Below are 57,671 nucleotides of genomic sequence, written 5' to 3'. Positions count from 1 at the left end.
CCCAAAGCAAGGTGCTGATGACGATGGCCACTAGAATAAGCGCGCCGCCCATCGTAGGTGTGCCAGCCTTACTCAGATGGCTTTCAGGACCATCGTTGCGAATGCTCTGCCCGATCTGACGGAGGGCCAGATTCCGGATCATCTTCGGACCAACCAGCAGGGAAATACCGAGCGCAGTCAGCACACCGAGGATCGCTCGCAAAGTGAGGTACTGGAACACGCTGAAAGACGGAAACCATGTAGACAGGAATTCGGATAGGAACAGCAGCATCAGGCTTTGCCTCCCCTGCCATTCCTGGCATCTGCACTCGCAAATCCCATACGTTTCAGCACGGCGGCCTTCAGCGTTTCCATGCCGGCACTGCGCGAGCCCTTGAACAGCACACACACTTTGGCGCCACCTTTCAGTCTGGCCTGAAGTTCGTTCACGATAGCCAGTTGTGCAGCACTCTTGTCGGAAAACGACTGACAGACGGCGCCGTGATTCGCGACCACCGATTCGAAACCAAGGCGAACATCATCAGCGTAGCGTCCCACTGCGAATACAGCCGCGAAGCCTCGCTCTGCCGCCTGCACCCCAAGATTCCTGTGAGCGCTCGAGGTCAATTCGCCAAGCTCTGCCATATCCCCAAGCACCGCCACACCCAGTCCATCGATGTCCGCCAGCACGTCGAGCGCCGCCACCATGGAAGCGGGATTGGCATTGTAACTGTCATCGATGCAGGTCAGACCATGGCCGTAGTGTTCGAACTGCAGCCGACCGCCAGTAGGCCTTGCAGCAGCAAGCCCTTCGGCAATGGCTACAGGCTTGAGGCCGAGCATGAAGCCTGCGGCAGCGGCCGCCAGCGCATTGCAGATGTTGTGTCGACCAGCAAACTCGAGTGTTGCTGAAACTTCCGTCGCTTTACTCGACTGTCCCGGGCGGCGCAGCACGAGCGTGAAGCTGGAACCGCTTTCGTTCGATCGAATGTTCTTCGCCGTCACATCGGCACTGTCGTGGAAGCCGAAAGTGATGATGTCAGGCTTCTGTGACAGATTCTCGCAATAGGTGGCCCAGAACGGGTAATTCTGATCATCCCGGTTGAGCACGGCGGAGCCTGAACCAAGCAGACCTTCGAAGATTTCAGCCTTGGCCTGAACGATCCGCTCCAGACTGCCGAAGCCTTCAAGGTGGGCTGCGCTGGCGTTGTTGAGAATGGCGACCTGAGGCAGGGTCATTCTGGTGGTCCTGGCAATCTCACCTACCGCACTGGCGCCGAGCTCGAACACGCCGGCAACATGCTGGTCATTCAACTGGAGCAGACTCAGTGGGACGCCGATTTCGTTGTTGAGATTACCCTGGGTCTTGGCGACAGGGCCGCGGGTTTCGAGAATGCTTGCCAACATCTCCTTGACGCTGGTCTTGCCAGCAGAGCCGGTGACTGCAGCCACGAGCCCACGAAACCGGGCACGATTCGCCCGGCCGATCTGCCCAAGCGCTCGCAGAGTGTCTTCGACCACCAGCACGCGCTGCTTGTCGACGATTTGCCCGGCCGCCCTGAGCTCGGCGAGTGACTGACTGGAGATCGCAGCGACCGCACCCTGCTGAAGGGCCTGGCCAATATAGTCATGTCCATCAAACCGCTCACCCGACAAAGCGACGAACAGCGTACCTTTGAGCTGTTTGCGGGTATCGGTTTCAACGGCCGTTACCGCCTGCGGACTGCCGGCAAATTCTGCCGACGTGATGGCCGCAATCTTGTGCGTATCCCATAAGCCTATCACTACATCTTCTCCTGACGCTGCAGCGGCATATGGGCTGCTGAGGACTTACTGACAGACGAGGAGGCATGGCGCTCCAGCACCTTCCTGACCTCATCCAGATCTGAAAATGGCAGCCGACGACCGGCATATTCCTGATAATCCTCATGCCCCTTGCCTGCCACGAGCACGAGTGCGCCCTTATCCGCTGACTCGATGGCGGCGGCAATGGCCTGCTCACGCTGTTCGATGATGTCGACAGCTGCGTTGCCTGTTTCGGTACCCTCCCGGATATCGCGAATGATGCTTAAAGGATCTTCGCTTCGGGGATTGTCGCTCGTGAGAATGATCTTGCTGCTGTGCAGCGAAGCGATTTCACCCATGAGTGCGCGCTTACCCTTGTCTCGATCTCCACCGCAGCCAAAGACCGTAGTAATGCTGGTAAAGCCATGCTGCTTGAGAGCGGTCAGTGTCTTTTGCAGAGCATCTGGCGTGTGGGCATAGTCCACCACGACGCGTGGCTCACCCACGCTTGAGGTCGCTGAATCCATCCGCACCATCTGGAGTCGACCAGGCACTGCCCGCAGTTGGCCGCAGTGGCTGACAATCCGGCTGGCACAGTCAGCAGACTCTACAGACAGCAGTCGCTCCGAGGACCGCCCTTCGTCGCGCTTGTGTTGCAGCTGATTGACCATGACTGCGTACACGCAGGCGGCGGCTGTCAGCACATTTGCGAGATTGAACTCGCCGAGCAATCTGAGCCGTTGCGTAGCCTGCTCACCGTCAACGTTGATCGTACAGCTCATGCCGTCTGCCATGAGTTCGATATCGTGAGCACAGGCCGTGGCTGCATGCAGTAGACTCACTGTCATGAGCTCAGGCGCAAAGCGATCAGCTTCCCCAGCCCCATCCCTTGCTCTGTCATCCCTAGCCAGCTGGGTGAGCTCATGACGCCAGAGCGAACCATAGTAATCATCGTCGTTGAAAATGGCTGCTGACAGACCTGGCGTTGAAAACAGGCTTCGCTTCGCATTGGCATAGGCGGCAAGCGAGCCGTGGTAATCGAGATGGTCCCGCGTGATATTGGTCAGCGCCGCGATATCAACGGGCACGGCTACCAGCCTTCCCTGCACGAGGGCGTGTGAGCTTGCCTCAAGAAAAATCACTTGGGCACCGGCGCTGCGAAGCTCGGCGAGCTGGCGCTGGATGGACACGGCATCGGGCGTGGTATTTCTGGTCGGACGAAGATGGCCTTCGATGCCGTAGCCCAGCGTGCCGATGACACCGGCCGGCATGCCGCAGAGACCAGACAATTGCGCCGCATAGTGACTCACTGAAGTCTTGCCGTTGGTGCCAGTGATGGCCACGATCGCCAGCGCTTCAGCCGGTCTGTCGTAAAAATCTGCTGCCAGTTCTGCCAATTCGTTATCAGCCATCGGCAACTGAATGCGGATAAAACTTCGCCCCGAACTACTGTGCTCCACACTGACCTTTGTGGCTTCGGAGGACGCCATGCCCTGCAACACAGCTATCGCGCCCTGAGCAACAGCCTGCTCGATAAAATCGGCACCATTGCGCGCCTGCCCGTTCAGCGCAATAAATAATGAATTATCAACACAGTCCCGGCTATCGATACTCAGTTGCTCGATCGTTCGATCAGCTTCTGCATCGATAGCAATGCGGTGACCGAGCCATTGCGACAGAGTCTTGCCTTTGACCGGATGCATGCGCTTAGTGTCGCTCACTGGAGACTCCACTGGCAGCGGCTGTTGCATCAGCGAGCAGGGAGTCCGGACGATCCGGCTGCACGCCAAGAATTCTCAGAGAATCGGACACAATGCGCGAAAATACCGGGGCGGCCACTTCGCCACCGTAATACTCTCCCTTGCGCGGGCTGTGAATCACGACGACGACGACAATGCGTGGGTTGTCCGCCGGCGCCATTCCCGCAAACAGCGCACTGTACTCTTCTGCCTCATAACCCTGAGCGCCAAGACGGTGAACCGTACCTGACTTGCCCGCCACGCTGAAACCGCTGACCGCCGCACGCTTGCCAGTACCCTCGGTGATGACCCGGCGCAACATATTCACGACACTGACAGCTGTTGTCGCACTCATGACCTGAATCGGCGCCTGCTCAAGATTATCTTCCGCACGATGAAACAGTGACACAGGACGGCGGACACCCTTGTTCGCCAGAACCTGGTAGCCCTGAGCAAGCTGCATGACAGTAGATGACATGCCATAGCCATATGCCAAAGAGGAGAGCTGAGATGGCCTCCAATCCGATGGCGATGGCAGCACGCCATAGCGCTCACCAGGATACTCGACACCGGTGGGCTGGCCGAAACCTGCCTGACTGAACATGCCCCAGAGCTGCTCACCGCCGAGCTCCCGAGCTATTTTCGCTGCGCCAACGTTACTGGACTTGGCGATAACGCCACCCATATCCAGCTCACCATAATTGGCGCCGTCGCGAATGGTATAATTGCCCAGGCGAAGGTAACCAGGGCTGGTATCTATTCTGGAGCTCGCTCTGTACTTGCCGGATTCGATGGCAGCGGCGATGGTAAATGGCTTCATGGTCGAGCCAGGTTCAAAAACATCAGTGACCGCGCGATTGCGCATCCGCTCCGGCTCGAGGTCACTACGGTCGTTAGGATTGAACGAGGGCTGATTTACCATGGCCAGCAACTCACCACTCTCAACGTCGAGCATGACCACACTGCCAGACATGGCACCGTAGCCTGACACTGCCGCCTTGAGCTCGCGGTAAGCCATATATTGCAGCCGCAGATCGAGGCTGAGCTGGATGTTACGGCCATCACGGGCTGCGCTTTCCAGTTCGAGATGGTCAATCACATGACCGTCACGGTCCTTGAGCACCTTACGCTTTCCAGGGGAGCCGCTTAACCACTCGTTATAAGCAAGCTCGATGCCTTCCTGTCCGCTATCATCAACATTCGTCAGGCCCGCAACGTGAGCCGCTACCTCGCCAGCTGGATAAAAGCGCTTTGACTCCGAGTCCGCCGCCAGGCCGACAAGCTTCAGGGCCTTGACGGCAGCTGCAAGATCCGGCGACACATGACGCTTGAGATACATGAAGCCACGCTCCGAACGCTGACGAATGCTGTCTCGCAATTGGGCTTCATCAAGCTCGAGCAGCGCAGCCGCCTGTTTCCATTCAGCCTGCTCAGGATCGGCCCGACCAGGGTTCACCCACAGCGTATGAACCGGCGCGCTGATCGCCACCGGCACACCATTTCGATCATAAATCGAACCTCGCACGGCAGGCAGGACTTCTGATTTGATCGTTCGCAGCGCAGCTTGATGCTTCAACATTGAACTCTCGATGCTGTGCAGCATGACCAATTTGACGCCAATAACGACGAAGCCAGCAGTAAGGCCGGCCAGGACGACGCTGAGCCGCCACCCTGCAAGGGCCAGCGGCTTCTCACTTCCGCGATCACTCATTCGAGCTTCCGGCAATGATGGTCTGACGACCGCCATTGAGCGCGTCCGAGACCCGCTGGCTCAATTGGGCAGGTGATGCAGGACGAACAAGGGCAATCTGATCTGGCTTTGGCTCACTCAAGGAAAATTCGCTGCGCGCCAGTCGCTCGATACGTGAGAGCGAATCCCATGCTCCTTGCTCGACGAGAAGCTGGGCCCATTGCCGCTGTAGCTCTCCCTCTGCCTGCTTCAGGGCATGCAGATCGGAAAACGACTGACGACTCGCCTGGACCGAGTAGATGGTCAGCAGCGCTGAAACGCAAACAGCCACCATGAGAACGGTGGTCACCGCCTTTCTGTTCAATGGATTCATGATCATAGTGCTCGCCCCGAATTGTTGTTTTTGTCAAGACGTTCGACAGCTCTCAACACCGCACTTCTGGCACGGGTGTTGGCGCTGACTTCGGATTGCTCCGCAGTCACTTTCTTGGCAATGATACGACCCTCAGGCATGAGCTCTGGAGGGATGATTGGCACCCACTTCGGGACCTGCGCGACACTGGCCTGATCCCGCATGAAGCGCTTGACGATGCGGTCCTCGAGGGAGTGGAAACTGATGACCACCAGCCGACCACCTGGCAGCAGCGCATCGAATGCCTGCCTGAGTCCGCTTTCCAGGGCATCGAGCTCACCGTTCACAGCAATGCGAATGGCCTGGAAGGCGCGAGTGGCCGGATTCTTGTGCTTCTCCCATTTAGGATTGGCTGCTGCAATAACGGCAGCAAGATCGGCGGTTCTTGTAAAAGGCTGCTCTGCTCGGCGCTCAACGATGGCCCGAGCAATCCTGCGGGCAAATTTCTCTTCGCCGTATTCAAACAGGATTCGAGTGAGTTCGGCTTCGCCGACATGGGCGATATACTCGGCGGCTGACTCTCCAGCTTCAGTGTTCATGCGCATGTCCAGCGGACCGTCATTCTGAAAGCTGAAGCCCCGGCCAGCATCATCGAGTTGCGGTGATGACACGCCAAGATCCATGAGAATCCCATTGACCTTCCTGACGCCAGCGGCCTGCAGCAGCTTGCCGAGATCGGCAAAGTTGCCGTGGAGAAAATGAAAGCGCGCGTCCTCGCCAAAACGAGCAGCAGCCTCACGGGCCGCAGGATCCTGATCGATGGCGTACAGTCGACCGTCGCTATTGAGCGCGTCGAGAATGAGCGCGGAGTGACCGCCACGTCCGAAGGTCGCATCGACATAGCAGCCGTCCCTCTGGGGCGCGAGTGCTGCCAGAGCCTGCTCCGGCATCACGCTGATATGTTGATCCATGTACCCTCGATGAACCTGGTGGTTCTTGTCTAAAACAGCTGAATACAAGATTAAAGCGCTATGTTCATGAGTTCCTGAGGCATCTCTCCTTCCTGCGCCTCGACTTCAAGGTAGCCATCCCTGACCTTGGTCCATTCTGCTTCATCCCAGAGCTCAAACTTCTTGCCCTGGCCGAGAAGTACCAGCTTCTTTTCCAGAAAGGCATACTCCCGAAGCGAAGCTGGCAATAAAATTCTTCCGTTGGAATCGATCTCAAGTTCCTGTGCGTGACCGAGGATCAATCTTTTGATTCTTATGGTGCCCGGCTGGAAACTAGGCAGCGCTTCTATTTTTTCTGCGATTTTTTCCCATTCGTTTCTTGGGTAGACCAGCAGGCAACGGACCTGGGTATCAATGGTGACAACGAGTTGATTGGCGCACAGCTGCTCGAGACGCTCCCGATATTTGCTGGGCATCACGAATCGACCTTTGGCATCCATATTGATGCTGTTGTCGCCAGTGAACATGGTCACTTAGGTTCGAATCCTGCCAGGTACTGCCATTGAGACACTCTTGTCGTTGCTTTTGGTCTTGTACGTACATTTAGGCCACCCTGCCCCACAAACTTCCACAATTCACCACAATTTCCCACTGCAGACACTATAGGAAGCACTTGTTGCCTTTTCAAGTGGCCACATGGGCCAATGACTATAAATTTGTTTCACTAAAACAGGGACTTAGGGAGGGTCAGGCAGGAAAGTAGAAATACTTATGGTTAAAAAACCATATATATCATGGAGATGGGCATCTATCGTGATAATCCAGATGAGAACAAAGATTATTTTGCAATAACGATGAGAGCAGCGGGCTTTCTATTGCATATCAAAGCGTTAAGACTGTATATGCATACAGTATAACGATAGAAGTTAGCGGCCAATACCCACATTTGAGCATTGGCCACTATAAAGAAGAGGAGTCTGCCGATAAGCCGGGTTCTGTCGTGGACAGTCATTTATCTGGGCCGATTGTCACCAATCGGCTCGTGCGACCTACCCGGATCCAGCGTGGGCGCGCCTAACGGATCCCTATTTGGTCTTGCTCCAGGTGGGGTTTTCCATCGCCATGAACTGTTACCAGTCATGCGGTGCGCTCTTACCGCACCATTTCAACCTTACCGGCAGCCGAAGCTACGTAGGCGGTATACTTTCTGTTGCACTTTCCATCGACTCACGCCGCCCAGGTGTTACCTGGCACCTTGCCCGATGGAGCCCGGACTTTCCTCCCCCTGCCCCGGTAAACCGGCGCAGACAGCGACTGTCTGGCAAACTCCGCGCGCAGTCTAACTCAATCGAGGGCCAGAATCTGCTTATATATGTCGCGCTTTTTCCGGCTGCTGGCTGCAGCGACTGCCGAGGCTAGATCCGAGGGCGAAATTTGACTCTTGAGGTTACGCAGTAAAGCCTCGAGATCGACCGTCACGGCCGTGAGGTCATCAGATGGCGCTTCGGCCTCGGCACCTTTTATCATGACGACGAACTCGCCACGGCTCTGGTTGTGATCTGCGGCGACGGCTTCGTTCACCGCGCCAGCCGTTCCGGAAATAAAGGTTTCGAAGGTTTTAGTGAGCTCGCGGCCAATACAGATTTCCCGGTCTGCGCCAAAGACAGCAACACAGTCGGCGAGCATATCCTGAATTCGATGCGGCGCCTCGTAGAAAACGAGGGTACGCTGCTCTCCGGCCAGCCTCTGCAGCGCGCTACGACGGTTCGAGGGCTTGGCCGGCAGGAAGCCTTCGAAAGTGAACCGGTCGGTCGGTAGACCACTGGCAGATAACGCCGCGATGAGCGCACATGCGCCAGGCACAGGAATGACGGCATAACCCGATGCCCTCAACTCGGTGACCAACATCGCGCCCGGGTCAGATATCAGCGGGGTTCCCGCATCGGACACCAGCGCCACAGTCTTGCCTTCATCAAGCAGGGCCTTCAGATAGTCCACTCTGCCACGCTCATTGTGCTGATGCAGTGAGCACAATGTTTTCTGCAATCCAAAATGAGACAAAAGGTTCTGGGTATGGCGGGTATCTTCCGCAGCGACGACGTCCACCGCAGCAAGAACGGCCAGCGCTCGTGTGGTCATGTCGTCGAGATTTCCGATCGGGGTGGCCACGACGTACAGTCGCCCTGGCGGCGCATCATGGGCTGAACTGGTTTGCAGAAACATGTGAATCTCTCCGAACGGTAACGACAGCCGAGAGGACAGAACGTTGCTGCCACCGGCTCCGGCTTGGTAGACTGCTTTGCTGCGACGTCATCGTCAACTGCCCCCGTCAACTGTTCCAGCCGAGACCCTGTCGACCATGCCTGCTATTTCCAGCCGATCTCAGCGTTTAATCCGTCGATCTGCGCCTTTACAGCCCGTGCATCGGCCCGAGTGCTCCGCCGGAAGACGCGCCGTCAGCCGCTTTCTGCTGCTCGCATTTGGCCTGTGCCTGCTCGCATTTGGCCTGTGCCTGCTCGCTGCCTGCACCACTACGCAGGCGCCTTCTGGTGATCGAAGCAGCGCGCCAGGCACCGGGGACGCTAGCGATGGCAATGCCGAAATAAGCTCGGCGCAGGCACTCATCGCGGACTCTTCTGATTATACAGGCGAAGATCGGACCGGCTGGCTGATTGATCAGCTTGATGAACTCATCAACACCAGCGATTACCTCGCGGCTGACACTGTTATTGCATGGCTGCAGGAGCGTCGCCTCCCAGCAGGGCAATCGGCTCGCCTGGCGCTGCATGAAAGCCGCCTGCATCTGCTGCAGGATCGTCCGGACGCTGCCTTGCTGGCGCTGGAACAGGCAGACCAACAACGAGGTCTCGCTGCCTTCGACCAGATTGACCCGGCCTTACGACAACAGGCAGTCATTCAGTATATTCACGCAGCCACCCGCAGCGATCAACTGCTAAAGGGCTTCTATGCAAGGACGGTCTACGAAGGGCTGTTCAGCGAAGAAGCCTATGCCGCGAACCGCCGAGCCATCTGGACCACAGTCTCATCACTCGATACCGGCATGCTCGAACAGATAGTGGAGGCTGAAAATATTGCCTCTTTGCCTGGCATCGGAGAAGCGGGCTTTCTGGCCGAGACGCCTGCCAGCCAATTTGGGGAGCTGAAAGGCTGGGCCGACCTGACCCTGCGACTCAGAAGCCGTGGCACGCTGGAAGAGTATCGTGAGTACTGGCGAAACTGGCGGCAGGACTGGCCCGGTCATTCTGCCGCCAAGCAGCCGCCTGAAGCCGTGCAGCAGCTCTCGCGCCCAGACACCCGCTACCCGCGGAAGGTAGCGGTACTCCTGCCTGGTAGCGGCCCCTTCAAACCAGCAGCAGACACATTGAAGGCTGGCTTCCTGGCCGCCTACTTTCAGCGCTTCGGGCGCGATGAACGTCTCACCTCCACGCTGGGACGAATTCACCCCTCTCAGCAGAACAGTATCTGGAGCACAGCCGACGTAGCCCCTGAGCTGGTTTTCTTCGACACCGCAGGTATCGAAAACTTCACAGATCTCTTCATGGAACTACAGGTAAACGGTTTCGAACAAGTGGTAGGGCCGCTGGACAAGGACGCGGTAGCGCGAATGGCCAGCCTTCCCCAGCTGTCGCCGCCAGTTTTGGCCATGAACTACCTCGACAACGAGACGGCGCAGCCGCCACCAGGGCTTTTCCAGTTTGGCCTGTCGATGAACGATGAAATTGAACAGGCGCTTTCACATCTAGGTGATCCTGCCTACGCCGACCAGTTGGACAGAGCAAATATGCGGAGAACCTTGCAAGAGGAAGCCGCAGCCAACACCGCCATGATTACAGCACAGGCGCTCGATGAAGACAGCACAGCCGAGGCGCTTGGAGCGGAAGTTGAGCCCGGCGATTTGCAAGACGAGGTAGACGCTGAGGATTCAACTGTCACTGAAGCGGATGACATCGGCCGTTCTGATGAGCGCGTCGACGATTCGGTCGACAAAGCTTCGATGGATGAAGCCTCGCCCATGCCCTCTATACCACGACGACACAAGATCGCCATCATCCAGGAAGACGCGCCCTGGGCCCGCAAGCTGGCGGAACATGCGCGCGAGCAGGCCAAGCGCTACGATATCGAAATTGCTCACGAGATCATTATCGACAGACCTGCCGACCTCTCCCCGCAGATCGCCGACATGTTGCTCATCAGGGAAAGTAATAACCGCCGAGCCAGATTGCAGAGCGTCGTCGGCAAGCTGGAGTTCGAGCCAAGGCGGAGGAAGGATCTCGACGGTATTATGGTTATCGCCACGCCTTACTGGCTCCGTCAGATCAAACCGCTGATGGCGTTCCATTACGCCCGGACGTTACCAGTAGTCGCGGTATCCATGGCCTTTGACGGCAAACAGGATGAGCGCAAGAACACTGACATGAACGGCCTGCTGTTCACAGCATTGCCCTGGGTAGTCGATCCTGAGGTTCAAGCCAGCGAACTGAAGCAGCAGTCGGCCGAGATGGTGAGCAATCCTGCCTACAGTAATTTGTTCGCCATGGGTGCAGACACTTTTGCGCTCATCGACAAACTGGAGTTGTTGACCATCTTTTCGTCAGCTTATGTCGAAGGCTATACCGGAGAACTGTCTCTGATGAAAGACGGGCGAGTGCGACGAACCTTCCCCTGGGGACAGTTTGTCAGGGGGCAGGCTCAGCTTCTCCCGAAAAGCACAACCGGACATTTGGAGTAAGCAAAGCGGGCGCTGCCGCATTATAATGCGACCAACGGATGCTTGACCGTATTCATCACGGTTGCTTCATCTTTCTTAAACGCAGGCTAGCTGTCTCTAAGGACAAGGAGGTCCTGAAATGGTTCACAACGCAGAAATAGGTACGAATTACGAGCGGATGGCTGCAGACCATCTTCGTCGAAGCGGTCTTCAGATCATCGAACATAATTTTCGCTCTCGCTCTGGCGAAATCGATCTGATCTGTATCGACCAGACCACGATCGTCTTCGTGGAAGTGAAGATGCGCAGCTCTGATAGTTTCGGCGGGCCAGCTGCCGCCGTCACAGGCTCAAAGCAGGCAAAAATCAAGCGCTGCGCCAGTTTCTACCTCACCATGAAAAACCTGCATAGCTGTAATTGCCGGTTTGACGTGGTAGCCATTCTTGACACTGGCGACAATCCTCGCATCGACTGGATTCAGAATGCTTTCTGACGAAGAACCGCTCGACCATTCGGCGCGCTCCTTACTGGCGGGCAGCATTCAGGCCCTGCTCGACGCTGCTGATACCTTACCACTTCAGATTACACAGGCAGGCGACCTGCTTGTCGCAAGCCTATTGGCAGAGGGCCGTATCATTACCTGTGGCCTGCACCATGCCGCGCGTTCGGCAGACTACCTTGCTGAGCTGCTGCTATATGGCTTCGACAAGCCCCAGCCAAGTCTTCCTGCCCTGGCCCTGAAGTCCGAAACCCGCTTCCTCGCCTTTAATGAGGTCGGCAGCGCGGGAGATCCAGAGCATTCCTCCGTCAGCCCCGAGGCAGCCTTTGGCGCCCGACTTGCAGAGGCTCAGGCCGACGTGTTTGCGCGACAAATTCGGGCCTTTGGCCACGCGAATGATGTGTTGGTTTTGTTTAGTCAGGACGTCAGCAGCGAACAAATTCGACGCGCAGTGCATACTGCCACTGATCAGGGTATGCAGATCATCATAATCAGTGATGAGGTTTGGGAGGAAGCCAGCGAAGGCTTGTGCCTGTTGTCACTGAACACCGGAAAAGCTCACCTCTTTCAGGAGATGCTGGCGCTCATTGTTCACGGGCTGTATGACAGAGTGGAGCGGAGCCTTTTTGGTTCCGGCCTGGAGACAGACTAGCCCGCCTGCTCCAGTTTCAAGAACTGACTTACTTTACAATTTTCAACGATGGCCGCTCTGCAGGCTTTGACTTCTCCGCTCCAACCTTCGAAGATTTTTTCGCCTTTTTCGGACCTTTATCCGGCGTATCATCGGGAGAGCCGCCAGGTTCGGATCCAAACACCATGCCCTGCCCATTTTCCTTCGCGTAGACCGCAACTATAGCAACTATCGGCACTGAAACCAGGCGAGGCACACCACCGAACCGGGCAGTGAACTCAAGAGTTTCATCATCGATAAGGAGGCTTCTCACCGCGCCTGGACTGATATTGAGCACGATCTGACCATTACTCACGAAGTCCCTCGGCACATCCACACCTGGTAAAGACGCATCGACGACTATAAACGGAGTCAGATCGTTGTCCAGAATCCATTCATTGAGCGCACGGAGTAAATAGGGTCTGCTAGGGGTCATGTATCACTCTTACACTATCAAAAACCGGCAGAGATGCCGCTGGCCTCTCTGCTCATTCAGGTCTGGCTTAGAGCCTCATTTCCCGCTCGACGTCAGACAGGCTCGCCTTGAACGAGTCGCGCTCGAACAAGCGGGCCATATACTTCTGTATTGGCTTGGTCTGCTTTTCAGGCAGCTCGATACCCAGTACGGGCAGGCGCCAGAGCACCGGGGCAATACAGCAATCAACGAGGGTAAACTCGTCGCTCATGAAGTATGGCTTCTCAGCGAAAATCGGAGACGCTGCAATCAGGCTTTCTCGCAGGGCCTTGCGGGCTTTCTCGAGTTCAGCAGGCTTGCCACCAGCTAAAATCTTGTCGACAAAGACACACCAATCGCTCTGAATCCTGAACATGAACAAACGGCTCTGCGCTCTCGCCACCGGATACACGGGCAATAGCGGTGGATGAGGAAAGCGCTCATCCAGGTATTCCATCATGATGGCCGGATCGTACAGCGAAAGCTCACGGTCGACCATCGTCGGCAGCAGGTTGTAAGGATTGAGCTCAGCGATTTCGTCGAGCATGTTATCTGGATCGACATCCACTACATCAACCGTGACGCCTTTCTCAGCCAGCACTATTCGCACTCGGTGTGAATAGTGATCCTGTGGATCAGAGAAGAATGTCATTGATGACCGTTTGGTCACGACGCCCATGAGCCTACCTCTAGAATTGAAACAAAGCGGATAATGATTGGTACCAGCAAAAACGCCCTAACTAGTAGGGCGATGCTTTCGGTGGACCGAAAATAATTGGAGACAAAGTATACACGATAACCTAGTGAATATCTTTCCAGTATTCCCGGTTGAGCAGATACACAGGTATGAACAGTATCACCAGGAACAGCAGAACCCACGGCGCGATCGCGTTAGCCTGCAGCTTTGATGGCTCACCGACATAGACTAGAAAGTTGGTAAGATCCCGCATGGCGCTATTGAACTCAGCCGGCGTCAGCTCACCCTCAGTGACATAGCTCTCGCATCCGCCACCGCCCACGATCTCTCCAGACATCGGGTCGACTTCACTCTGAACACCAGTTTCAGGCTTGCTCGCACACAAGCCCTGCATCTGGGACAGCACGTGTGGCATGCCCACATCCTTGAAAACCGCGTTATTCACACCCCATGGTCTGGACTCGTCCTTGTAGAACGTGCGCAGATAAGTATACAGCCAGTCGGCACCCCTCAACCGGGCAATCAACGACAGATCAGGTGGTGCCGCACCAAACCAGGTCTGAGCCAGGCCGGGCTCCATGGAGTTCTCCATCAGAGAGCCGATTTTCGCATCGCTGAATATCAGGTTCTCAAGATACAGATCGTGCGGAATGCCAATATCGTCTGCAACACGCTCGTACCGGCTGTACTTGAGCGAATGGCAGGCCATGCAATAGTTGGTGTAGAGCTGAACACCACGCTGCAATGATGGCTGGTCGGTGATATCGATATCGACCTTATCGAGCGCAACCTTCGAAGCCGCCGCGTGAACGGTGAATGGCAGCATGACTGCAAACGCAAGAGCCAGACGACTCATCATGACAGATCTCATTTGAATACCACCCTCTCTGGTACGGCCTTGGTTTTTTCAAGCTTGGTGTAAAACGGCATCAGAAGGAAGAAGGCGAAGTAGAGCCCGGTACACAGCGGTGCCAGCCAGTACGGCTGCTCGTTCGCAGGCAATGCCCCGCACACGCCGAGTATAATAAAGCTCACGACGAATATCCCCAGCCAGACCCTGCTCATCCAGCCCTTGTAACGCCAGGACTTCACCGGACTGCGATCGAGCCACGGCAGCACGAACAGGATTGCTATTGCGCCGCCCATAACGATGACACCCCAAAGTTTCGCATCGACGCCAAAGAATGGGTAGGTAATCGCCCTAAGCATGGCGTAGAACGGGGTGAAGTACCACACCGGTGCAATATGATCAGGCGTCTTCAGCGCATTCGCTGGTTCGAAGTTAGGCTTCTCGAGGAAGTACCCACCACCCTCTGGGAAGTAGAACACTACCGCCAGAAAGATGAAGAGGAAGATCACGATCGGCACAAGGTCATGCACGGTGTAATACGGATGGAATGGAATGCCATCTCGCGGAATACCATTGGCATCCTTGTGCTTCTTGATATCGACGCCGTCCGGATTGTTCGAGCCAACTTCGTGAAGCGCCAGGATATGCAGGACGACCAATCCGAGAATCACGATCGGCAGTGCGACCACGTGCAGGGCAAAGAAGCGGTTCAGGGTAATACCTGATATCAGATAATCACCACGAATCCACTGCGTAAGATCGTCACCAATGACTGGAATGGCGCCGAACAGCGACACGATGACCTGTGCACCCCAGTAAGACATCTGTCCCCATGGCAACAGGTATCCAAGGAAGGCTTCTGCCATGAGCACCAGATAGATGATCATGCCGAAGATCCAGATCAGCTCACGGGGCTTCTGGTATGACCCGTACAGCAGCGCGCGGAACATGTGCAGATAGACGACCACGAAGAATGCGGTAGCCCCTGTAGAGTGGAGATAGCGGATGAGCCAGCCGTACTCGACATCCCGCATGATGTATTCGACGGACTTGAACGCACCTTCAGCCGTAGGCACGTAGCTCATGGTCAACCAGATACCTGTCAGTAGCTGGTTGACGAGCACGACCATGGAGAGCACGCCGAACATATACCACACGTTGAAATTCTTCGGCGCGTAGTACTTGCTCATGTGCTTTTCGAAAGCGTTTACAATCGGGAGCCTTTCGTCTATCCAACCGATCAACTTCTGCATTACGCGTTCTCCTCATCTACGCCGACTATCACGGTGTTGTCATCGACATACATATAGGGTGGTATGACCAGGTTCGTTGGCGCTGGAACACCCTTCGTTACGCGACCAGCCAGATCGAACTTGCTGCCATGACACGGGCAGTAATAACCGCCCCAGTTTTGATTCGGAACCACTTCGGGCAGGTATTGAGGCGAGCAACCCAGATGGGTACAGATTCCGACAACGACCAGAAGCTCTTCCTTTCTTGAGCGATGAATGTTCTTGGCATACATCGGCTGCTGCTCTCGCTCAGACAGGGGATCTGCGAGATCATCCTTGTGGGCATCCAGCTCCTTGAGCATTTCGGGGGTCCGTTTCAACAGCCATACAGGCTTGCCTCGCCATTCAACAGTAATCTGCTGACCTGGTTCGATCTTGCTGATGTCCACCGTGACGGGTGCGCCTGCCGCACGAGCCTTGGCACTGGGGTTCCATGAAGCAACAAAAGGGACTGCTGCTCCAACCATGCCGACACCGCCTACTACTGCAGTGGCTCCTACCAAAAAGCGGCGACGGCCGTTACTGCCTGCGTCGACTTGCGCCATACCTAGATTCTCCACACGTATTACGAATTTTGACTGCAGCTTGGGTCTGCGAATCTGGCGCCAGAGCGGAAGATACTGCGAGAACCGTGCCCTCAAGCAGCGATCCAGGGCCTGTCCGAACTAAACTGCGGGCGTAAAATGGCCTGTATAGTAAAAGAAAAGTCATCTTACTGACAAGCGGAAAGGCATTTATGATTTCGCTGGCGCAGCCAGTAAATCAATCACTTCGGACCACACCAAGGATAACTGAACTTAAACAAAAATGCCGCCGAAGACACCTTCGACGGCATTTATCGCTCCGCGACCTCTGCCGCAGGAACGTGCTGCTTCCAGCTGCGCAGCCAAGATAAAGACAGCGCAGGCAGAAGGCGTAACAGCAGCCCGATTATCGCTTGCTGAACTGCGGCTTCTTACGTGCCTTGCGGAGACCAACTTTCTTCCGCTCGACTTCACGCGCATCACGCGTGACATAACCAGCCTTGCGCAGCATTGGACGATTAGTCTCATCATATTCGATAAGCGCACGGGTGATACCGTGACGAATCGCGCCAGCCTGGCCTGATGGTCCACCACCAGCAACTGTGACATAGATGTCGAACTTGTCGGTCATCTCTGTGAGTTCCAGAGGCTGACGAACAACCATTCGCGCTGTCTCACGACCGAAGTACGCTTCAAGCGTCTTCGAGTTTACAGTAATCTTGCCAGTGCCTGCGCGGAGGAACACACGTGCAGTCGAGGTTTTTCTACGGCCGGTTCCGTAGTTCTGATTGATAGCCATGGTGATACCTTATCCGATATTCAATTCGATGGGCGACTGCGCGCTATGTGGGTGCGCTTCACCAGCATAGACTTTCAGCTTGCGAAGCATGTCACGTCCGAGAGGGTTGCGCGGCATCATGCCCTTTACGGCCAACTCGATCACTCGCTCAGGCTTGTGCTGGATCAGCTTTTCAAAGGACATTTCTTTCAAGCCACCGGGATAGCCGGTATGGCGATAGTACATCTTATCGGTAGTTTTCCGACCGGTTACACGGATTTTTTCAGCATTGACTACAACGATGTAGTCGCCAGTATCAACGTGTGGCGTGAATTCTGGCTTATGCTTGCCCCGTAAGCGGTGCGCAATTTCGGTACTGAGTCGGCCTAGCGTTTTCTCGCTGGCATCGACGACATACCAGTCGCGCTTGACTGTTTCTGGTTTGGCACTGATCGTTTTCATGACGTGTCACTCGCACTCTGACTGATTATCTGACTGATTGCTCAGTCGCTTATCCAACAATGAGGCCTGCATCCGCTCTGGATAAAACGCGACTTGATATGTGGATGTCGCGTTGTGCTGCGGACCTGCAGACTTGATCCTCTTTCCGGTCGTTTCGAGTTCACGGGGCCAAAACCGAACCGACCTGGGCAAGGGCGCAGGATTATACGAATTTGACGCCCCGTTTGCCAGTTTTTTGCTGCCAAAATGAATAAGTTCCGAAATGTGCGGCGAATAGCACGTCCAGCAAGCACCGCCACAGCCTGGCTTCAGGCCGGAAACGGGCCAAAAAGCCGCACTGAATTTCTTGCCGTCTGTTCGACAATTTCTTCAACCTCGCAGCCCCGCAACTCAGCCAGCGACTTCGCCGTATCCATGAGTCGCTCCGGCGTATTGACCTCCCCCTGATGACCGCAAACCGGCATCGATGGCGCATCTGACTCCAGCAACAGGGAATCAATCGGAAGTCGAGCCACCGCATCGCGGGTCTTGCGCGCCCGGTCGTAGGTAATGATCCCCGAGATTCCAAGCATCAAACCCTGCCGGATGAATTGCTCCCCCTGCTCAAAACTGCCACTGAAGGCGTGCACCATCCCTCGTCTGAGACCAATGGCTTTCAAAAGACGAAGCATGTCTTCATGAGTCTTCACCGAGTGCAGCATCACCGGCTTTCCGAGATCGGCGGCCAGCTGCAACTGAGGCTTCAGCAGGGCCTGCTGCTCTTCGCTCGATAGCTCGATCGTCGCATCCAGCCCAACTTCGCCGAGCGCGACGCAGTCATCCCGTTCAAGCCACGACGCCAAGGCTTTGATATCGGCCTCACCATGCTCATGAGCCCACCAGGGGTGGATGCCATAGGCCGCGTGGATATTGTCGTTGGCCGCAGCCAGGTTGCTGACCCTTTGCCAGTTGTCCTTGCCAATCGACGGCACCACATAAGCATCTGGCGTTCGCTCGATCAGTGTTTCGAGACTGACCTCACGCGCCTTGTCAGACGCCATCGAGCCCGGATGACCTGCACCGTGACATATCCCCGCGCGCGCCCGGTAAGCGGCAAGCTCATCGAAATCGAGATGGCAGTGAGCGTCGACCAGCATGACAGATCAGTGCTCCCGCGTCGTTCTGAACTCCACCTTGGGATGACGTTCCTGGGCGAGCTGGAGATTGACTCTGGTCGGCGCTAGATAGGTAAGACTGTCGCTGCCATCAATGGCGATATTCTCAGGCGCCTTGCGTTTGATCTCCTCGAGCGCCTTCGGGTCATCGGAGGTAAGCCAGCGCGCCGTGCTGACGCTGATGGATTCATACACGGCCTCGACCTTGTATTCTGTTTTCAGCCTCGAGACCACGACGTCGAACTGCAGCATACCCACTGCACCCACGATGAGGTCGTTGTTCTTCGTTGGCCGGAACACCTGAACCGCGCCCTCTTCCGAGAGTTGTATCAGTCCCTTCTGCAGCTGCTTGGACTTCAGCGGGTCGCGCAGAAGAATCCGGCGGAACAGTTCCGGAGCGAAGTTGGGGATACCGGTAAACTTCAGCTTTTCACCTTCTGTGAAGGTATCGCCTATCTGGATCGTGCCATGATTGTGCAGACCGATGATGTCGCCTGCGAAGGCTTCTTCAGCACGCTCGCGGTCGCCAGCCATGAAGGTCACGGCATCGGCTATGCGCACTTCCTTGCCGAGACGAACATGATGCAGCTTCATGCTCTGCTCATAGCGTCCTGAGCACACCCTGAGGAAAGCCACACGATCGCGGTGCATGGGGTCCATGTTCGCCTGAATCTTGAAAACGAAGCCCGTGAAGGGCGTTTCACTGGCTTCGACGGTTCGGCTCTCTGTCGCGCGAGCCTGGGGCGCTGGCGCCCATTTCACCAGACCATCGAGCATATGGTCGACGCCGAAATTACCGAGCGCCGTGCCAAACACCACCGGCGTCAGTTCGCCAGCGAGGAATGCAGCCTGATCGAATTCGTGGGATGCGCCCTTGAGCAGCTCGATTTCTTCCCTGAATGCATCTGCCCCGCCGTCCATCAATTTATCCAGCTCTGGATTGTCGAGTCCCTTGATGATGCGGGATTCCTGCACGGCATGGCCCAGGCCACTCTTGTAGCAGATGATTTCGTCTCTCAGCAGGTGATAAACGCCTTTGAAACCCTTGCCGGAGCCGATGGGCCAGGAGATTGGCGCACACCGGATATTCAGCACATCCTCAACCTCATCGAGTAACTCCATCGGATCACGGATATCACGGTCGCACTTGTTCATGAAGGTAAGAATTGGCGTATCGCGCAACCTGGTCACTTCCATGAGCTTGATGGTGCGCTCCTCGACACCTTTCGCGCTGTCGATCACCATGAGACAGGAGTCAACTGCCGTCAGGGTGCGATAGGTGTCCTCCGAGAAATCCTCGTGACCGGGGGTGTCGAGCAGGTTCACCAGCGCGCCGCCATAGGGAAACTGCATGACCGAGGTCGTCACCGAAATACCACGATCCTTCTCCATCTGCATCCAGTCCGAACGCGCGAACTGCCCCGACTTCTTGCCTTTCACCGTGCCAGCTTTCTGAATCGCGCCACCATGCAGGAGCACTTTTTCAGTAATGGTGGTCTTACCCGCGTCAGGGTGCGAGATGATAGCGAAAGTTCTGCGCTTGGCGATTTCAGCGCTGAGTTTGCGGTCGCTCGCGACGGCTACTTGATTCAAGAATAATCCTCTTCATGGAAAGCATTGAGTTTTTCGGGCCAGAAAGCCACAAATCCGGACACCAGCATGCCGTTGATGATCCCCTCCGGCAGCATGATGAGCGGCAGGTAGGCGAGCAGTAGCGAATGATTGCTGCTCCAGGCGATGTCATTCAGCATCCAGCAGGCGGTAAATGCCGCCAGCATGCTCGCGCCAATGGCAAAACCCGCACCGAGAAAGCCCGGCAGCATGATGAACAGGAAAAAATTACCGTTCTGCCCGCCCTTGACCTGGCTCTCAATCAGGCGCCTGTTCATGTGACGCTCAAGCTTCAGGAACATTAACGTGACTGCAACGGGAATGAGCACCACGAAAGTAGCCGTCATTGGTATTGTCTCAAAACGACCGACACCAATCAAAGGTCCGATGAGGCAGGCCAGTATGCCTATTACCGTGGCGTACAGCCAATGGAACACGAGCACCAGCACGCTGATACCAAGAAAATGGAAGGCCAGGCCCAGGTCGGTCTCGTAGCGAATACGCCACAGAATGAGAACGGCCAGAAGCGCGCCACAACACATATGCAGAAATTCGCTGTTCTGGAAGCGGCGAAAGCGGACATTGGCCAGGATGAAAAACAGGACGATGCCGAAGACCGACCATTGCAGACCGACCCAGAATGGTGAACTCGACTGCGCCAGGCATTCCACGGCTCAGCCTCCGTCGATCTCGAGTTGAAGACCCATGATGATAGCGTCTTCGCGACCGCCCGCCGAAGGGTAGTAGCCGTTACGACGGCCAATTTCAGCGTACCCTGCTGCGTCATACAGACGCCGGGCAGGTGTATTACTGGACCTGACTTCAAGAAACACGGTCGAGACCTTTCGCGCGATAAAACGGTCTTCTGCGAAGGCCATCAGCTGGGCCCCTACACCCTGCCCCTGCAGCGCGGGCCGCACACAGATATTGAGGATCTGGCCTTCATCGAGAATGACCTTGAGCACGAGATGCCCGACGATTTCGCCATCAACCAGCAAGACCCAGCACTCATCGGCACCGTCCAGACAACCAACGAAAGATTGCTCACTCCACGGATGTGAATACGACTCCCGCTCGATCGCAAGCACCTGCGCGAGATCACGCTCAAGCATCAACCTGTATTCGAGTATCATGAGGCTATGTCCGCTTGGCACTCAGTCGTCTCGGGGACAGCAGCAACAACACCGTCTGCACGCTACGTCTGAGATCGAAATCCGCCAGCAGTCGGCTCAGTGGGGGCAGCAGAACAATTCTCGGGCCGACCTGCTCTGCCAGTTTTTCGGGCTTACGCAAGGTCTCTTCTGGCATGGTCAGAATCTCGCGCCAGAACAGGCAATGCTCATCTTCGAGGACGCCAGCCGCTGAACCGGACTCTGGTGTATCGAGGTCGGCCCCAAACAGAAGCGCTGTCGGCCGCCTTGTACTGGCCGTCAGCTCTGGCATCGCCATCAGCTCGGGCAAACGCTCGGCAATACACCGACGATACATTGCCAGCTGATCGACGCCGCCCAACAGCGCGAGGACCGAGGGCTTGAGTGGGGGCCACTGAAAAACGGTAACAAGCCCAGGCTCAAAGTTTGCCGGCGACGCATCACCTGACGCTGGTTGATCTCCAAACTGGCGACAAATCGATTGGAACAGCGTGCGCTGAGCCTTGTACTCCGATGACTTCTGCTCGCCACTGAAGACCCCGAACCAGTGGAGCCCGTTTTGGCATGCAGTCATGCTGAAGCTGTCGAGGGCAGGCTGAGGCACCGAGGCGGCTTCTGAAGGAGCCTCCACCTCAGACTGTTTTTGCCTGGCTCCAGGCCTAGTGGCCTTCGGTGCTGATTCATCAGCCACGACGATCTGCCGCACTGCCGCTATCGACACCGGCGCGATTTTCCCCGAGACATCAGCAGGTTGGGCCTGTGGCGCCCTGCTCCGAACCGCATAAAGGTCTGCCCGGAGCGCCGACCCATCGATGCCAAGCGCAGCCAGACAGCGCTGGCGATGCGCCTCGTCCTGTGCGTACGGCGACATCAACACTAGACCTGACTCTGCGGATGGGCCTTGCGGTCCTCACTGAGAACAATATTGAGCGCGTGGATATAAGCCTTGGCCGATGCGATAACGATGTCGGTATCTGCACCGACGCCATTCATGATTCGGCCATTCAGCTCGACTCGAACAGTGACCTCGCCCTGAGCATCGATGCCTTGGGTCACGTTATTGACTGAGTACAGCTGCAGCATCAGCCCGGAGCTCACAATCATTTCGATGGCGCTGTATGTCGCATCGACCGGCCCACCACCGACGGCGACAGCTGACTTCTCCTCACCGTCGACGGTCATGACTACCTTGGCTTCAGGCGTGGTGCCTGTTTCCGAACAGACCCGCAAACTGACCAGCCTGAAACGCTCTTCACCTGCAGCACTCTGGGTATCACTGACAATGGCCTGTAGATCCGCATCGAAGATCTCATGCTTCTTGTCTGCCAGATCCTTGAAGCGGGCGAAGGCTTCGTTCAGCTCGAGATCGGAACTGAAGCTGTAGCCAAGGTCGTGCAGCCGGGTCTTGAAAGCGTTGCGTCCCGAGTGTTTGCCCAGCACGAGGCTATTGGCATGCCAGCCCACATCCTCAGCCTTCATGATTTCGTAGGTTTCACGGTGCTTGATCACACCATCCTGATGAATGCCCGACTCATGGGCGAAGGCATTCGCGCCTACGATGGCCTTGTTGGGCTGCACTGGAAACCCTGTCACTGTTGATACCAGCTTGGAAGCCGGCACGATCTGTCTGGTATCGATTCTGGTGGTGAGATCGAACAGATCGGGACGTGTGCGCACCGCCATGACCACTTCTTCAAGTGCAGCATTGCCCGCTCGCTCGCCGAGACCATTGATGGTGCACTCGACCTGGCGTGCCCCATTGCTCACCGCCGCCAGGGAGTTCGCGACGGCCAGGCCAAGATCGTTATGGCAGTGACATGAAAAGATGGCTTTGGAAGCGTTTGGCACACGTTCCATCAGCGTCTTGATGAGAAGGCCAAACTGCTCGGGGATGGCATAGCCAACGGTATCAGGAATATTGATGGTGCGGGCACCAGCCTCGATGGTGGCTTCGATAATGCGACACAGAAAGTCGAGTTCCGAACGACCAGCGTCCTCACAGCTGAACTCAACATCCGCTACCAGGTTCCGCGCCATGCTCACGGCTTTCACCGCCTGCTCGATGACCGCCTCCGGCTGCATCTGCAGTTTGTACTTCATGTGGATCGGTGAGGTCGCTATGAAGGTGTGGATGCGACCCGATGCGGCCGGCTGCAAGGCCCGCGCGGCGCTGTCGATGTCTTTCTCGAGGGCTCTGGACAAGCTACACACGGTGGAGTCGCGGACAGCTTCAGCAATCATGCGCACGGCTTCGAAATCGTCGGGACTGGCAATGGCAAAGCCAGCCTCAATGACATCGACCTTCATTTTTTCAAGCGCCTTGGCAATCCGTAGCTTCTCGACCTTGGTCATCGAAGCGCCCGGGCTCTGTTCGCCGTCGCGCAGAGTAGTATCGAAAATGATGAGTCTGTCTTGAGCTGGAGTGTTCGAATTCATGAGAGCCTACCTACGTGCGACTGGCGAAGCCTAGCCGAGCACTATAAAACAGATCGAAAACTGGTACAAAGTTCTTCCATTCGACAGTTCTGAACAAAACCGGGCCCGGGTTGGCGGACATACGGCCCGAGATTCTCTGCTGTGCCGTGTTCTAGCTGACTGTACGTAATCTAGCAGAGACAGAAACCCTTCTTTTCCCACGGGCAATGGCCAACTCATGATACTCATCCGCTTCCTGTGCCTCAGCTTACTGATCGTCGGTTCTGCACACGCCGACAACTTCAGCGATACAGAGCTCTGGCAACAGCTCAAGCGGGGCGAGGCAGTCGCGCTGATGCGACATGCCCTGGCGCCCGGCTTCGGGGACCCGGACCACTTCGTAATCGATGACTGCAGCAGTCAGCGCAATCTCTCGGCCGCAGGCCGTACCCAGGCTAAACAGATAGGGGCGGCATTTCGCAAAAGAGGGATGGACCAGGCGCCTGTCTATAGCAGCCAATGGTGCCGCTGTCTCGACACCGCCAGACTGCTGGAACTTGGTCCGGTCATGCCATTGCCGGCGCTCAACTCTTTCTTTAATCAACCCGGCCAGGGAAAAACGCAGACTGCTGAAATCAGGCGTTGGCTGCAATCAGAGGGTGCTGATGTAACACCTCTCGTATTGGTGACGCATCAGGTGAACATAACAGCACTGACCAATATATTTCCGGCCTCTGGCGAAATGGTGATCCTGCGAAGAAATGGCGCCGCAGCGCTATCAGTGAGCGGCACCATTCTGATCGAGCCGTAACGAAGGCTAACTTGCTTCCCATCGTCTTGGCTGCCTGCCATGGCGGGCGAGTGAGCTTTAGCCAGTAGCCATTCGTACCGAAAAACTCATCAAACCAAAGAATAGGCAGGGAGATTTTCTGTGGCAACTCAACACGCAAGTTCTGATCACGGTCGTCAGGCCACCTCTCCAGGGGACATCCCCAAATCGGGCTGGAAGGATATCCTCATTCGCACCTGGAAAGAAAAGGCCAACGACAATCTTGGTCTCGTAGCCGCAGGTGTAGCCTTTTATTTTCTTCTGGCGGTCTTCCCTGCTATCGGCGCATTCATATCTATTTACGGACTCATGTACGATCCGGCGGACGCACAACAGCAGATGAGCGACGCGATGACCATGATGCCGGCAGATGCCAGAGAGATTCTCAACGAGCAGATGCAGCAGCTGGCTCAACGTGGCAGTGGCACACTTGGTTTAAGTGCGGCGATTGGCATTCTGCTCGCAATCTGGAGCTCCATGAAGGGCACCAGCGCACTGATGACAGCCTTGAATATCGTCTACGATGAGCGTGAAGAGCGTGGCTTCGTGTACCTCAAGTTCATCACTTTCCTCATCACCTTCGGCGCTTTCGTCTTTGTCGCTGTATCGCTTGTAGTCATTGCCGCGGCGCCCGCAATTCTTGAGCAGATGGGCCTGGGGAGCTGGATAGAAACAGTGATTCAATACGCCCGGTGGCCAGTCCTCGCCTTGCTGTTCATGTCGCTGCTTGCAGTGCTCTATCGTTTCGGCCCATCCCGAGCAGCGCCAAAGTGGCGCTGGGTCTCCCTCGGATCAGTCACTGGCACCATACTGTGGATAGTGGGCTCGCTACTATTCTCCTGGTATGCCTCAAATTTCGGTAGCTATAACGAGACCTTCGGCTCGCTGGGGGCGGTGATTCTCCTGCTGATGTGGTTCTACATCACAGCTTTCATCATTCTGTTGAGTGGAGAGTTGAATGCAGAAGTCGAACATCAGACGAAAATGGATACGACCTCGGACGAACCGGAGCCGATGGGCCAGCGGGAGGCTTTCGTGGCCGACACCGTCGGGCAGCGTCACTAGTTTGACAAGCTGAGCGAAGTGCCTGATCTCACTCGTCCCGACTGAGTTTCAGGCCAACTTTGGTCACAAGGTCTCCCTCCACCGCTCTGACGGTCAGCATAATGCTACCGAGGTCGAGCCGGTCACCAACGACAGGATGGCCACGCTTGTCCTCGGCAAAGCAGTCCGACAGCGTCTTCTGCGGCTGGAAACGATCCACCTTGAAGCCGTATACCAACTGCACATCGCCCAGGGTGGCCTGACCCTCGAGAAGAAATTCACCAAAGAAGCGGCGATCTGAAAGCCGCTCTGGCGGCTCTGTTCCGCCTAGCAGCTTGTTGACGTTACTGACCTGGTCGTGCGTCGTAAATACTGCCAGCACGTCGCCTTCGAGCACCTCGTCTCCGGCCTCGCATCCATGCAACGCGCCATGGCGAAACAAGGCCCCCAAATGTGTTTCGTCCGGCAGGTGCAGTTTGGACAACGGTACGGGACGAGTCCATCGCTTGCCTTTCAGGGGAATGAGCAACAGCTCATGATCGCCTGTCTCGACCCGATTCAGTGGGATTCGCAGTTTGGACTCCGGTGGTTTCGGCACTTCAAGTTTCAGTTTTCGGGCGAGCGGCGCCAATGTGGAGCCCTGGAGAACGAGACTGATGATGACCACCACGAAGGCCACTTCGAAAATGATGTTTGCGCCTGGCAGCCCTGCCATGAATGGAAACAGGGCCAGCACGATCGGCACCGCACCACGCAGACCTACCCAGCCGATAAAAATATGTTCGCGCCTCGAGAATCCGAAAGGGAGCAGTGAAATCACCGTCGCCAAGGGTCTGGCAATCAGGATCAGCGCCAGCGAAAGGATCAGCGCCATTGGAGCGCTTTCGAGCAGCTGAGAGGGCGTTACCAGGAGGCCCAGCAGCAAGAATAGAATTAGTTGCGCCAGCCAGGCGAGTCCGTCATGGATCTGCAGAATCGAAGGCATCATGCGCACCTTTCGACTCGCGATCACAATGCCCATGAGGTAAACCGCAAGAAAGCCGCTGCCATTGATCAGGTTGGTCGCACTGAACAGGGTAATGCCGCTCGTAACCACCAGGAGGGGATACATGGCTGGCACGAGGTTGACCATATTCAGTAGCCGGGCCATGATCAGGCCGCCGCCCAGCCCGGCAAGCGTTCCAATGCCAAACTGTTGCACCAGCATCAGCAGCGCGGTCCATACAGTGCTGTCACCATCCCCCTGAATAAAGCCGATCAACAATAGCGTGAGAAAGATGGCCATTGGGTCGTTGCTGCCTGACTCGATCTCCAGGGTCGCTTCGACCCGCTCGTTTATGGTAAGTCCCCGCCCCTGCAGAAGCGAGAATACCGCTGCGGCGTCTGTCGATGAGACGATGGCACCTATCAGCAGGCCGAACAATAAAGGCAGGTCGAAGAGCCAGACCGCTACAAGGCCGCAGATGCTGGCCGTAATGACGACACCAAGAGTGGCTAACAGTAATGCCGGTTTGAGTCCGACGCGAAAGGATTCGACACGTGTCCGCATGCCGCCATCAAGCAGGATGATCGCCAGCGCCAGGTTACCGACAATGAAGGCGGTGTCGACATCGTTGAAGAAGATCTGCCCCGGCCCTTCCTCACCGGCGAGCATGCCCACACCCAGAAACAACAACAGAACCGGCATACCAATGCGGGAAGACAATGGCGTCACCAGAATGCTGACCATGACCAGGGCTGCGCCCACCAATAACCAAGCCATGTCCATGAACGATGCTAACCTTCTGAATCAGTGAAGTTCCGGGACTAGAGCCCGCTGCTGCTCCATCTTACATAAGGTAGACGCCTTGGACACGCACGCAACACCGCATTGATGTGTTTTTATGGAGTGAGTGTCGCGAGGTAGGCACGCCATCCGCCGAGACTGGTGATGTCTTTAGCAGCGGCTATGGCATACGGTTCGCAGATGAAGCTACAGACCCACCGGCCGTCCTCGAGTTCTACTTTCCCGATCCCCAGAGGCGCAGGGATATTGCTGACGAAGCTACCGAAGTGCTCGCTCGGCATCGACCACACTTCCACCTCAATGTGTTGACCTGACCTGGTGTCCCTGATCAGACCTGGGCGAAAGGGCGGACCGCCAGCCAGCGCATACATCCGGTATGCGGCGGCGGTGGTGGTTCGTTCAGTCAAGGTCGCTCCGCGCTCTGTCAGCTGCCAGTTGAGGGGCAGACCCTGCAGGTGAGCGCCACAGACCACAATGTCGATCTTGCGGGTATCAGTGACCGGATTGGTCGCTGCCGGTATCTCCTGTGTCTGCTCGCTGCTGCCTCGTGCCCCCAGTGGCAGCTTCAGAGTCTGCTGAATCCGGTTGGCAATCGATAGCAATGCACGGTCGCTGTCACGCGGTCCGGCCAGGGTCACGCCAAAAGGGAGATGACGCTCCGTGAAGGCTGTGGGCACCGCTACAGCGGCAAGATCCAGCAGGTTCATGAAGTTGGTGTAGTAGCCGAGCTCGCTGTTGCAGCTCACCGGTGCTTCGAGCATTTCATCGATGGTGTGTAGCTTGCCGGCTGTTGGCAGAAGCAGGCAGTCAATCAGCGACAATGTCTCATCGCAGCGCTGTTTCAGCGCCGTCAGCCGATATTGTGCCTGAAAGAGATCGAGTGCCTTGGGCTGACCGCCCGGCTCTATGATCTGCCGAATCACGGGCAACAGCGCCTCAGGTTGAGACTCCAACAGCGGCTGTATCGCCAGATAGCGTTCGCTGACCCAGGGGCCTTCGTACAGCAGCCTGGCGGCTTCATCGAACGGTGCGTAGTCGATCTCGACGAAGTTGAAGCCGGCATCGGACAACTGCCTGAGTGTCGCCTTATAGGCGCGCTGATAAGCATCGTCACCGAAGAAGCGCAATTGGGCTTGAGGAATGACGCCTACCTTGAGCGGCCCTTTTCGAAGGCCGTATTGGCGTGACTGATTGTGGTACGGATTTGAGCGGCTGTACCCGTCCTGCGAGTCGAAGCCCTCCGCACTCGCCAGCACTGAATTGGCATCGTCAGTGGTGAGGGCGAAAATGCTGATGCAATCGAGGCTTCTGCAGGCTGGTACTAGCCCACTTGCTGACAGCAATCCTCTCGATGGTTTGACGCCGATCAGGTTATTGAAGCACGCCGGTACTCTGCCAGAACCCGCCGTGTCGGTACCGAGACTGAAACTCGCCAGTCCGAGTGCAACCGCGACCGCAGAGCCAGAGCTCGACCCACCGCTGATGAAGGCCTTGTCGACAGCGTTTCGACAAGCGCCGTAGGGCGAGCGCGTGCCATTGAGACCTGTCGCGAACTGATCCAGGTTGGTCTTGCCGACTGGAATGGCGCCGGCATCGATCAGCTGCTGAACCACCTGCGCCGAGGCCTCAGGAACATATTTGTATGCTTCGCAGCCTGCGGTAGTCGGAATGCCTGCCAGATCGATATTGTCCTTGATCGCAAAGGGCACGCCCCAAAGCGGACAGTCTTCAGCAGATTTCGTTTTCAGCTGGTCGAGGTAAAACTGCTGCTCTGCCTCGCCAAGGAGGTGAATCCAGATATTGCGATCTTCAGCATCTTTGGCGCGTCGTCGAATACCAGCCATCAATGCATCCGGTGTGAGCTCCCCTGTCTGGTAGGCGTTGCGCAGAGCCTGGATCGTCATACTCTCTGGCTTCATGTCAGCTCATCTCCTCGGCAGTAGTGACGGTGTTCTGATGTTCATCTTCATATGGCTTCAGCACGACCAGCGCCTGTCCGGCTTCCACACGGCTTTTAGTCTGTAGCAGAAGATGAGTGACCGTGCCGTCGACCGGCGCTTCGACCGCTATTTCCATCTTCATTGATTCAAGGACCATCAGCGTGTCGCCGGCTTTGACCTGATCGCCAATCTTCACGGCAATTTGCCAGATACTGCCTGACACAGAGCTATCGACAGCAAGACTGGTGTCCGGCCAGCTGACATCCTTATCGTCTTGCTGGACTTCAGGTGGGGTGTAGTCGAACTGACCATTGGCATGCCACTGGGCGAGCTCCTCTTCGAAGGCCGCCTGCCGGCGCGCCCGGAATTCATCAACCTCTGCTGCGTGGTTGGCAGTGAAGGCTTCATAATCAGAGAGACTGAACTCCCCTTCCTCGATCCGCAGTGGGTAGCGCCCTTGCGGAAAGTCACGCCGAATTTGCTGCAGTTCTTCGTGGCTCACTTCATAAAAGCGGATCTGATCGAAAAACCGCAGCAGCCATGGATTCTGGAATTCATCTGTCTTGCGATATCGATTCCACATCTGCAACGTACGCCCGACGAACTGATAGCCACCGGGGCCTTCCATGCCATAAACGCACATGTAGGAGCCGCCGATGCCAACGGAGTTCTCTGCTGTCCAGGTCCGGGCGGGATTATACTTGGTGGTCACCAGACGGTGTCGTGGATCGACCGGCGTTGCCACCGGCGCGCCCAGATAGACATCGCCCAGTCCCATGACTAGATAGGCCGCGTTGAAGACGATGGCCTTTACCTCGTCGATACTGTCGAGGCCATTGATGCGACGAATGAATTCGAGGTTGCTTGGACACCAGGGCGCCTTCTCCCTGACCGACTGCGTGTATTTTTCGATGGCCAGCTGACAGGCTTCATCATTCCAGGACAGCGGAATATGGATGGTGCGGGAGGGTACGGAAAGACTGTCCAGTCGCGCGAACAGCGCCGCTTCGGCAGCTTTCAGATGAGCTATCAGGGTGTCGTGACTGAGCACCTGACTGTCGAAGTGGAGCTGGAGCGAGCGGATCCCCGGCGTGAGTTCACGCAAACCATCGAGCGGGTTGGCTTCGAGCCACTGCATCAACGCATGGGCACGAAAACGCAGGCGGACATCCAGGGTCTGCTCACCGTATTCCACCAGCAGGAAGTGATCACCCGCTGCCCGATAGACGATCTGCTCACCAAACTCGCTGGCTGCCAGCGACGCCAGCACAGGCGTATCTGGTGCGATGGCCGACCAAGCTTCTTCAGCCGATGACAGTGTTTCGATCTGCCTGATCTGCGCAGCTTCAAGTTTGACAGCCGTATCGATCGAAACGGGTATGAAACGGATGGTATTGCCAGCCCGTAGCTGACCCAACTTCCACAGGTCCGCCGTGATGACCGTGGCTGGACAGACGAAGCCGCCGAGCGAAGGCCCATCGGGGCCGAGAATCACAGGCATGTCGCCCGTGAAGTCGACCGTACCGAAAGCGTAGGCATTGTCATGAATATTGGACGGATGCAGGCCAGCTTCACCGCCATCCTTCCTAGCCCATTCAGGCTTCGGGCCGATGAGTCGTACTCCGGTGCGACTCGAGTTGTAGTGTACTTCCCAGTCGGTTTCGAAAAAACGGCTGATATCGTCGTCCGTGAAAAAGTCAGGGGCGCCATGGGGCCCATAAATAACCCGAAGTTCAACCTGCTCAGCGAGCTTGGGTACAAGCGTCGGGGCAAGTGCTTCCGACTTGTGCTTGCTCGGCACCTTGTTGAGCTTCAGTACATCGCCAGCTCGGAGGGCGCGACCATTGTGGCCGCCAAACTGGCCCAGGGTGAAGGTGGCGCGCGAGCCAAGATACTCGGGGCAGTCGATGCCGCCATTGATTGCCAGGTAGGCTCTTGCGCCCCCACCCTGTACACGCCCGAGGGTCAGGGTCTGACCAGCACCAATCAGCAGAGACGAATTCATGGACACCGGCTGGCCATCGAGTCTGGCCTCGATCTCAGCGCCCGTGATCGCAATGCGCGTCTCGCTGGCAAAGCGCAGCGTTGGCCCCTGCATGGTGATTTCTAGCCCGGCAGCCTCGGCCCCGTTGCCCAGCAAGCGGTTGCCCAGGCGGAATGCATAACTGTCAAAGGGGCCAGACGGTGGCACGCCCACTGACCAATAGCCGTTGCGGCCTGGATAATCCTGGATCGTCGTCTGTGTTCCGCCTTGCAGCACATCGATGCGCGCAGGCTGATAACTGAACTCATTCAGGTAGCGGGTAAACATTTTGCCCTGCTGCAAAATCGTGTCACTACTCAGCTCGCGCAAATAATCGAGGTTGGTTTCGCTACCATATAATCGAGTCGACTCGAGCGCACCCTGCAGCTTTTCCAGAGCCGATTTGCGGTCGCCCGCGTGGACGATGATCTTGGCAAGCATAGGATCAAAATAAGTCGGGATCTCAATACCTGATTCGACCCAGGTGTCTATTCTCAGGCCTTCGCCTTCAGGGAACCCGACTTCCGACAGCAGGCCCGCGCAAGGCTGAAAGTCACGATACGGATCCTCCGCGTAGACCCTCACCTGAATGGCATGACCACTCGCTTTCAGTTGCTGGCGCGCCTGCCGAAGCTCCGGAAGCTCGCCGGCCGCCTGGCGAATCATCCACTCCACCAGATCGACACCAAACACCAACTCGGTGACGCCATGCTCGACCTGCAAACGGGTATTCACCTCGAGGAAGTAGAACTGGTCGGTCTCCACATCGAAGATGAATTCTACGGTGCCTGCATTTCGATAGTTGATGCTGGCCAGCAACTGCTCCGCCGTCTGATACAACTGCTGACGCACGGCATCAGTCAGCCCTGGCGCCGGACACTCTTCAACGACTTTCTGATTGCGTCGTTGCGCAGAGCAGTCCCGTTCGCCGATGGCGACGACCTTACCATTACCATCGCCGAAGCCCTGCACTTCGATGTGACGAGCTCGCGCAATGAACTTCTCCAGGAACACGCTGTCATCCGCAAAGTTGCTCGCGCCGAGACGCTTGACCTTGTCGTAGGCGCCTCTGAGCTCTTGTTCACTACTGCACAGTTGCATCCCTATACCACCGCCACCGGCACTACTTTTGAGCATCACGGGGTAGCCGACCCTGGCTGCCTCAGCACAGGCTGACTCGAGATCGTTCAAAAGCTCGGAGCCCGGTAACAGCGGAACGTCGGCAGCCAGGGCGAGCTCACGCGCCTTGTGCTTGAGACCAAAGGTCTGCATCTGCTGAGGTGTAGGACCTATGAAGGCGATTCCAGCTGTTTCACATTGCTGCACAAAATCGGCGTTTTCGCTTAGAAAGCCGTAGCCGGGATGGATAGCCTGAACGCCATGTTCCAGCGCCAGCGCAATAATCTTTTTCGCATCGAGATAGGTGTGTGAGGCATCGCCGTCACCCAGTGAATAGGCCTCATCGGCGTTGCGAACATGGAGGCTGTCAGCGTCGCAGTCTGCGTAAACAGCGACAGAAGTGACGCCCATCTGCCTGAGCGTGCGAAGTATGCGCGTAGCAATGGCGCCACGGTTGGCAATCAGAACTTTGCTGAACATCAGTCAATCCTCAAGCGGGCCGTCCCGCATATGAAAGAGATGCAGCTGGCGGTCGTCCGCCAGTGCCTGCTGTGCTCAGTACTCAGTGGTCCCACACCAGCAGCTCAACTGGCGTGGGGTTATAACCGTTGCAGGGGTTATTGAGCTGCGGACAGTTCGAGATCAGCACAATCACGTCCATGATGGCTTGCATTTCCACGTACTTGCCGGGCGCCGAAAGCCCATCTTCGAATGACAGCCCGCCCGCTGAAGTGACCGGTACATTCATGAAGAAATTGATGTTATGCGTAATGTCTCGCTTGGTAATGCCATATTCCGGGTGCTCGCCGATGGCCAGCATCCAGCTATCGCGACAGGCATGCATGCAGCGCTTCTCAAGGCTGTATCGTACCGTGTTGCTTTCGGATGCACAGGCGCCGCCTATCGTGTCGTGCCGGCCACAAGTGTCGGCTGTGATTTCGAGCATTGGATTGTTCAGATTCGAGCGCAATATACTGCCAGTTGTCAGGTAGACCTTGCCCTGCTCCCGGATGGTATCGGTGGCGCTATAACGCTCCGAAGGACGGCCAGCCCTGTAGAACAGGGTATCGGCTGCCTGATTACCTTCAAGGTCCAATATTCGAATGGTCTGACCAGCCTTGACCAGTCCAATCAAATAATCACCGGCATCGATTGTGGTTCGTGAACAGGCATTGGCTGGCTCACGTGTACTTGTCGTCAACATTCAACTGTCCTCACGCAGATCCAAGGTAGTACAGGGCGTTGTTGGCGAAACCCCGCTGATTCTCCGGACGGAAATTCCGGCAATAGTCGTCTTCGGTGACTGCAGGCGCCACGCTGATGGAGAGCTCCACTGGCTTTGCCGGGTAGCGCTCTGCATCATTCAGAGGATGTGGACAGGTGTGCAGCAGCACGAGAGTGTCCATCTCGAAGCGTAGCGTGACAGTGCTGCCTGACGGGCTGTGACCGGGCTGATACCGGAGGCCGCCTTCATCATCGGCCGCCACCTTGCTAAACAGATTGAGGTTGGCCGCCATATCAGCAGGGCCGAGGCCGTATTTGGCCAACTCGACGATGAAGGCGTCATAGCCATTCTGATGCATCTCGTTGCGGTCTTTCTGGTAATCGCGCTTACCCCACTTCTCCGCCACCTGTGCAGCAGTGCTGTTGCCACATACCGTCTCGTGCCAGCCAAGGCTATCTTCGACAATAGAGGCAAATATGCGCCCCATGTCGGAGTACAGACAGTGGCCACGGGTCAACTTGAAGGTATGCTGACACTTGAGCGTGTCCGGGGCGTTGTAGCGCTCCAGCAGATCTTCCGGGTTGTACATCAGCAGGCCAACATTGGCGCCGCCTTCCGTATCTGTCAGCGTCAGTTGCGTACCACGCCGCAGGCGCAGCGACCAGTGCCCGCCAGCGGGTATGCTGGTGCTGTAAGGGACAGAAAGCATATTCAGTTCTCCTGTTCGTGCGGGAGTGTTTCCACCTGCGGCGCTGGTGTAAAGGCCGGGCGGATGTCGTCGTCAATTTCGTGATAGATCTTCGGGTCGACATCGCCGACCGGGAGGTCATAAGTGATGCTGGCGCCGTAGGCGTCCGGAGCGTGGGGATCAATGCGCAGGCGATCGAACACCCAAAGGCGTGTACCGAGGAAGAAACCTTCTTTCAAATCGTGCGTCACCATGAAGACGGTCAACTTGTATTCGCGCCACAGTGACAGCACCAATTGGTGCATTTCTCCGCGAATACCCGGATCCAACGCACCAAAGGGCTCGTCCAGCAGCAGAATGCGTGGCCGGCCCAGCAAGGCCTGGGCGATGGCCAGACGCTGCTGCATACCTCCAGACAGTTGGTGCGGATAACGCTCGAGGGTATGGCCCAGTCCGACCTGATCGAGAATGGCTACTGCCTCCTTTCTGGCGGTTGTCTTGGCTTTGCCGAACAACCAGCCGGTGACGCCTTTGCGTTGGAAGGCCTTCGCCGCCATGACATTTTCCAGAACGGTCATGTGCGGAAACACCGAGTACTTCTGAAACACCACACCACGATCTGGGCCAGGCTCCTGCCGCACAGGCTGTCCATCGATCAGTAACTCACCTTTCGAAGGACCTTCAGTGCCCAGAAGCAGTTTCAGGAATGTACTTTTGCCACAGCCGGAAGCGCCTACCATTGTGATGAAGTCACCTTCCTGCACCTTGATATTGAGCCGCTCGAGCACGACGTTATCGCCGTAGCTTTTCCAGAGATTCCTGGCTTCAATCATGATTGCGCCCCCTGCACATGCCACGGGAACAACCGTCGGCTGGACCAGGCCAGCAAGGCGTCGAACAGAAAGGCCAGCAGTGTGATCCATGCGGTATAAGGCAGAATGACATCCATCGACATGTAGCGCCTGACCAGGAAGATCCGATATCCCAGCCCATCTGTCGCCGCAATGGCTTCAGCTGCAATCAGGAACAGCCATCCGGCGCCGAGGGAAAGACGAACGGCATCAATCAATCGTGGCATGAGTTGCGGCAGGAGCACTCGCATGAGGATCTGGGACGTATTGGCGCCCAGCGTCTGCGCCTTCACTATCTGCTCAGACGGAATTTCCACAGTACGGCGCTGAAGATCTCTAGCTATGAAGGGCGTGATGCCGATGGCAATCAGCATCACCTTCGACAGCTCGCCCAGCCCGAATACGATGAAGAGTATTGGCAATAATGCCAAGGGTGGAATCAACGAGACGACGGTCAACAGCGGAGAGAACGTTGAAGAGACCAAGGGTAATGCGCCTGTCAACAGACCCAGAAGGAGGCCAAGCGAAGCGGCGATGAGTACACCTAGTCCCAATCTTGTCAGGCTACTCGCGGTATCAGTCCAGAGTATGTAGTCGCCAGTCCGCTTGCTTGGCTCGAGTGCCATCCGTTCGATGGCACCGCCCATCTGCTCAAGCCCCGGCAGGAGTTTGTCGTTTGGATTCAGTTCCAATCGTGCGTCCGATCCAGCCATATAGGCAATGATCAGCAGCATGAAGGGCAGCAATCCAAGCATGAGATTGAACGGTGCTGTGGGACGAAGATTGATGAGTCTTTTCATTCAGGAGGCCCTGGGGCGCCAGGCGCCCCTCCGGTTTGAAGCGCGTGTCAGAGCTTGCCGTCAGCAGCCATCTGCATGTAAGTCGGGTCGAAGCGCAGCTTGACGTTGCCTTCGTCGCCAAACACGCCAGCGGGGGTCTCGATGCCAATGACGCCAGCATCAGGTGCACCTTCGCCGAGCAGACCGTGATCGAAGGAAAACTCGGCCACTTTCTGCATCGTATTCAGTAGGGTGTCACTTTTGGTGAGCTCGAGCGCATCAGCAGGCTCGTAGAACATTTCGGTACTTGAGAGCTGAGAATTGAAGCCTGCCAGATCGGTGCCTGCTGCGCGCGCCATTTGGGTGCGCGCCTGCTCAGCTGTCTTGTCATCACCTTTCATGTTCGCCATGATTTCATACCAGGCACCAGTGAGGGCCTTCCCTAATTTTGGATTTGCCTTGAGCGTCTCGGTATTGACCACGAGCAGGTCTATGATTTCGCCCGGAATCTGCGATGAGTCGAATACGAGATTGCTGTCAGGCATGGTCATGATTTCACTCAACAGCGGCTTCCATGTTGTCACGGCAGTCACGCTGTCAGTTGTGAACACAGACACCATGTCGGCATCGGAGGTATTGACCACCTGAACGTCACGCTCGGACAGGCCAACCGTTTCGAGGCCTCGTGCCAACAGGTAGTGAGAGACGCTCAGTTCGACAAGGTTCACGCGCTGGCCCTTGATGTCCTTCAGGTCTTTCTTGCCCTTGAGCACCACGCCGTCGTTACCATTGGAAAAATCACCCACTACCAGGGCGGTGCTATCCACACCACCAGCTGCCGGAATCGTCAGCGCGTCCATGTTTGTCATGGTGCAAGCATCAAAACCACCGGTGGCGTACTGGTTGATCGACTCTATATAGTCGTTGATCTGCACGACTTCGATATTGATGTCGTACTTGTCAGCCCACTTCTTGACGATGCCCTGTTCGGCACCATAGGCCCAAGGCATCCAGCCAACATATATCGACCAGCAAATCTTGAAGTCGTCTTTAGCGAAGGTATTCGAGGAGAACGCGAGAGTCAGGAACAGGGGAATGAGTCGCTTCATTGCAGTTACCTTTCGTTGTGGAAACACAGAGTCTTGATTCAAGACGGAGTACACTTGGCAAAACGCCAATTCAGTCTCCCGGGCTTTTGTCCCGCCGTGTAACCTCTCATCGAAAGGTCGAGTGCTCTCGGACCAGTCACTGTTGCAATAACAGCCGGAACCCTAGCGCTCTATTGTATTCAAATCCGTTTTACCAAGGTACGGATACCCTTCAACAATGCAGGGTTTATACCATCTTCATAACACGTTGTTTTAACTTCGAATTACCGATATCAGTCGGGGAACCCATTGTCAGGACGAACTATTCGGCACCAGTTTGGTGCCTGATCTGCAGCACCCTGCACCAGCATTGCGCATCAGAGGCGACACCACTTCGGCAAAGTCCGCCTAGCGTTCAAAAGGACAGTTGTGCATGCGCAGCTTGCGATCGACCGCTTGGCAGCCCACGACGCACAGACTGCGCATCATCTCAGCATAGTTTCAGCTCGGAGACTCCAGCAGTCTAATCCCAACTCCAACGCTGGGATTTGCCGCCGTGAAACTCCCAGAGATGGGCTCTCATGCCATCGCCCCAGAATGGATCCTTGATATCGAGTGCCATATTCGTAGCGTTGGATATTCGCCAGGAATTGCTGGCGCCTCGCAACCAGACCTGATTCGCGCCACCGTGACAGTCCCACAGGTGAACCCGAGCGCCTTGACTGGTGCCAGCCCCGCTAACATCGATACATTTGTTCTGATTCATCTTGCTGCGAATCAAACCGGCTTCATCCTGCCACCAGAGCTGACTGTCTGCACCGTGGCACGACCACTGATGCACTTCCGTTCCATTGCCAGTGTTCCGTCCAGCGAGGTCAAGACACTTGCCTTTGTCATTACGCAGTTTTCGCCATACCACAGCGGCGTCTGGATCAGGCCTTGCAATGGTCGGGTAATCACCTGTGCGCCACTGCCCCTCAGCGGCGCGGTCGCTGTAATTGACCCAGACAGACTCTAGCTGAAGTGCCTGCTTGGCGCTCTTCAACATTTCGTTGATATAACCATTCTTAGGCGTCTGAAATTCGTGATTGCCACCGAGCTCATTTCGACACTGTGTATTGCCATAGCTCCAGGGCCCGGCTTGCTGTGTGATAGTCCACTCGCCAGTTGAATTATCCTGACAGGCGTAGCGAAGTTCGACATTGCAGTCAGCGTCGTTGAAGCGACCGTTGGCCCAGTGCTCAGCGCAATGCTCATTATTTTCCCAGTTATTTGGTTCGCCTGGCGACCAGCTCCATATCGAGGCTTCCATTCGTGCATCGCCAATCGATAACTGATCCAGACCGATGACGCCCAGGGCACATCGCTGCGCCTCTGCCATCCACTCAGGCGTTATGGGCTGAGAGGGATCCCCGAACCAGCTGGACAGATTTGTCAGATCTTCATAGATACGAACCTGGTTGTTCAGTACGAAAGTCTGGCTGTAATTGGCGGTGCTGCAGGCCGGATAGGCCTGGAAAGTATCATTATCGGTGGCCCAATTGCCTTGATAGGCGAAAGTAGACCACTGTGTAGTCGCGCAGTTGCCACCAATGATGAGCACCTGTTTCCCGGCATTGAGAACATCAGCTTTGCTCATATCCATCGGTAAACTACTGCACGCTGAAGGCTTGAAGATCAAGCCCCCCAAATGACGTTCCATTTGCGCGATGATCTCATCGTAATGACCATCGCTGTGCTCCTCGATATAGAGAATGAGCACTTCCTGAGCATTCCCGGGCTGCTTCAGCCAGGTCGCTACTTCCTTGATACCGTCTTCGAATCTACGATCGAAAGGACTGCACCCAGTGTGGTTACTCTGGCCATGACAAAGCAACAGCGCCTTGCCGGAGGTCGTGGAGGTCCAGTGAACATCCAGTTCCAGCGCCCTGATCCCCATATCTAGCTGATCGACCAGACTGTGAATGTGGTTTGGATCATGATAGCTCCCCAGATTCTGATAGGCCTGCGAGTTATAGCTGTTGTGAGTATACGGAAAACTGATTTTCCCGACCGGCTCACCCATATCGATGAAGTACTGGTGTCGGAGCGCCTGATAGGCCCAGCCCTGACGATACTGATCAAGCGACTCGGCCTGGGCGAGGGGGCTAAGCAATATTATTGTGACTACTAATGCCTTGAAGATGTCCTTGTTCACGTGATTGTCCTATTCGCCTGTTATAGTTTTTTTGTGGTCTCCCTGACTGCGCAACCAGGCTAGCAGATTACATCCCAGCGCCAGCAACCCATATGGGTGAGAGCTTATTTAATGTGAACCGGCACACACTTTGGGAAGGGCGACATTTGTAGACTCGCCCCCTCCAATAAGAAAAATTAACAGGATATATTCATGAAACTAAAAGGTTTATGCATTCTTTCAGCCTTCGCAGGATGCACACTCGGTCTCTCCGCTACGACCCACGCCGCAGAAACATTCTGCTCGGACTACGACGCTGTGCAGTCAGCGCCGACGCTTAACAAGCCCGCCCAGCGAAACTTCCGAAATTGGGGCAACCGTTATTTATCGTGGGTTCACAGACCCTTCCATATGGTCCATGACCAGATCGTCCGGGAGGGCAGCGCCGCGACTATCGTCGGTAAGTTCGACTACAGTAGCGTCTTGCACAAGGATCTCGAAAATGAGGACGTCCACGTCTATCTGTACGGGACCGGCAGTCAAAACTGGGAATATCTTGGTGAGCATAGAACCAATCGCGACGGCAAGATTTCGGTGAATGTGCAGAAGCCCCAGGGCGACTACGTGGTGCGTATGGTGGTCGAAGGTGACCATTCTGAAGCCATTGGCTATCTCACCGTAGTTGCCGAAGGCCGCAAGGCGGTACTCTTCGATATCGATGGCACGCTTACGCTGAGCGATTTCGAGGGCGTTGGCGATTATCTCGGTATCGATAATGCCGATATGCACAACTATGCCGACGATGTCGTGTGGGAGTATGTGTCGAAAGGCTATCAGATAGTCTACTTGACAGGCCGAGGCTACTGGCAGGCGAAAACCACCCGCGACTGGTTCAACCGCAACGGGCTGTTCGGCTGGCACCTGCGAACGGACGCCAATCAGGACAATCCGATCAAACCAGATACCCAACAGTACAAGACCGACTACATCAACTACCTGAAGAATGACGTTGGCCTGGATATTGTCCGCGCCTACGGCAATGCCGACACCGATGTACGTGCCTACGCCGCGGCAGGTATCCCGCCCTCAGATACTTACATCATTGGCGAGCACGCTGGTATGGACGGCACAAATGCAGTTGAAGGCGATTACTCGCTGCATTATGTGGAAGTGGCTCAACCGGCTTCCGAGGCCGGGTGTAGCTGGCGCTAACGCCATTCTAACCAGCTCTGCTGACCACCGGGGATTAGCAGGGCTGGCAACCGCCTTCTTCTCTAACAGAAAATTTAAGCAGGACGATACTGTTCAGCTTCACCTTGCGATCTGATCGAAAATTGATCGCCTGATATAGCAAGCTTTCTAAGTCACAATTTAGTCATCTACAATGCGACATCTCTTCACATTTCGTGAGTTGGCAAAGAGCGGCGCTACCCGAGACCGATGATGAAAATAGTCTGCATATCCGACACCCATAGCCGGCACGATCTAGTGACGGTACCGGACGGCGACGTCCTCATTCATGCTGGCGACTGCACAGGCCGCGGAAGCGAAAACGATCTCATCGCCCTCAACCACTGGCTGTCATTGCAGCCTCACCAGCACAAGATCCTTATCGCGGGTAATCACGACAAGCTGTTCGAAACCGAGCCTGCGCGCGCCCGCGAGTTGATCACGTCGGCCATTTATCTTGAGGATTCCGGAGTTGATATTGAAGGCGTAAGCTTCTGGGGCAGCCCTTGGACGCCGGCGTTTTTCGACTGGCATTTCATGCGCGAGCGCGGCGCGCCGATGGCAGATGTGTGGGAGAGCATCCCTGTCGGTACCGACGTATTGATCACTCACGGGCCACCGATGGGTATTCTTGACGAAGTACCCAGAGGGGCTGAGGACATTGAACACACCGGCTGCGCGGACCTGATGATGGCGGTGTTGCGAGTGCGACCGAAATTTCACGTATTCGGCCATATTCACGAAGGCTACGGTACCAGCGAGATCGACGGGACGCTGTTTATCAACGCCAGCTCACTGGACGAGCGCTATCGCCCAGTCAATCCGCCTATCGTCTTCGACATTTCCTGAGCGCGCGTCAGAACCATCTCTTCTTGCGAAAATAGAGCAGCATGCCGCCCATCATGCTGATGATTGCCAGCCAGACGAAAAGATAGCCATATGGCGACGCCAGTTCCGGCATATTCAGAGGACTTGCGGACGTATCGAAATTCATGCCGTAAACGCCGACCAGAAAGGTTGGCGGCATGAACAGCACCGAGATCACCGTGAGCACGCGCATGACTTCATTCAGTCGGTGCGTGGCATTGGACAGGTAAAGATCGAGCATGCCGCTCGTGATTTCATGATAGGTTTCTAGCAGTTCGATAATGTTGACACAGTGGTCGTAGCAGTCGCTCAGGTAGACCCGGGTGTCATCAGCCAGCAGCTCCAGATTGTCATCTCGTTGAAGCTGACTGACGATGTCACGCTGTGGCCATAGCCGACGGCGTAACAGCAACAGTTGCCGCATCAGAAAATAGATCTCCTGGACAATGGCTTTGTCTGGCTTCTCGAGCAGCTTGTCTTCAAGCACCTGAATATCTTCGGCAAGCGACTCAACTACTGGAAAGGCGTGATCAATGATGCTGTCGATGAGGGTATAGGTAAGATAGTCCCCACCCCGCTGTCGATGCTTGCTTATCGGCTTTCGAATGCGTTCCCTCACCAGCAGAAATGGATCCAGCACTCCGCTACAGAACGACACTACAGTGTGGTCTGTCAAAAAAAGGCAGACCTGCTCAGTCACGATCTGCTTGCCTTCAAATCTCGGCAGGCTGAGGATGATAAAAGCCTGCATCTCGTTGACTTCAAGCTTGGCGCGATGGCCCGTGTTCAAGATATCTTCGAGGTAGAGCTCGTGAATGTCGAAGGCCTTTGACAAGGTGCGCAGGGTTGCGGTATCAGGCGCGCCCTGAACATGAATCCAGGTGACATCGCTATCCTTGATGTAACTGTAACAGGCATCCGGCTCGATATCAGGCCGCTCGACGAGCTTGGCGTGGGTGTAGCTCATCATGTGAAGCTCACAGCGACCACTTTTGGCGTCACTGAGAGTGCCTGGCTTGGTACCAGGCTTGCTATAGGCAGTAGGGAACAGTTTCATGGGACACCGGGACAACGCTGAAGAGCTGTAGCTTCAGAGCATTAACGGCTCCTGTCAACGGCTACCTGAGGAACTACCAGGGCACGACAGCACCATCATAAGCAAAGAAGCCACCTGAACGCTCGTCATCGAGATCCGAAATGACCTTGCGCAGCCCGGTGACACTCTGCTGAGTGGTGATCAAAGCCTGTGGACCACCCATACTGGTCTGAACCCAACCGGGATGCAGTGCCACTACTCTCATGCCGCTGTCCTTCAAATCATGAGACAAACTCTTCACCACCTGGTTTATAGCACTCTTCGATGACCGATACAGATAGCTACCGCCTGAATCGTTATCGGCCACACTGCCCATCTTGCTGCTCAGAACCGCGATCTTTTTGACGCCTCCTTTCTTCAGGTGCGGGAGCAATGCTCTTGTTACCATGAAGGGAGCTATCGAATTCACCGTGAAGACGTCGAGCCAGTCCTGCTCATTGATCTCATCGAAGCTCAGGCCCTTCGGGCCATATATTCCAGCGTTATTAATCAGCACATCGAGCCCCGTGCCATCGAGAGTCGCGGCCAGTTCGTCAATCTGGTCGGCCTGGCTTACGTCAAGCCGGTGAAGACTCAGCGCATCGAATTGCCCGGCTAGCGCCGACAATTCATCAGCTGAACCGGGGTCACGACAACAGGCGAGAACGGTGTCGCCCTCATCAAGATATTGTTTGACGAATTCAAGACCGATGCCACGATTGGCACCGGTGATCAGGACAGTAGACATTTAGGTCTGCCTTTTTGTTGAGGCTGAGCCTGTAGTTACGGATAACTGCAGGTCTGAGCCCAACCTTCGGCGATCGAGTAGCAGCCACCCTTCTTTCTGAATAGATCCGCGGTCTGGTTGCCTGTTCCAGAAGGCCCCGCGTCGTTGAAGATGATATTGCTTTCATCGACGCCGTCCGCCATTTGTACCCTGAACCAGCCGTCGCCCAGGTTCACCATGGGAACGCCCGGCCAATCCGGGCTTGGCGAGGCCGCGCCGAACCAGTAGAAGTTCACCTGGTCTGTCCACTCCGCAGGCTTCTTGAAATGGAACTGCAGGCCGGGCAGTTCGCAGCTGTCGCTCCATGATGCTGCAGTAAAGTCGTAGCAGCCATTGCCTTCGCGGTAGAGATCAGGGGTCTGCTCACCTGCACCAGCATTGTTGAAGATTATATTCGCAGCCTCTACGCCGGATGGCAGCGTATAGCTGTACCAGTCGTTGCCAAGCGACTCCATGGCAACACCCGGCCAATCGACCGTGGCAGCTGTTGGGCTGGTTTCGAAGTAGTAGAGCGAGACATCTTCCCACGCTGCCGGGCTGTTGAAGTACACCGTGAAACCCGGCTCAAGGATCAGGTCTATGCTGGTGTTGCATGGCATGGCGCCAGCATTCTCAGCGCCTTCAGGGAGTACGAAGACGGCATAGGTTCTGCCAGGAATATTGAAGTCACCTGACGCAGCATCGAAGCTGGCCATGCGTACGACATCATCGCTGCCGGATACCTGCAATGGATGCAGGATCAGGGGCAGTCCCGCGAGACTGGCTGCACGAAAACTCACTGCATCGTCGTCCGCATTGAACATCACGACCACGCCTTCATACGTAGCATCCACATCACTGCCTGCACACTCGCCATCGCTGATCGTCATGGCGATCAAACCAGGCGTTTGGGCTGCGCCGGTATTCAGGAAACCAAGCCGATTGATGACATCATCGGCGTCGTCCAGGCGAAACAATGGACTCGAGTACCGCAGCGCCAGCTGCTCCTGGAACAACACCGCAGCTCGCTGAATATGCTCAGGTTGAGGATCGATGTTCGGATTGCTCATGATCTCTCGCATTAGCGGCCAGCGTTCGACGTTCTTGTCTTCAGAAGGCAGGCCCACGGCCCAGTTGTTCGACTGAGCAGTAAAGTCGACCTTGTTGAACCAGTCACCCGCATCAAAACTGTCACGGTCCATAGACTTCGATCGTAGTAGATCGGTGCCCATCTGATGGAATGGCACCCCCTGCCCCAAGTTCACGAAGGCCTGGCTCAGCAGATGTACCCGCACTCGCGCATCCATTTGCAGATCATCCGGCAGCTTCGCTTGCGTATTATCCCAGAGCGTTTCATTGTCGTGCTTATCCACGTAAATGACGTTTTCCTGGGGGTCCGCCGTGTAACCCACCCCTGAGTAGTCGAGGCCGGTGGTGACTGCTCCAGAATTGCTCACGAATGGATAATCGGCCAGGTTACCCGCAAGACCGATCCTGATCCTGTCGGCCTGATCACTCAAAGCACCCGCCCCTGGCGTCACACCGTTTGGATAGGTCTCGTTACCATTGGCGAAACCCTGGGCTCTGCCACGATCGGTAAAGTTTCCGCCGCGCACGCCGTCCCTGAGCCGATCATTGAAAGTGCCGACACCGGTACCTGCCATATTGAACTGCGTCGCCTGCTCGAAGCGCTGACCTCCAGTAACCTCACCGAAGTCCCAGCCTTCACCATAGATATAAATTCTGTCACCCTGCACACCGTCTGAAGCGGGGGTGAGTTCTGCCAGCGTGGCCTGAATCTCCTGCATGACTGTCTTCGGATGATGACCCATGAGATCGAAACGGAAAGCATCGATCTTGTAATATTTCGCCCAGGTGGTCACCGCCTGCTTCATCAGGTGGCTCATCATGGCATGCTCTGCAGCCGTGTTGTCGCAGCAGGTCGAGGTCTCGACCGCCCCGGAAGTCGGGTTGAGCCTGTGGTAATAGCCCGGGACCAGCTTGTCCAGCACTGACTGATCAGACAGCCCGGAGCCATAGGTATGGTTGTAGACCACGTCCACCACCAGCTTCAGACCGATTTCGTCCAGTGCCATCGCCATTTCGCGCAGCTCCCGAATGCGTGTCTTGCCGTCTGGATTAGTGGCATAGCTGCCTTCAGGGGCCAGAAAGTGGTAAGGATCATATCCCCAGTTAAAGCCATCGACGCCAGGGAAGCCCTCAAGCCGAGAATCGTAGTTGATGGCCTGCAAGCGCTGGGTCACCGGATCAGTCGCCACCAGCTCGGCGAAGACCTCACCTATTGGCGTGTCACCGAACTCTGCACAGCCTGCCTGCACAGACTCAACCGACACCTTTGTACAGAGACGGCTATAGGGATCATTCAGATCGACTCGATCAGCTGGGTTTTCCTTGACCGAAGCGATGTCGTTTACCGGAAGCACGTGGAAGTGAGTCAGGCCCGCAGCCTCAAGATTTTCCAGATGCTGCATGCCAGCCGACTTCGGCTTGCCATTCCGACCGTTGTAGGTGAAGGCCAGGTACTTGCCTCTGAGCGCTTCAGGCACTGATTCATCAGTCGCACTGAAATCACGTACATGTCCTTCGTAGAGGGTGATGTCCCTGAACGCTGGCAACTCCTTCACGAGCGCATCCCAGCCAACTGGCTTCAGGCTCTCATCATTGGCAATATCCACCAATTGACTGTAGGCCGAGTCAGTACTCAGGCTTAGCGAGTACGGATCGGTGACTTCATAGGTCTCGATAGCGCCACTAGCTGGCTGATACACAGTGACTTCGAATCGATAGAAGCGATCAGTCCAGTCGCTACTACCATCAAAGGTATACACGCCGTTTTCCACCTGGTCAGCTTGCAAAGTCTGAATCAGGTTCTTTCCAGCATCGTAGAACTTGAGCTTCAATGCTTGCGCCGTGGGTGCCCAGACTCGGATCGAAGGCAAGCCGCCGTCAAAGACCGGCCCCAACTGAGCCTCGGTCGTGTAGAACGTATCTATGACACCAGGCAGCTGCACTCGAGTGGCTTCCACAAAGCCGCCAGCCTCATCGTAGGCCACCGCCACCAACTGCGTATTCATCAGCCCTTTAGCCTGTTCATCTGAGAGGTCTAGGCTGAACACTGGCGCCTCTGCAAGATGCGGGAATTTCTCAAGTGTGCTGGCCATCAGAGCGCCGCCGGAAGTCACTGTCACCACCTGGCTTTCGCCACCAATGGTCTCGATACCATCCTGCTCGACCACGGAGATCGCTGCCGTGTCCGAACTCAATAATCTAACGCTTGAAATATCTGCAGACGTAGTTCGCCAGACCAGTCGACCAGGCTCGAGCCAGTGCGCCCTGGCACCGATAATTTCGACTGGTCTGAACTCAGGAATATCACAGGTATCAGTCCATTCCTCGCCGGTCTCACCAAAACAACCATCACTGTCGCGGAAGAGATCTGTCGTCTGATTCCCCTGACCATCGTTGAAGATCAGATTACTGGCCGTCACGCTGCTGGGGAACTGGAATTCATACCAGTCATTTCCGAGCGACGTAGCTGGCACCCCTGGCCACTCGATAGCTGGTGTTTCGCCATTCGCATTGAACCAGTAGATGTTTACATCAGCACCCCAGCTTTCAGGTCGCTTGAAGCGAACCCGCAAGCCCGGCGCAGGATAATCACAGGTATCTGTCCATGCGGTCGTCGCAAAATCAAAGCAGCCACTACCTTCACGAAACAGATCAGATGTCTGAGCGCCATCACCGTCATTGAAGATGATATTCGAAGCTGTCACACCAGCAGGAAAGACAAACTTGTACCAGTCTTCACCGATAAGCGTCATCTCTACACCAGGCCAGGTTACCGGATCCGCCGAACCCGTAGGATTCCAGTAATAGACTCGGGGCGTTGCCCAAGACGCCGGCTTCTGGAAGTAAACCGCGAACGAGCCGTCGCCATCACCGCCGCCATCTTCGCAGCTAGTCACCCACGCATCACCAGCAAAACAGCCGTCGGCATCACGGAAGAGATCAGCAGTCTGGTTTCCAGCACCATCGTTGAAGATCAGATTCGCAGCAGTGGTGCCCTCGGCGAACTGGAACTCATATACGCCACCGCCAAGCGCCGTTACCGGCACACCTGGCCATTCAACCGCGGGCGAGGGGTCAGCATTCCAATAGTAGATATTGATCTCGTCGCCCCAGGCTTCTGGCTTCTGGAAGCGAACTGTGAGGCCCGGTTCTGTACCGACTTCGACCGTTGATGTCTCAGAGATCAGCTTTTCACCTCTGGCAGACTCAGCGACCGCACGGAAGGTCAGCATTGTCCCTCCTTCCAAATCGTCAGCCGAATAGATCGCCCGATATCTCAATGCTGTCTCACCATCCACACCAACCCGGTCCGGCGCCGAATCAGTCGCCACAGTCACAAATTCACCGGCATCGATCTGCACTTGAAGCTCGACGGCGGTCATCGGCACTACTGGCACGTCAGTCCATTCGACGATGACCGGTATTTCAAAACGGCCACTCACTTTACGGCTCTCATCAAGAGCAAGCGTGAGCATTTCCGGTGCTGCTGCGTTAATTTCAGTTTTTGCACGGTAGATGGCGACCGACAGGGCCGGCATCTCAATGACGATCTCACCTGCCGCATCGGCGTTGATACGCCTGCTCATATCCTCTCCGAAGATACGATCATAACGGCCACTGGTACCGGCAATCGTCAATGCCTTCACCTCTGTCGACGTGTTCATCACCACGAGGTATTCGTTTGGATCTTGCTGCCATACCCGTGAGAACGCGAAAATACCTGGCTCACCTGACGCACTGCGCACGGTCATCTGACCATACCGCAAAGCCTTGTGTTGCTTGAGCACCTTGGCGTAGGCGCGCAGCGTCCTGTACATCGGATGCCTGGTCGAAAAATTGTCGTCCGCGGTTGTGCGGTCCGTCCCTATCAGGTCATCGTCGTTATAACCGGCAACCTCAGACGGGAACATATCCTGACGAGCCTCACCATCGCCCCCAGCGCCAGTAAAGCCCTGCTCGTCCCCGTAATATACCACCGGCACGCCACGGCCAAAGTAATTCAAGGCATAAGCCATCTGCAGACGCGCTAAATGCTCGGCATCCGACTCATCCGGGAACGCCCGCTGTATATCGCCACCGATCCGGCCGACGTCGTGGTTGCCGGTAAACGTCAGGAGACTATTGGCATCACTGTCAGCATCAGCGTACCAATCATCCTCCTGGAAGAGATCGGCAAGCCGTTGGGTACCTGCAGTTCCCGCAAACACATCCTTGCTCGCAAAGTAAGTGCCGAAGTCCAGCGCACTCTGTAGTTTGCCAACTGTGGTATAGCGCGACACCACCCGAGGGCTGCCATCAAAAACTTCACCGAACATGAAGAAGTCATCGTTTCCGAGCTCTGCGGCATAGGCTTTCATTTCAGGCGCCCATTGCTGCCAGAAGCTGAGATCCACGTGCTTGACGGTATCCAGCCTGAAACCATCGATGCCGAATTCCCTGATCCAGAACTTGAAGATCTCCCCCATGCCACTGACCACTCGCTGATCTGCTGTATTGAGATCATCGAGACCATAAAAGTCCCCGAGAATGCTGGACTCTCCAGCGAAGGTGCTGTCACCACGATTGTTGTAAACGGATGGATCGTTCAGCCAGTCAGGCGTCTTCGCATCCTCGAGGCCCGCAGGAATGAAAGGCGTATACGAAGGGTTGTTGGTATCGGTATAAGGACAGGTGCTCATGCCTTCGAGCAGTGAGCCATCAGGCTTGTGGCACTCCTCGTAGGCAATCACATCGGCGGTGTGGTTAATGACGATATCGAAAAAGACCTTCATGCCCTTGCGATGCGCGTGCTTGATGAAGGCAGCCATTTCCTCATTGGTGCCGAGATGAGGGTCGACCGAGGTATAGTCCAGCGTCCAGTAACCATGATAGCCGGCACTGCCAGGCTGGGTCGGCCTGTTCTTGAAAATGGGTGTCATCCAGATCGAGGTCACGCCCATGTTCTTGAGATAATCGAGCTTGTTGTACAGCCCCCTCAAGTCACCGCCGTGATAATAGTTCGCGTCAGCAGGATCCAGACCGCTGATCTCTTTGTCAGCGGCCAGGCCACCCGTATCATTGGTAGGGTCGCCATTACTGAAGCGATCTGGAAGAACGAAATAGAAGATTTCATCCTGTATCGGGCGTTCCTTGCAGGCGGTCAGCACTGAAAGAGCCAAAACGATGAGCGCAGCGGCCTTGAGTTTGGCCGCCTGCCACTGGAGGATATGGAGAAGAGTTCCCATGAGCATGTCCTGATATTGTTGTTTGAATCAGAATCACTCAGGTGAGGAAAATACACATCCCACTGGCAGAAAGTTTTCAGGGCGTAGCTTACGGGCGTAGACGATAATCTAGCGTTACAGACACCAGCCGCTTAACTTCTCCGGCGTATGGCCTCGGCCAGCACTTGTCCATGTGGCGTGCCAAGTCTGGCAAGGCCTGACAACACACCCGCCCGATTGGCATCCGGTTGGTTCTGACTCATCTTGGACTTCGCCTCCACATGAGTAATCTCGACCTCTATCCCCAACAAAACACCGGACAGCTTCTGAATATAATCCGCAGGCGCATCACTGACCTGCCAGGCCGGCGAAGAATCCATTTCTGCCAGCTGGGTCATCGTCGTCATTTGACGCAGCACCCACGACGCATCGTCCACCACCCGTAAGCGTCCCCGAATATGAACTGCTTCGTAATTCCAGGTCGGTACAACGCGGCCGCTCTCCTGCTTGCTCGGATACCAGTTCGGTGAGATGTAGCCCTGCGCTCCCTGAAAGATCAGCAAAACCTCTACATCAGCGCTGTGATCCTGCCATAGTTTATTGGCTCGAGGTATGTGACCCTGAAGCCTATCCTGCAGTAAGCCTGGCAGCTCTCCCCGACTCAGGACGGCGCCGTCGCTTGCTAGCGCAATATGATCCGACTCGAAAACAAACGGAATATGGTTGGCGGAGAGAACCTGATCCTGATCCATGATGACTAAAGCGGCCAGAGGATAGCTTCGCACCAGTGCCCGGACTTCAGACTCTGTACTGTTATCAAAATGCTTGGGAACGTACATATTTTTCCTCAGACCACTGCTTGTATTGTTCAGCTCTCAACCCGCGAGAATTCACCCTTCCTAGTGGGCACTTCAGGAACAGCCTGCCGCTCCGCCTTGTGCTCCGAACTGTCCAAAAAGCGAGCGTATAGCCGTACTCCGGGCGCTGCGGTGAGCCCGTGAAGAACGATACTGAATACGACCGTTAATAGTGCAGTTGCGCCTACCGTACTGCTGTGCTCAAAGGCTTTATCCTGCTGCACCAGCACTACGAAAATCAAGGTAGCCAGGCCACGAGGACCAAACCAGCCTAGAAAGACATAACTCCAACCGTGCAAGCCAGTGCCTAGCAGCGAAATTCCTATCGCAAGCATGCGTATCAGTACAAGACTGAGCAGGGCGTAGAGGACCACCCACGGGGTTATGTTTGAAATCTGAGACGCTAGGAGCACTGCCCCGAGCAAGAAAAAGATTGAGAGTGTGAGCAATTGGCCTTCAGTTTCAGCAAATTTGAACACAAATGGGGCAGGACGTTTCAAAAAATGTCCGAACATCAGGCCAGCGCTAAAAGCGCTGATGAAACCATTGCCTCCAACACTGTCTGCGACTGAAAATGAAAGGGCTGCGATAGACAGAACTGCGATACCTTCGGCCCTCTCCCCCATCCAGCCATGAGTGTACAGTCGACAAATGATCCATCCGCCCATACCACCGATCAATACGCCGACCAAGGGTCCAAGACTAAGCTGCCTGGTTACGAACCAAGCCCATTCTGTGGCGGTTCTCTCGTCTCCAGTGGTGGCAAGACTCGCAAAAACCAACACAAGCGGCAGAGCAATGCCATCGTTAAGGCCACTCTCCACATTGACCGCCTGACGCATACGCACTGGCAATGCTTTGGACTCCACCACAGGCAGTCCGAGTGCCGCGTCAGTCGGTGATAGCAACGTGGCGAGAAGACACGCCTCCCAAAACGAAAGCCCAAGTGGAAGCCAACTAGCCATGATAGCGCCGAGTACTATCATAAGCGGCATTCCAACAAGCAGCATTCGCACGGGCAAGGTATGCTCGCGACGCAGAGCCCGTAGGGGGATGCGCGCAGCATCATGAAACAGAATAACGACCAGGGTGAGCTCTGCAAGAAAATGAAGTGCTGTGAGCTCAATTTCGATTTCGAACCACTCGAGCCCCAGGCGACCAAGCAGGAGGCCAAAGCCGAGAAATAACATTGGTGGCGTTATCAGGCTTCCATCAATTCGCTTCGCCAATACGCTGAAAAGGAAAAAGCACACCGAGAGAATCATTATGGTATCAAGCGTCACGGCAACCCTCCCGAACCAGATCAACTTCAGAGCTTCAAGCCCACTCACACTAGCGATTGAGCTTACCAAAGCCGTGCCATAAAAAAAGCCCCGCTGCTTTCGCAACGGGGCTTTCGGTATAGATGCCTGACAACGACCTACTCTCGCATGAGCAAATGCCACACTACCATCGGCGCTGGACGGTTTCACTACTGAGTTCGGAATGGATTCAGGTGGTTCACGTCCGCCATGATCATCAGGCAAAACTGGTTGCCTCCGTAGAGGCTGTTGTCGGAATGACGGGTACAGAAGCGCCGTATATACATCCTTGTAGGCTCCCTCTGCCATCCATGGCAGAGGACGTTCTGTACCCGTTTTTCCGACAACACCCTGGCTGCGATGATCAACGCAACCAGAGCGGTGTTTGGTGTCTTCAACAATCGGACAAGCTGTGTAGTCGTACCAGGTAGCGCTTTCGCGGCTCGCAATACCTGTTTGTGTCAGAGAAAATCACTGACCGCCTTTGCTTTGGCGTTATATAGTCAAGCCATTCGGGCAATTAGTATTGGTTAGCTCAATGCCTCACAGCACTTACACACCCAACCTATCAACCTCATAGTCTTTAAGGGCCCTTATGAATCTCAAGGATTCGGGAAATCTCATCTTGAAGGGGGCTTCCCGCTTAGATGCTTTCAGCGGTTATCCCGTCCGAACGTAGCTACCGGGCAATGCCATTGGCATGACAACCCGAACACCAGCGGTTCGTCCACTCCGGTCCTCTCGTACTAGGAGCAGCTCTTCTCAAATTTCCAACGTCCACGGCAGATAGGGACCGAACTGTCTCACGACGTTCTAAACCCAGCTCGCGTACCACTTTAAATGGCGAACAGCCATACCCTTGGGACCGGCTTCAGCCCCAGGATGTGATGAGCCGACATCGAGGTGCCAAACACCGCCGTCGATGTGAACTCTTGGGCGGTATCAGCCTGTTATCCCCGGAGTACCTTTTATCCGTTGAGCGATGGCCCTTCCATTCAGAACCACCGGATCACTATGACCTACTTTCGTACCTGCTCGACCTGTCCGTCTCGCAGTTAAGCGCGTTTATGCCATTACACTAACCGTACGATGTCCGACCGTACTTAACGCACCTTCGTGCTCCTCCGTTACTCTTTAGGAGGAGACCGCCCCAGTCAAACTACCCACCACACAGTGTCCTCGGTACCGTTATACCGGAGTTAGAACCTCAAACATGCCAGGGTGGTATTTCAAGGATGGCTCCACGGCAACTAGCGTTGCCGCTTCAAAGCCTCCCACCTATCCTACACAAGCAGGCTCAAAGTTCACTGTGAAGCTATAGTAAAGGTTCACGGGGTCTTTCCGTCTAGCCGCGGATACACAGCATCTTCACTGCGATTTCAATTTCACTGAGTCTTGGGTGGAGACAGCGCCCCCATCGTTACGCCATTCGTGCAGGTCGGAACTTACCCGACAAGGAATTTCGCTACCTTAGGACCGTTATAGTTACGGCCGCCGTTTACTGGGGCTTCGATCAAGAGCTTCGCTTACGCTAACCCCATCAATTAACCTTCCAGCACCGGGCAGGCGTCACACCCTATACGTCCACTTTCGTGTTGGCAGAGTGCTGTGTTTTTAATAAACAGTCGCAGGGGCCTGGTATCTTCGACTGGTCTCAGCTTACGGAGCAAGTCCTTCACCAAAACCAGCGTGCCTTCTCCCGAAGTTACGGCACCATTTTGCCTAGTTCCTTCACCCAAGTTGTCTCATACGCCTCGGTATTCTCTACCTGACCACCTGTGTCGGTTTGGGGTACGGTTCGATTTAACCTGAAGCTTAGTGGCTTTTCCTGGAAGCCTGGCATCAACCACTTCGCTCAAAAAAGAGCTCGTATTCAGTCCTCAGCCTTGAGGAGATCCGGATTTACCTGAACCTCCAGCCTACAACCTTAAACGCACATCCAACAGTGCGCTGGCCTAGCCTTCTCCGTCACCACATCGCAGTTAAATCAAGTACAAGAATATTAACTCGTTTCTCATCGACTACGGTTTTCACCCTCGCCTTAGAGGCCGACTCACCCTGCGCCGAAAAGCGTTGCGCAGGAACCCTTGGTCTTCCGGCGGGGGAGTTTTTCACTCCCCTTTTCGTTACTCATGTCAGCATTCGCACTTCTGATACCTCCAGCATGCTTCTCAACACACCTTCATCGGCTTACAGAACGCTCCCCTACCACGTATCCTAAGATACATCCGCAGCTTCGGTGACTAGTTTAGCCCCGTTACATCTTCCGCGCAGGCCGACTCGACTAGTGAGCTATTACGCTTTCTTTAAAGGATGGCTGCTTCTAAGCCAACCTCCTAGCTGTCTGAGCCTTCCCACATCGTTTCCCACTTAACTAGTACTTGGGGACCTTAGCTGGCGGTCTGGGTTGTTTCCCTCTTCACGACGGACGTTAGCACCCGCCGTGTGTCTCCTGGATAGTACTCACCGGTATTCGGAGTTTGCATGGGGTTGGTAAGTCGGGATGACCCCCTAGCCCAAACAGTGCTCTACCCCCGGTGGTATTCGTCCAAGGCGCTACCTAAATAGCTTTCGGGGAGAACCAGCTATCTCCGAGTTTGATTGGCCTTTCACCCCCAGCCACAGGTCATCCGAATCTTTTTCAACAGATTACGGTTCGGTCCTCCAGTTGATGTTACTCAACCTTCAACCTGCCCATGGCTAGATCACTCGGTTTCGGGTCTACGTCCAGCAACTATATCGCCCTATTCAGACTCGGTTTCCCTACGCCTCCCCTATTCGGTTAAGCTCGCTACCAAACGTAAGTCGCTGACCCATTATACAAAAGGTACGCCGTCACAGAACAAGTCTGCTCCGACTGCTTGTACGCACAGGGTTTCAGGGTCTATTTCACTCCCCTCTCCGGGGTTCTTTTCGCCTTTCCCTCACGGTACTGGTTCACTATCGGTCAACTGGGAGTATTTAGCCTTGGAGGATGGTCCCCCCGTCTTCAGTCAGAATTCCACGTGCTCCGACCTACTTGATGCGTGTCAAAAGTGTTTTCGAATACGGGACTATCACCCTCTCTGGTCGACCTTCCCAGGTCGTTCTTCTAACACAAATAACATCGGCTGCTCCCCGTTCGCTCGCCGCTACTAGGGGAATCTCTATTGATGTCTTTTCCTCTGGGTACTTAGATGTTTCAGTTCTCCAGGTTCGCCTCATCTCCCGTACGGGAAATGATACTGCTCAAAAGCAGTGGGTTGCCCCATTCGGAAATGTTCGGATCAAAGCTTGTTTGCCAGCTCCCCGAACCTTATCGCAGGCTCATACGTCCTTCATCGCCTCCAGTTGCCAAGGCATCCGCCCTGTGCGCTTATTCACTTGACTATATAACCCAAAACAAACGCGTTCTTTGCAGAACACCCTGTTACAGGTCCTTCGTCATTGCTGATTCTCTGCTGACACAAACACGATTGATCAAGCTTCCGCTCAATCTCTCGCCGGTATTGCGTCTGAGTACAACTACAGTAAAACTCCGCGTGAATCTCATCTGACCAAAGTCAGATTATTCACTCGTTGTTTACTTCAGCTTGTCCAAATTGTTAAAGAGCATCAACCCGTGGGTTGACCAAAGAAGCCGTCAGCTGCTTTGGTCAAACCAGTGGTTGTCGTAGTGTTTCAAGAGTTGCAGTAATGGTGGAGCTATGCGGGATCGAACCGCAGACCTCTTGGATGCAAACCAAGCGCTCTCCCAGCTGAGCTATAGCCCCTAACTTGTCTTGGCTTCGCGACTCGGCGTTGCAGTCTTCGCTCGCTGCGGTCATGACCAGACGGTCACTCCCTTACTTGCTCAATCTGCGCCTTGATTCGCAAAACCAATCCTGCGTTAGCTAAATACTGCCAAGGCAAAGATAGGTAGATAACTGACTGTGGAAAAATCCGCTGACTTACGGAATTCCGCAGAATTTTCCGAGACAAGGCGCAGAGGGTCGACGCATAGCGTGCTATGCGAGGCGCTCTGCAACGCCGTATCGGGAAATTCTGGTGGGTCTGGGTGGACTCGAACCACCGACCTCACCCTTATCAGGGGTNAGAGCATCAACCCGTGGGTTGACCCAAATAGCTCGAAAGCCACTTGGGACAAACCAGAAGGTCTACATAGNTGCGCTCTAACCACCTGAGCTACAGACCCAGAACTGTCCAGGCCTTTCACTCGTCAGACCATCTCTTGAAGTACGACATATCAAGCAATTTGTTGTGGGTACTTAACCAGCACCGAACCGACGTTCGTTTAAGGAGGTGATCCAGCCGCAGGTTCCCCTACGGCTACCTTGTTACGACTTCACCCCAGTCATGAACCACACCGTGGTAAGCGTCCCCCCGAAGGTTAGACTACCTACTTCTGGTGCAATCCACTCCCATGGTGTGACGGGCGGTGTGTACAAGGCCCGGGAACGTATTCACCGCGACATTCTGATTCGCGATTACTAGCGATTCCGACTTCATGGAGTCGAGTTGCAGACTCCAATCCGGACTACGAGACGCTTTGTGAGATTCGCTCCACCTCGCGGCTTTGCATCCCTCTGTACGCCCCATTGTAGCACGTGTGTAGCCCTGGCCGTAAGGGCCATGATGACTTGACGTCGTCCCCACCTTCCTCCGGTTTGTCACCGGCAGTCTCCCTAAAGTTCCCACCATTACGTGCTGGCAAATAAGGACAAGGGTTGCGCTCGTTACGGGACTTAACCCAACATTTCACAACACGAGCTGACGACAGCCATGCAGCACCTGTCTCTGCGCTCCCGAAGGCACCCCTCTATCTCTAAAGGGTTCGCAGGATGTCAAGGCCAGGTAAGGTTCTTCGCGTTGCTTCGAATTAAACCACATGCTCCACCGCTTGTGCGGGCCCCCGTCAATTCATTTGAGTTTTAACCTTGCGGCCGTACTCCCCAGGCGGATCACTTATCGCGTTAGCTGCGCCACTTGAAGATTAAATCTTCCAACGGCTAGTGATCATCGTTTACAGCGTGGACTACCAGGGTATCTAATCCTGTTTGATCCCCACGCTTTCGCACCTCAGCGTCAGTTTTTGGCCAGAGAGCCGCCTTCGCCACTGGTATTCCTCCCAATCTCTACGCATTTCACCGCTACACTGGGAATTCTACTCTCCTCTCCAAAACTCTAGCCATACAGTTCGAAATGCAGTCCCCAGGTTAAGCCCGGGAATTTCACATCTCGCTTGTATAACCGCCTACGCGCGCTTTACGCCCAGTAATTCCGATTAACGCTCGCACCCTCCGTATTACCGCGGCTGCTGGCACGGAGTTTGCCGGTGCTTCTTCTGTGGCTAACGTCAATGTGTTGCGCTATTAACACAACACCCTTCCTCACCACTGAAAGTACTTTACAACCCGAAGGCCTTCTTCATACACGCGGCATGGCTGGATCAGGGTTGCCCCCATTGTCCAATATTCCCCACTGCTGCCTCCCGTAGGAGTCTGGACCGTGTCTCAGTTCCAGTGTGACTGATCATCCTCTCAGACCAGTTACGGATCGTCGCCTTGGTAGGCCTTTACCCCACCAACTAGCTAATCCGACATAGGCTCATCTGATAGCGAATGGTCCGAAGATCCCATCCTTTCCCCCGTAGGGCGTATGCGGTATTAATCCGGGTTTCCCCGGGCTATCCCCCACTACCAGGCAGATTCCTATGCGTTACTCACCCGTCCGCCGCTCGTCAGCACCCGAAGGCCTGCTACCGCTCGACTTGCATGTGTTAAGCCTGCCGCCAGCGTTCAATCTGAGCCATGATCAAACTCTTCAGTTTAAATCATCAAAACTAAATAACTTCATCAATGGCAAGTTTAAAACTACTGAATTGCTTCAGTGTTTACCTTGACCATTCTTATCAGAACAGTACCGGTAAGCACCCACACAAATTGCTTGATATCTATGTTAAAGAGCGGTCTTC

Annotated in this window: 42 protein-coding genes, 1 tRNA gene, 3 rRNA genes, 1 other RNA gene and 1 riboswitch (1 of these 48 running past the window's edge); of the genes, 7 read left to right on the top strand and 40 right to left on the bottom strand. The window is 55.4% G+C overall.

What is annotated here, in order from left to right; translation table 11 throughout:
• The 9 genes from mraY to rsmI form a co-directional block, all read right to left on the bottom strand.
• Nucleotides 1–271: the 5' end (the start) of a phospho-N-acetylmuramoyl-pentapeptide-transferase gene (mraY, locus tag ABD735_RS00235; RefSeq protein WP_344802085.1), read on the bottom strand. Its footprint begins 812 nt before the window's first position; the window shows 271 of its 1,083 coding nt (coding positions 1–271); the start codon lies at nucleotides 269–271; its stop codon lies beyond the left edge, outside the window.
• Nucleotides 271–1,764, bottom strand: coding sequence for a UDP-N-acetylmuramoyl-tripeptide--D-alanyl-D-alanine ligase (locus tag ABD735_RS00230; protein WP_344802083.1), 1,494 nt, complete (start codon nucleotides 1,762–1,764; stop codon nucleotides 271–273). The genes mraY and ABD735_RS00230 overlap by 1 nt, the downstream gene beginning before the upstream one ends.
• Nucleotides 1,764–3,485, bottom strand: a complete 1,722-nt coding sequence (locus ABD735_RS00225; protein WP_344802081.1) for a Mur ligase family protein — start codon at nucleotides 3,483–3,485, stop codon at nucleotides 1,764–1,766. Before ABD735_RS00225 ends, ABD735_RS00230 begins: the two co-directional genes overlap by 1 nt.
• Nucleotides 3,472–5,214, bottom strand: coding sequence for a peptidoglycan D,D-transpeptidase FtsI family protein (locus ABD735_RS00220; protein ID WP_344802079.1), 1,743 nt, complete (start codon nucleotides 5,212–5,214; stop codon nucleotides 3,472–3,474). The genes ABD735_RS00225 and ABD735_RS00220 overlap by 14 nt, the downstream gene beginning before the upstream one ends.
• Nucleotides 5,207–5,566 (bottom strand): cell division protein FtsL, encoded by a 360-nt coding sequence (ftsL, locus tag ABD735_RS00215; RefSeq protein WP_344802077.1) that lies wholly within the window; start codon nucleotides 5,564–5,566, stop codon nucleotides 5,207–5,209. Before ftsL ends, ABD735_RS00220 begins: the two co-directional genes overlap by 8 nt.
• Nucleotides 5,567–5,568: 2 nt before the next feature.
• Nucleotides 5,569–6,516: a 16S rRNA (cytosine(1402)-N(4))-methyltransferase RsmH gene (rsmH, locus tag ABD735_RS00210; RefSeq protein ID WP_344802075.1), complete on the bottom strand. Its 948-nt coding sequence runs from the start codon at nucleotides 6,514–6,516 to the stop codon at nucleotides 5,569–5,571.
• Nucleotides 6,517–6,566: 50 nt separating this feature from the next.
• Nucleotides 6,567–7,022 carry a division/cell wall cluster transcriptional repressor MraZ gene (gene mraZ / locus ABD735_RS00205; protein WP_344803754.1) on the bottom strand — a complete coding sequence of 152 codons (456 nt, stop codon included), beginning with the start codon at nucleotides 7,020–7,022 and terminating at the stop codon, nucleotides 6,567–6,569.
• 441 nt (nucleotides 7,023–7,463) lie between these two features.
• Nucleotides 7,464–7,825: RNase P RNA component class A (gene rnpB / locus ABD735_RS00200), an RNA gene on the bottom strand.
• 14 nt (nucleotides 7,826–7,839) lie between these two features.
• Nucleotides 7,840–8,718 carry a 16S rRNA (cytidine(1402)-2'-O)-methyltransferase gene (rsmI, locus tag ABD735_RS00195; protein WP_344802073.1) on the bottom strand — a complete coding sequence of 293 codons (879 nt, stop codon included), beginning with the start codon at nucleotides 8,716–8,718 and terminating at the stop codon, nucleotides 7,840–7,842.
• A gap of 136 nt (nucleotides 8,719–8,854) precedes the next feature.
• Here rsmI and ABD735_RS00190 point away from each other — a divergent pair, with 136 nt between their 5' ends.
• The 3 genes from ABD735_RS00190 to ABD735_RS00180 all read left to right on the top strand — a co-directional run bounded on the left by ABD735_RS00190 (nucleotide 8,855) and on the right by ABD735_RS00180 (nucleotide 12,375).
• Nucleotides 8,855–11,245 (top strand): penicillin-binding protein activator, encoded by a 2,391-nt coding sequence (locus tag ABD735_RS00190; protein WP_344802071.1) that lies wholly within the window; start codon nucleotides 8,855–8,857, stop codon nucleotides 11,243–11,245.
• A gap of 118 nt (nucleotides 11,246–11,363) precedes the next feature.
• On the top strand, nucleotides 11,364–11,717 hold the full coding sequence (locus ABD735_RS00185) for a YraN family protein (protein ID WP_344802069.1): 354 nt from the start codon (nucleotides 11,364–11,366) through the stop codon (nucleotides 11,715–11,717).
• Nucleotides 11,707–12,375: a hypothetical protein gene (locus tag ABD735_RS00180; protein WP_344802067.1), complete on the top strand. Its 669-nt coding sequence runs from the start codon at nucleotides 11,707–11,709 to the stop codon at nucleotides 12,373–12,375. Before ABD735_RS00185 ends, ABD735_RS00180 begins: the two co-directional genes overlap by 11 nt.
• A gap of 28 nt (nucleotides 12,376–12,403) precedes the next feature.
• Here ABD735_RS00180 and ABD735_RS00175 read toward each other — a convergent pair whose 3' ends face one another.
• The 13 genes from ABD735_RS00175 to ABD735_RS00115 all read right to left on the bottom strand — a co-directional run bounded on the left by ABD735_RS00175 (nucleotide 12,404) and on the right by ABD735_RS00115 (nucleotide 23,802).
• Nucleotides 12,404–12,829: a ClpXP protease specificity-enhancing factor gene (locus tag ABD735_RS00175; protein ID WP_344802065.1), complete on the bottom strand. Its 426-nt coding sequence runs from the start codon at nucleotides 12,827–12,829 to the stop codon at nucleotides 12,404–12,406.
• A gap of 67 nt (nucleotides 12,830–12,896) precedes the next feature.
• Nucleotides 12,897–13,526 (bottom strand): stringent starvation protein SspA, encoded by a 630-nt coding sequence (gene sspA / locus ABD735_RS00170; RefSeq protein ID WP_344802063.1) that lies wholly within the window; start codon nucleotides 13,524–13,526, stop codon nucleotides 12,897–12,899.
• Between the two features lie 121 nt (nucleotides 13,527–13,647).
• Nucleotides 13,648–14,403 (bottom strand): cytochrome c1, encoded by a 756-nt coding sequence (locus ABD735_RS00165; protein WP_344802061.1) that lies wholly within the window; start codon nucleotides 14,401–14,403, stop codon nucleotides 13,648–13,650.
• 8 nt (nucleotides 14,404–14,411) lie between these two features.
• On the bottom strand, nucleotides 14,412–15,647 hold the full coding sequence (locus ABD735_RS00160) for a cytochrome b (RefSeq protein ID WP_344802059.1): 1,236 nt from the start codon (nucleotides 15,645–15,647) through the stop codon (nucleotides 14,412–14,414).
• Nucleotides 15,647–16,231 (bottom strand): ubiquinol-cytochrome c reductase iron-sulfur subunit, encoded by a 585-nt coding sequence (petA, locus tag ABD735_RS00155; protein WP_344802057.1) that lies wholly within the window; start codon nucleotides 16,229–16,231, stop codon nucleotides 15,647–15,649. The genes ABD735_RS00160 and petA overlap by 1 nt, the downstream gene beginning before the upstream one ends.
• 385 nt (nucleotides 16,232–16,616) lie before the next feature.
• Nucleotides 16,617–17,009, bottom strand: coding sequence for a 30S ribosomal protein S9 (gene rpsI / locus ABD735_RS00150; RefSeq protein ID WP_344802055.1), 393 nt, complete (start codon nucleotides 17,007–17,009; stop codon nucleotides 16,617–16,619).
• 9 nt (nucleotides 17,010–17,018) lie between these two features.
• Nucleotides 17,019–17,450, bottom strand: coding sequence for a 50S ribosomal protein L13 (gene rplM / locus ABD735_RS00145; protein ID WP_344802053.1), 432 nt, complete (start codon nucleotides 17,448–17,450; stop codon nucleotides 17,019–17,021).
• 308 nt (nucleotides 17,451–17,758) lie between these two features.
• A complete protein-coding gene (locus ABD735_RS00140) occupies nucleotides 17,759–18,586 on the bottom strand; it encodes a TatD family hydrolase (RefSeq protein WP_344802051.1) in 828 nt (275 codons plus the stop codon).
• Nucleotides 18,587–18,592: 6 nt separating this feature from the next.
• A complete protein-coding gene (gene prfC, locus ABD735_RS00135) occupies nucleotides 18,593–20,197 on the bottom strand; it encodes a peptide chain release factor 3 (protein ID WP_344802049.1) in 1,605 nt (534 codons plus the stop codon).
• Nucleotides 20,194–20,886: a hypothetical protein gene (locus ABD735_RS00130; RefSeq protein WP_344802047.1), complete on the bottom strand. Its 693-nt coding sequence runs from the start codon at nucleotides 20,884–20,886 to the stop codon at nucleotides 20,194–20,196. The genes prfC and ABD735_RS00130 overlap by 4 nt, the downstream gene beginning before the upstream one ends.
• Nucleotides 20,887–20,889: 3 nt before the next feature.
• Nucleotides 20,890–21,348: a ribosomal protein S18-alanine N-acetyltransferase gene (gene rimI, locus ABD735_RS00125; RefSeq protein WP_344802045.1), complete on the bottom strand. Its 459-nt coding sequence runs from the start codon at nucleotides 21,346–21,348 to the stop codon at nucleotides 20,890–20,892.
• A 4-nt stretch (nucleotides 21,349–21,352) separates the two neighbouring features.
• Complete coding sequence (locus tag ABD735_RS00120; protein ID WP_344802043.1) at nucleotides 21,353–22,237, bottom strand: hypothetical protein; 885 nt, start codon at nucleotides 22,235–22,237, stop codon at nucleotides 21,353–21,355.
• Between the two features lie 5 nt (nucleotides 22,238–22,242).
• Complete coding sequence (locus ABD735_RS00115; protein ID WP_344802041.1) at nucleotides 22,243–23,802, bottom strand: 2-isopropylmalate synthase; 1,560 nt, start codon at nucleotides 23,800–23,802, stop codon at nucleotides 22,243–22,245.
• Nucleotides 23,803–24,019: 217 nt separating this feature from the next.
• Here ABD735_RS00115 and ABD735_RS00110 point away from each other — a divergent pair, with 217 nt between their 5' ends.
• Together ABD735_RS00110 and ABD735_RS00105 are read left to right on the top strand one after the other, a co-directional pair.
• Entirely contained in the window at nucleotides 24,020–24,592 is a 573-nt protein-coding gene (locus ABD735_RS00110) for a histidine phosphatase family protein (RefSeq protein WP_344802039.1), read from the top strand.
• Between the two features lie 120 nt (nucleotides 24,593–24,712).
• Nucleotides 24,713–25,675, top strand: a complete 963-nt coding sequence (locus tag ABD735_RS00105) for a YihY/virulence factor BrkB family protein (protein WP_344802038.1) — start codon at nucleotides 24,713–24,715, stop codon at nucleotides 25,673–25,675.
• Between the two features lie 28 nt (nucleotides 25,676–25,703).
• Here ABD735_RS00105 and ABD735_RS00100 read toward each other — a convergent pair whose 3' ends face one another.
• From ABD735_RS00100 to ABD735_RS00060, 9 genes are all read right to left on the bottom strand, one after another.
• The gene (locus tag ABD735_RS00100; RefSeq protein ID WP_344802036.1) at nucleotides 25,704–27,416 is read right to left on the bottom strand and encodes a potassium/proton antiporter; all 1,713 of its coding nucleotides are present in this window, start codon (nucleotides 27,414–27,416) and stop codon (nucleotides 25,704–25,706) included.
• Between the two features lie 119 nt (nucleotides 27,417–27,535).
• Complete coding sequence (gene atzF, locus ABD735_RS00095) at nucleotides 27,536–29,359, bottom strand: allophanate hydrolase (RefSeq protein ID WP_344802034.1); 1,824 nt, start codon at nucleotides 29,357–29,359, stop codon at nucleotides 27,536–27,538.
• A 1-nt stretch (nucleotide 29,360) separates the two neighbouring features.
• The gene (gene uca / locus ABD735_RS00090) at nucleotides 29,361–33,002 is read right to left on the bottom strand and encodes an urea carboxylase (protein WP_344802032.1); all 3,642 of its coding nucleotides are present in this window, start codon (nucleotides 33,000–33,002) and stop codon (nucleotides 29,361–29,363) included.
• 82 nt (nucleotides 33,003–33,084) lie between these two features.
• Nucleotides 33,085–33,726, bottom strand: coding sequence for an urea amidolyase associated protein UAAP2 (locus tag ABD735_RS00085; RefSeq protein ID WP_344802030.1), 642 nt, complete (start codon nucleotides 33,724–33,726; stop codon nucleotides 33,085–33,087).
• Nucleotides 33,727–33,736: 10 nt separating this feature from the next.
• Nucleotides 33,737–34,456 carry an urea amidolyase associated protein UAAP1 gene (locus tag ABD735_RS00080; RefSeq protein ID WP_344802028.1) on the bottom strand — a complete coding sequence of 240 codons (720 nt, stop codon included), beginning with the start codon at nucleotides 34,454–34,456 and terminating at the stop codon, nucleotides 33,737–33,739.
• Nucleotides 34,457–34,458: 2 nt separating this feature from the next.
• Nucleotides 34,459–35,268, bottom strand: coding sequence for an ABC transporter ATP-binding protein (locus ABD735_RS00075; RefSeq protein WP_344802026.1), 810 nt, complete (start codon nucleotides 35,266–35,268; stop codon nucleotides 34,459–34,461).
• A complete protein-coding gene (locus tag ABD735_RS00070; protein WP_344802024.1) occupies nucleotides 35,265–36,086 on the bottom strand; it encodes an ABC transporter permease in 822 nt (273 codons plus the stop codon). Before ABD735_RS00070 ends, ABD735_RS00075 begins: the two co-directional genes overlap by 4 nt.
• A 47-nt stretch (nucleotides 36,087–36,133) precedes the next feature.
• The gene (locus ABD735_RS00065; RefSeq protein ID WP_344802022.1) at nucleotides 36,134–37,174 is read right to left on the bottom strand and encodes a putative urea ABC transporter substrate-binding protein; all 1,041 of its coding nucleotides are present in this window, start codon (nucleotides 37,172–37,174) and stop codon (nucleotides 36,134–36,136) included.
• 73 nt (nucleotides 37,175–37,247) lie between these two features.
• A riboswitch (guanidine-I (ykkC/yxkD leader) is annotated at nucleotides 37,248–37,351 on the bottom strand.
• 325 nt (nucleotides 37,352–37,676) lie between these two features.
• Nucleotides 37,677–39,350 (bottom strand): ricin-type beta-trefoil lectin domain protein, encoded by a 1,674-nt coding sequence (locus ABD735_RS00060; protein ID WP_344802020.1) that lies wholly within the window; start codon nucleotides 39,348–39,350, stop codon nucleotides 37,677–37,679.
• 192 nt (nucleotides 39,351–39,542) lie between these two features.
• Between ABD735_RS00060 and ABD735_RS00055 the strand changes: the two genes are divergently transcribed.
• Both ABD735_RS00055 and ABD735_RS00050 read left to right on the top strand, forming a co-directional pair.
• Nucleotides 39,543–40,541, top strand: a complete 999-nt coding sequence (locus ABD735_RS00055; protein WP_344802018.1) for a lipin/Ned1/Smp2 family protein — start codon at nucleotides 39,543–39,545, stop codon at nucleotides 40,539–40,541.
• 228 nt (nucleotides 40,542–40,769) lie between these two features.
• The gene (locus ABD735_RS00050; RefSeq protein ID WP_344802016.1) at nucleotides 40,770–41,408 is read left to right on the top strand and encodes a metallophosphatase domain-containing protein; all 639 of its coding nucleotides are present in this window, start codon (nucleotides 40,770–40,772) and stop codon (nucleotides 41,406–41,408) included.
• Nucleotides 41,409–41,415: 7 nt separating this feature from the next.
• Here ABD735_RS00050 and corA read toward each other — a convergent pair whose 3' ends face one another.
• From corA to ABD735_RS00005, 9 genes are all read right to left on the bottom strand, one after another.
• Nucleotides 41,416–42,483 (bottom strand): magnesium/cobalt transporter CorA, encoded by a 1,068-nt coding sequence (corA, locus tag ABD735_RS00045; protein WP_344802014.1) that lies wholly within the window; start codon nucleotides 42,481–42,483, stop codon nucleotides 41,416–41,418.
• A 73-nt stretch (nucleotides 42,484–42,556) separates the two neighbouring features.
• On the bottom strand, nucleotides 42,557–43,249 hold the full coding sequence (locus ABD735_RS00040) for an SDR family oxidoreductase (RefSeq protein WP_344802012.1): 693 nt from the start codon (nucleotides 43,247–43,249) through the stop codon (nucleotides 42,557–42,559).
• Between the two features lie 35 nt (nucleotides 43,250–43,284).
• Entirely contained in the window at nucleotides 43,285–49,581 is a 6,297-nt protein-coding gene (gene pulA, locus ABD735_RS00035) for a pullulanase-type alpha-1,6-glucosidase (RefSeq protein ID WP_344802009.1), read from the bottom strand.
• A 131-nt stretch (nucleotides 49,582–49,712) separates the two neighbouring features.
• Nucleotides 49,713–50,399: an FMN-binding negative transcriptional regulator gene (locus ABD735_RS00030; RefSeq protein ID WP_344802007.1), complete on the bottom strand. Its 687-nt coding sequence runs from the start codon at nucleotides 50,397–50,399 to the stop codon at nucleotides 49,713–49,715.
• Between the two features lie 29 nt (nucleotides 50,400–50,428).
• Nucleotides 50,429–51,700, bottom strand: coding sequence for a cation:proton antiporter (locus ABD735_RS00025; RefSeq protein WP_344802005.1), 1,272 nt, complete (start codon nucleotides 51,698–51,700; stop codon nucleotides 50,429–50,431).
• 124 nt (nucleotides 51,701–51,824) lie between these two features.
• A 5S ribosomal RNA gene (gene rrf / locus ABD735_RS00020) occupies nucleotides 51,825–51,940 on the bottom strand.
• Nucleotides 51,941–52,217: 277 nt separating this feature from the next.
• A 23S ribosomal RNA gene (locus tag ABD735_RS00015) occupies nucleotides 52,218–55,087 on the bottom strand.
• 307 nt (nucleotides 55,088–55,394) lie between these two features.
• Nucleotides 55,395–55,470, bottom strand: a tRNA-Ala gene (locus ABD735_RS00010).
• Nucleotides 55,471–55,992: 522 nt separating this feature from the next.
• A 16S ribosomal RNA gene (locus ABD735_RS00005) occupies nucleotides 55,993–57,527 on the bottom strand.
• Together the 16S, 23S and 5S rRNA genes with 1 tRNA gene alongside form the textbook arrangement of a ribosomal RNA operon.
• Nucleotides 57,528–57,671: the final 144 nt, after the last annotated feature.

This window comes from Allohahella marinimesophila, assembly GCF_039538005.1.
Classification (GTDB): domain Bacteria; phylum Pseudomonadota; class Gammaproteobacteria; order Pseudomonadales; family Oleiphilaceae; genus Allohahella; species Allohahella marinimesophila.
The sequence above is the reverse complement of the archived record's forward strand: the minus strand, read 5'-3'. Positions and strand labels throughout refer to the sequence as shown.

Excerpts from the sequence above, each read along its gene's own strand:
- ABD735_RS00055 (WP_344802018.1), top strand. The coding sequence starts at position 39,543 with ATGAAACTAAAAGGTTTATGCATTCTTTCAGCCTTCGCAGGATGCACA.
- ABD735_RS00100 (WP_344802036.1), bottom strand. The coding sequence starts at position 27,416 with ATGGCTTGGTTATTGGTGGGCGCAGCCCTGGTCATGGTCAGCATTCTG.
- ftsL (WP_344802077.1), bottom strand. The coding sequence starts at position 5,566 with ATGAATCCATTGAACAGAAAGGCGGTGACCACCGTTCTCATGGTGGCT.
- rpsI (WP_344802055.1), bottom strand. The coding sequence starts at position 17,009 with ATGGCTATCAATCAGAACTACGGAACCGGCCGTAGAAAAACCTCGACT.
- ABD735_RS00085 (WP_344802030.1), bottom strand. The coding sequence starts at position 33,726 with ATGTTGACGACAAGTACACGTGAGCCAGCCAATGCCTGTTCACGAACC.
- ABD735_RS00040 (WP_344802012.1), bottom strand. The coding sequence starts at position 43,249 with ATGTCTACTGTCCTGATCACCGGTGCCAATCGTGGCATCGGTCTTGAA.
- ABD735_RS00175 (WP_344802065.1), bottom strand. The coding sequence starts at position 12,829 with ATGACCCCTAGCAGACCCTATTTACTCCGTGCGCTCAATGAATGGATT.
- ABD735_RS00065 (WP_344802022.1), bottom strand. The coding sequence starts at position 37,174 with ATGAAGCGACTCATTCCCCTGTTCCTGACTCTCGCGTTCTCCTCGAAT.
- ABD735_RS00120 (WP_344802043.1), bottom strand. The coding sequence starts at position 22,237 with ATGTCGCCGTACGCACAGGACGAGGCGCATCGCCAGCGCTGTCTGGCT.
- ABD735_RS00165 (WP_344802061.1), bottom strand. The coding sequence starts at position 14,403 with ATGATGAGTCGTCTGGCTCTTGCGTTTGCAGTCATGCTGCCATTCACC.
- rsmI (WP_344802073.1), bottom strand. The coding sequence starts at position 8,718 with ATGTTTCTGCAAACCAGTTCAGCCCATGATGCGCCGCCAGGGCGACTG.
- ABD735_RS00220 (WP_344802079.1), bottom strand. The coding sequence starts at position 5,214 with ATGAGTGATCGCGGAAGTGAGAAGCCGCTGGCCCTTGCAGGGTGGCGG.
- mraZ (WP_344803754.1), bottom strand. The coding sequence starts at position 7,022 with ATGTTCACTGGCGACAACAGCATCAATATGGATGCCAAAGGTCGATTC.
- rplM (WP_344802053.1), bottom strand. The coding sequence starts at position 17,450 with ATGAAAACGATCAGTGCCAAACCAGAAACAGTCAAGCGCGACTGGTAT.
- ABD735_RS00080 (WP_344802028.1), bottom strand. The coding sequence starts at position 34,456 with ATGCTTTCTGTCCCTTACAGCACCAGCATACCCGCTGGCGGGCACTGG.
- atzF (WP_344802034.1), bottom strand. The coding sequence starts at position 29,359 with ATGAAGCCAGAGAGTATGACGATCCAGGCTCTGCGCAACGCCTACCAG.
- ABD735_RS00115 (WP_344802041.1), bottom strand. The coding sequence starts at position 23,802 with ATGAATTCGAACACTCCAGCTCAAGACAGACTCATCATTTTCGATACT.
- pulA (WP_344802009.1), bottom strand. The coding sequence starts at position 49,581 with ATGGGAACTCTTCTCCATATCCTCCAGTGGCAGGCGGCCAAACTCAAG.
- ABD735_RS00030 (WP_344802007.1), bottom strand. The coding sequence starts at position 50,399 with ATGTACGTTCCCAAGCATTTTGATAACAGTACAGAGTCTGAAGTCCGG.
- ABD735_RS00140 (WP_344802051.1), bottom strand. The coding sequence starts at position 18,586 with ATGCTGGTCGACGCTCACTGCCATCTCGATTTCGATGAGCTTGCCGCT.
- rimI (WP_344802045.1), bottom strand. The coding sequence starts at position 21,348 with ATGATACTCGAATACAGGTTGATGCTTGAGCGTGATCTCGCGCAGGTG.
- ABD735_RS00190 (WP_344802071.1), top strand. The coding sequence starts at position 8,855 with ATGCCTGCTATTTCCAGCCGATCTCAGCGTTTAATCCGTCGATCTGCG.
- ABD735_RS00160 (WP_344802059.1), bottom strand. The coding sequence starts at position 15,647 with ATGCAGAAGTTGATCGGTTGGATAGACGAAAGGCTCCCGATTGTAAAC.
- ABD735_RS00075 (WP_344802026.1), bottom strand. The coding sequence starts at position 35,268 with ATGATTGAAGCCAGGAATCTCTGGAAAAGCTACGGCGATAACGTCGTG.
- corA (WP_344802014.1), bottom strand. The coding sequence starts at position 42,483 with ATGAAACTGTTCCCTACTGCCTATAGCAAGCCTGGTACCAAGCCAGGC.
- ABD735_RS00185 (WP_344802069.1), top strand. The coding sequence starts at position 11,364 with ATGGTTCACAACGCAGAAATAGGTACGAATTACGAGCGGATGGCTGCA.
- ABD735_RS00180 (WP_344802067.1), top strand. The coding sequence starts at position 11,707 with ATGCTTTCTGACGAAGAACCGCTCGACCATTCGGCGCGCTCCTTACTG.
- uca (WP_344802032.1), bottom strand. The coding sequence starts at position 33,002 with ATGTTCAGCAAAGTTCTGATTGCCAACCGTGGCGCCATTGCTACGCGC.
- ABD735_RS00050 (WP_344802016.1), top strand. The coding sequence starts at position 40,770 with ATGATGAAAATAGTCTGCATATCCGACACCCATAGCCGGCACGATCTA.
- ABD735_RS00070 (WP_344802024.1), bottom strand. The coding sequence starts at position 36,086 with ATGAAAAGACTCATCAATCTTCGTCCCACAGCACCGTTCAATCTCATG.
- petA (WP_344802057.1), bottom strand. The coding sequence starts at position 16,231 with ATGGCGCAAGTCGACGCAGGCAGTAACGGCCGTCGCCGCTTTTTGGTA.
- rsmH (WP_344802075.1), bottom strand. The coding sequence starts at position 6,516 with ATGGATCAACATATCAGCGTGATGCCGGAGCAGGCTCTGGCAGCACTC.
- sspA (WP_344802063.1), bottom strand. The coding sequence starts at position 13,526 with ATGGGCGTCGTGACCAAACGGTCATCAATGACATTCTTCTCTGATCCA.
- ABD735_RS00110 (WP_344802039.1), top strand. The coding sequence starts at position 24,020 with ATGATACTCATCCGCTTCCTGTGCCTCAGCTTACTGATCGTCGGTTCT.